Raw genomic sequence first — 55055 nt, 5'->3', positions numbered from 1 at the left:
GGGGTGTGCCGCGGCGAGCGCGACCAGCACCTGCACCGTGCGCGGGTGGCCGACCGCACGGACCTCGTCCAGCAGCCGGGGGACGGTGGTCCGGACGGCGGAGTCGAGGTGGCGGGCCAGCAGCTCGGCCTCGCCGTGGTCGGCGATGGCGGCCGCGGTGTCCACCCAGAGCCAGGTCGACTCCTCGGCGGTGAGGACGTCCTGCGCCTCGTCGGGGTCGATCCCGTCGTGCTCGGCGAGCCAGAGCAGGGCGTAGGGGCGCAGGGCGGGCTCGCGCACGGTGGCGCGCACCTCCGGCTCGGCGGGGGCGCCGACCACGCGCAGCGCCTCGAAGGCGAGGCCGCGCAGCAGGGCGTCCTCGCCCCGGGCGGCCTGCAGCAGCTCGGCCACCGCGTGGCCGACGGGCCGGGCGGCGAGCCAGGCCTGGTACTCGGCGCGGGCCGGGCCGGGGGTGAGCCGCGCGCAGCCGTGCAGCATGGCGGCGGCGGACTGTTCGATGTTCCCGGCGGGGCTCTGCGCCGCGACGCAGATCTGCTCAAGCTTGACCCAGACGGCCCAGCTGCCGAGCGGGGTGAGCGTGGCCCGGGCGGGGCCGAGGGTGACGGCGTCCACGGCGGCGAGTCCGCCGAGCGCCCAGCGCAGCAGCCGGGCGAGCGGGACGGGGCGGGCCTCCGCGGGGCCGGCGGCGGCGGACGTCAGCGCCGTCGCGGGCTCGGCCTCGTAGGGGATCTCGCACCGCTCGTCGCGCAGTTCGGTGACGCGCTGCCCGAGCAGGTCGAGCAGGTCCGGGACGGTCACCGGGCCGGCGGACAGCTGGAGCAGGGAGAGGAGTTGGGGCATGGCCTCGACGACCTCGGCGACGGCCGAGGGGGCGATGTCGGCGGGCGCCGGATGGACCAGCGACCAGGCGTCGAAGAGGGCGACCCAGCCGCGCAGTACGGCGGTGTCGTCGCGGTCCCAGGCGCGCAGCCGCCAGCCGGGCCGGGCATGGCCGCCGTGCACCTCGACCAGTCCGGCGAGCCGGGCGCGGTCCCAGCCGACCTGGATCTGGCCGTGCGTCAGTCCCAGTTCCGCGGCGGCGCGTTCGACGTCGGCCGCGGGCAGCGCGCCCGTGGGGGCGGGCCGGCCGCCGTCTCCGGCACCGAGGTTGCGCTCGGCCCAGCGGGTCAGCCGTACGGCGTCGGCGAGCGAGGCACGGGCCCGGTTCGCGAGGTCGGCCGTGGCGGGCGTACCCGCCGGGGGCCTGGGCGCGGGCCGGGTGCGCCGGTCGGTCACCGCCTTGCGGGCCGCGGCGACGGAGCGCGGCGAGACGAGTCGGAGTCTGGAGTCGCGAGCCAACTGCTCATCAGGCTTTCGGGACGTCACGGAAGCAGTCTCGCCCGTCACTGGCCGAAAGCCCAAACGGAATCGGCCGTTGCCGTCGTTCACCGCAGCGCAGACCGGGACAAGCCGCCCGTGGGGCCCTGTCCGTCACAGGGCCTTCACATGACGGGCCTCGGCACGTGGCCTTTCACCGCCGTTCACCCGGCCGTTCACCCGCGCCGCTCACCGAGCCCTTCGGCCGGCCCTTCGCCCGGCCCTTCGCCCGGTCTTCACATAAGAGGGGTGAGGAAGCGGCGCAGAACCTCCTCGTAACCGGCCGGGTCGGCGTTCCACATCGCGCCGTGCCCGGCCCCGCCCACCGTGTGCAGCGCGACGAGGTCGGGGCGGGCGGCGGCGAGTCTGCGCGAGGGCCCCCAGGGGGCGAGCGCGTCGTCCGGGCCGTGGAAGATCAGTACGGGGACGCGCAGCGCGCCGGGGTCGGAGCCCGCAGGCCGGCGGTCGGCGCGCAGGCCCGTGAGGCCCTCGGCGGCCCGGACGGCCAGCGGCAGCACCACGCCGGGGACGCCGCGCGCCGCGGCGAGCCCGCGCAGGGTGGTGTGCCAGTCGAGCACCGGGGAGTCCAGGACCAGCCCGGAGATCCGGTGGGCGAGCGGCGAGCGCTCGAAGGCGTGCAGGGCCATGGTGGCGCCGGTGGACCAGCCGTACAGGACCACGCGGCGGGCTCCGTAGCGCAGGGCGTAGCGGATGGCGGCGTCCAGGTCACGCCATTCCGATTCGCCGAGGTGGCCGAGGCCGTCCGGGGAGGCGGGGGCACCGAGGTCGCCCCGGTAGCCGAGGTCCAGGACGGGCAGATGGTGGCGGTGCAGGAAGGGCATGACCACCATCGGGTGTTCCCGGCTGCTGCCGAGCCCGTGCACGGTGATCACCCAGGTGTCCCGGGCGGCGGGCACGAACCAGGCGGGCAGGGCGCCGAGCTCCCCGGGGACGTCCACGTCGGCGTGGTCGAGCCCGAGGGCGGTGCGCGGGTTGCCGACGTACACCTGGGGGGTGAGGGAGACCCGGGTGCCGGGGTCGAGGGTGCCGTGGGTGACGGAGAGGAGCTGCCGTACGACGGCGTCCGGGCCGGGGTCGGCGTCCGGGAGCACGGGTCCGACGACGGCGTGCACACCGGGTGCGACCAGGCCGTACGTGCCGGGGCGCAGGGAGGCGAGCGAACGGGTCAGTGTGATCCGGCCGTCGGCGGCGGAGTGGACGCTGAGCTTCGGTCCGCCGGGGAGCGGGCGGCCCGGTTCGGACCGCAGGGCCGCGTCGGCGGCGTGCCGGGCGACGGCGACGGCGGCCGCGCCGGCACCGAGGAGGGTCGTCGTGACGGCCGCAGCCGCCGCTGTCGCGGTACGCACTGCTCCAGTGTCGGGTCGGGGCTTCGGGCGGGCCACCGGAGGAGATCCCTCCACCGCGAGCACAGAGGGGGTGATCTAGGTCTCATCCGAGGCCCGGGAGGCGGGATCGTATGCACGGCGAACCCCCTGCGGAGGGGTTCATTCACCCGGCTTTGACGTGCATTAATAGCGTTATCTACGCCAGAATCAGGACGAATGGCCCGATCACACCCCGCGCCAGTACACCGCTCCGCCCGAGTCAGTTCACCTTCCGTTCATCCAGGTTGCCTACGGTCGCCGAGCCACTGACGTCAAACAGAAGCCTGGGTAAATGGAGCACATAACGCTTCTCCTCGGGATCGTGATCATCACCGCTCTCGTGTTCGACTTCACGAACGGTTTCCACGACACAGCCAACGCGATGGCTACCACCATCTCGACCGGCGCCCTCAAGCCCAAGACGGCGGTGGCCATGTCCGCCGTGCTCAACCTCGTCGGCGCGTTCATGTCCGTGGAGGTCGCCAAGACGATCTCCAAGGGACTGGTCAACGAGGAGGGCATCCAGCCAGAGGTGATCTTCGCCGCCCTGGTCGGAGCGATCCTCTGGAACCTCGTCACCTGGCTGGTCGGTCTCCCCTCCAGCTCCTCGCACGCCCTGATGGGCGGCCTGATCGGTGCCGCGGTCGCTTCCGCCGGCATCGGCGCGGTCAACGGCAGCGTCGTCGTCACCAAGGTCCTCATCCCCGCGATCGCCGCCCCGCTGGTGGCCGGCATCGCCGCGTACCTGGCCGCCAAGCTCACCTACAAGCTGGGCGACAAGGTCGGCGAGAAGACCTCTGCCAAGGGCTACCGCGCCGGTCAGATCGCCTCGGCCGGTCTCGTCTCCCTCGCGCACGGCACCAACGACGCGCAGAAGACGATGGGCATCATCACCCTGGCCCTCATCGCCGGCGGCGCGATCGCGCCCGACGCGAACCCGCCGGTCTGGGTCATCGTCTCCGCCGGCATGGCCATCGCGATGGGCACCTACCTGGGCGGCTGGCGCATCATCCGCACCATGGGCAGCGGCCTGACCGACCTGCACCCGCAGCAGGGCTTCGCCGCCCAGACCTCGGCCGCGTCCGTCATCCTCGCCTCCTCGAACCTGGGCTTCTCGCTCTCCACCACCCACTCGTGCTCCGGTGCGGTCATGGGTGCGGGCCTGGGCCGCAAGGGCGGTGTGGTCCGCTGGTCCACCGCGACCCGCATGTTCATCGCCTGGGGCCTGACCCTGCCGGCCGCCGCGCTGGTCTCGGCCGGTGCCGAGCTGGTCATGCGCATCGGTGACGTCGGCATCGCCGCGGTCACGCTCTTCCTGATCGGCTCCTGCCTGGCCATCTGGTTCATCTCGCGCCGCCAGGTCGTCGACCACAACAACGTCAACGAGGTGGAGCCGGCCCGCGCCGAGGAGCCGGGTGTCGTCACCACGGCGATCGCCGCGGTCACGGTCCCGCCGACCGTCGCCGCCGCCGGCACCACCGCAGCGGCGACGACCGCCGAGGTTACGGACGAAGCCCTCAAGGCCACCATCCCGGCCGCGACGCAGACCCCGGCGGCTCCGGCCGCCGCGGTCTGACCGAGACAGAGACACAGAGACCCGGACATTCAGAAAGCGGCAGTATGAAGATCGACTGGGAAGCGCTCGGCTCCGTCTTCGGGGTCAGCCTCTTCGCCACCGTCGCCCTCGTGGCCCTCTTCACCCTGGGCCTGGTGGGCCTGTCCAAGCACGAGACCGCCACCGAGCAGGGCGGCACCGCCACCCTCGCCCGCAGCGGCGCGTACGCCTGCTTCGCCGTCATCACGGCGGCCGTGGGCTACGGGATCTACCTGATCGTCGCCTGATCCGCCGCCCCGCGGCCGACCAGGCGTGAAGGCTCCCTCCGGGTTTGTCCCGGGGGGAGCTTTTCGCATCCCGCGCCCCCTGCCGCGCTCCTGCCGCGTCCCGGCCGCGCCGCAGGTCAACGGCGAGTTGACGGGCCTTCGGCGTGCGTGGTGGACTGCCGGAGCCAATACGGCGGCATGGAGAGGAAGTCCGGTGCGAATCCGGCGCGGTCCCGCCACTGTCACCGGAACCGCACGCCGCGCGTGCGTGCCGGGAGCCAGGAACTCTCGCCGCCGGACACGTCGAACCAGGGCGCGGACCCTGAGTGAGGACATACCTGTCACCATGCGTGCCGATCGCGTCTTCGCGTACGGCGCCACGGCGGGCCTGATCGGCGACCGGATCCTCGGGGATCCGCGCCGAGGGCACCCCGTGGCCGCCTTCGGACGGGCCGCCGCCGCCGTCGAACGCTCCCTGTGGCGCGACGACCGCGCCCGGGGCCTCCTGCACACCCTGGTGTGCGCCGGGGGCGCGGCCGCCGTCGGGGCGCTGGGCGCCCGAGCCGTGCGCTCCCGGCCCGCAGCCGCCCGTATCGCCCTGACGGCCGCCGCCACCTGGGCCGTCGTGGGCGGCACCTCCCTGGGCCGTGAGGCCCGCGCCATCGGCGGCGCGCTCGCCGCCGGGGACATCGAGGTGGCCCGGGAGCGGCTGCCCCACCTGTGCGGACGCGACCCGCAGGCCCTGGACGGGCAGCAGATGGCCCGCGCCGTCGTGGAGTCCGTCGCCGAGAACACCTCCGACGCGGTGGTCGGGGCCCTCGTGTGGGGCGCCGTCGCCGGAGTCCCCGGGCTGCTGGCCTTCCGCGCCGTGAACACCCTGGACGCGATGGTCGGCCACAAGTCCCCTCGCTACCTGCGCTACGGCTGGGCCTCCGCCCGGCTCGACGACCTGGCCGGCTGGCCGGGGGCCCGGCTGACGGCGGCCGCCGCCGTGCTGGCCGGACCCGACCGGCGGGGCGCCGTACGGGCCTGGCGTGCGGACGCCGCCGCGCACCCGAGCCCGAACGCCGGACCCGTCGAGGCCTCCTTCGCGGGGGCGCTGGGCGTCAGACTGGGCGGGACCCTCGCGTACGGCGGCCGGGTCGAGCACCGGGCCGTACTGAACGGCGGGGCGGGGCGGCCGGTGGAGGTCGCGGACATCGAGCGGGCGGTACGGCTGTCTCGGCAGGTGACCTGGCTGGCCCTGGGTGCCTGCGTGGCCGCCCGGCTGCTGGTCTCCCGTACGGCACGGAGAGGACGGCGCGGATGAGCGGCGCGAAGCGCGGCGGCGGTCTGCTGATCGCGGGCACCACGTCGGACGCGGGCAAGAGCGTGGTCACGGCGGGCATCTGCCGCTGGCTGGCTCGCCAGGGGGTGAAGGTCGCGCCGTTCAAGGCGCAGAACATGTCGCTGAACTCCTTCGTGACGCTGGAGGGCGCCGAGATCGGGCGCGCCCAGGCGATGCAGGCCCAGGCGGCCCGCGTGGAGCCGACCGCGCTGATGAACCCGGTGCTGCTCAAGCCGGGAAGTGACCACAGCAGCCAGGTGGTGCTGCTGGGCAAGCCGGTGGGCGAGATGAGCGCCCGCGGGTTCTTCGGGGAGGCTGGGGGGTCGTCGTCCCCCGGAAAGGCGCTGCACGGCGGGCGCCGGGAGCAGCTGCTCGGCATCGTCACGGACTGCCTGGAGCAGCTGCGGGGCACGTATGACGCCGTGATCTGCGAGGGGGCGGGGAGTCCGGCCGAGATCAACCTGCGCCGGACCGACATCGTGAACATGGGGATCGCGCGGGCCGCGCGGTTCCCGGTGGTGGTGGTCGGGGACATCGACCGCGGCGGGGTCTTCGCGTCCTTCTTCGGTACGACGGCGCTGCTCTCCCCCGAGGACCAGTCCCTGATCGCGGGCTACATGGTCAACAAGTTCCGCGGCGACGTGTCGCTGCTGGAGCCGGGCATGGAGATGCTCCGCGGCCTGACGGGCCGTGCCACGTACGGGGTGCTGCCGTTCCGGCACGGCCTGGGCATCGACGAGGAGGACGGCCTGCGGGTCTCGCTGCGCGGGGCGGTACGCGAGTCCGTGGTCGCTCCGCCGGTGGGCGAGGACGTGCTGCGGGTCGCCGTGTGCGCGGTGCCGCTGATGTCGAACTTCACGGACGTCGACGCGCTCGCGGCGGAGCCTGGGGTCGTGGTGCGGTTCGTGGACCGGGCCGAGGAACTGGCCGACGCGGACCTGGTCGTCGTACCCGGCACCCGGGGCACGGTGAAGGCCCTTCAGTGGCTGCGGGAACGCGGGCTCGCGGACGCGCTGTTGCGGCGGGCCGCCGAGGGGCGGCCGGTCCTGGGCATCTGCGGCGGGTTCCAGGTGCTGGGCGAGCGGATCTCCGACGAGGTCGAATCGAAGGCGGGCGAGGTCGACGGCCTCGGCCTGCTCCCCGTGCGTATCCGCTTCGAGCGCGAGAAGACCCTGGCCCGACCGGTGGGCTCGGCGCTGGGCGAGGACGTCGCGGGCTACGAGATCCACCACGGGGTCGCCGAGGTGCTGGGCGGTGAGGCCTTCCTGGACGGCTGCCGGGTCGGGTCGGTGTGGGGCACCCACTGGCACGGATCGCTGGAGTCGGACGGCTTCCGCCGGGCGTTCCTGCGGGAGGTGGCCACGGCGGCCGGCCGCCGCTTCGTCCCGGCGCCGGACACCTCGTTCGCCACGCTGCGGGAGGAGCAGCTGGACCTGCTCGGCGACCTGATCGAGGAACACGCCGATACGCGTGCCCTGCTGCGGCTGATCGAGGGCGGCGCCCCGTCGGGCCTGCCCTTCATCCCCCCGGGCGCCCCGTGACGGGCGGCCGGGCCCTGCGGGGCTGTCCCCCACCCCGCCCCTTCCCGAAACCGGGCTCCGCCCAGACCCCCGCCCCAAACTCCCCCAGCCAGATCAAGCCCCGCCGGCGATCGAGGCGCGGGGTCTGGGGCGGAGCCCCAGCAGCAGCGCCGCACACGGCAACGGTCCGCGCCTTCCAAGGAGTGAGCAACGCATGAGCACGCCCTACCCGTTCACCGCAGTGGTCGGCCAGTCCGACCTGCGGCTGGCGCTCCTGCTCAACGCCGTGAGCCCGGCGGTCGGCGGGGTGCTCGTGCGCGGTGAGAAGGGGACGGCCAAGTCCACCGCCGTCCGCGCACTGTCCGCACTGCTGCCGCAGGTCGACGTCGTGTCGGGCTGCCGGTTCAGCTGCGCGCCCGCCGCGCCGGACCCGGCCTGCCCGGACGGTCCGCACGAGGCCGGCCCCGGCGGCGTCCGGCCCGCCCGCATGGTGGAGCTGCCCGTCGGCGCCTCCGAGGACCGCCTCGTCGGCGCCCTCGACATCGAGCGGGCCCTCGCCGAGGGCGTGAAGGCCTTCGAGCCCGGGCTGCTCGCCGACGCCCACCGCGGAATCCTCTACGTCGACGAGGTCAACCTCCTCCACGACCACCTGATCGACCTGCTGCTGGACGCCGCCGCGATGGGCGCCTCGTACGTGGAGCGCGAGGGCGTCTCCGTCCGGCACGCCGCCCGCTTCCTGCTCGTCGGCACGATGAACCCCGAGGAGGGCGAGCTGCGGCCGCAGCTCCTGGACCGGTTCGGGCTCACCGTCGAGGTGGCCGCCTCCCGCGAGCCCGCCCAGCGCGTCGAGGTGGTCCGCCGCCGGCTCTCCTACGAGGACGACCCCGCGGGCTTCGCGACCCGCTGGGCCGGAGACGAGCACGAGGTCCGCGCCCGGGTGGTGGCCGCGCGGGCGCTGCTCCCGAAGGTCTCGCTCGGCGACACCGCGCTCCTGCAGATCGCGGCGACCTGCGCCGGGTTCGAGGTCGACGGGATGCGTGCCGACATCGTGATGGCCCGGACCGCGACCGCGCTGGCCGCCTGGGCCGGGCGGACCGACGTACGCAAGGAGGACGTCCGGCAGGCCGCCCTGCTGGCGCTTCCGCACCGGCGGCGCCGCAACCCGTTCGACGCGCCGGGGCTGGACGAGGACATGCTCGACCGGATCCTGGACGAGTTCCCCGACGAGGAGCCCGAGCCGGAGCCGGACCCCGAGGGGCCCGACGACGGCGGACCCGGGGACGGCGGTCCCGACGGCGGCCCGGGTGGCACGCCCCCGCAGGGCGGCGGACCGCAGGACCCGGGGGCCTCGGCCGAGACCCCCGAGGCCCCCGAGAGCGGCGAGGCCCCGGCGGAAGCCCCCGAGGCCCCGCAGCCCTCCGCCCAGGAGGCCGCCGGGCCGGAGCAGGCGGCGGTCCGTGCCGCCGAGCCGTTCCGGACCAAGATGCTCAGCGTGCCCGGTCTCGGCGAGGGCGCGTCCGGCCGCCGGTCCCGCGCCCGCACCGCCCACGGCCGCACCACCGGCGCCCAGCGCCCGCGCGGGCACCTGACGAAACTGCACCTGACCGCCACCATCCAGGCCGCCGCCCCGCACCAGAAGGCGCGCGGCCGCGACGGGCGCGGCCTCGTGATCCGCAAGGACGATCTGCGCCAGGCCACGCGGGAGGGGCGCGAGGGCAACCTCGTCCTCTTCGTCGTCGACGCCTCCGGCTCGATGGCCGCCCGGCAGCGCATGAGCGCGGTCAAGGGCGCGGTGCTGTCCCTGCTCCTGGACGCCTACCAGCGCCGGGACAAGGTCGGTCTGATCACCTTCCGGGGTGCCACGGCCGAGCTGGCCCTGCCGCCGACCTCCTCGGTGGACGCGGCGGCGGCCCGGCTGGAGCAGCTGCCGACGGGCGGCCGCACCCCGCTGGCCGCCGGGCTGCTGAAGGCCCACGAGGTGCTGCGGATCGAGCGGCTGCGGGATCCCTCGCGCCGGCCGCTGCTCGTGGTCGTCACCGATGGGCGGGCCACCTCGGCCGGGAACGCCGGGGGCCGTACGGACAGCAGCCCGCGGGAGCTCGCCGGGCACAGCGCGCGGCTGCTGCAGGCCGGGGGCGTCGCCTCGGTGGTCGTGGACTGCGAGTCCGGGCCGGTCCGGCTGGGGCTGGCCGGCGTACTGGCCCGGGACCTCGGCGGTCCGGCCGTCACGCTGGACGGGCTGCGGGCCGACTCGCTGGCCGGGCTCGTGAAGAACGTACGTACCGCGGTGACATCCGCCGCTTCACCCCACAGCAGCAGCAACAGCAACAGGAGGGCCGCGTAATGCCTCAGGGACAGCCGTCCGTCGTTCCGGACGACGGGCTCACCACGCGCCAGCGCCGCAACCGTCCGCTGGTCTTCGTCCACACCGGCCCCGGCAAGGGCAAGTCCACGGCGGCCTTCGGGCTGGCGCTGCGCGCCTGGAACCAGGGCTGGCCGATCGGGGTGTTCCAGTTCGTCAAGTCGGCGAAGTGGAAGGTCGGCGAGGAGAACGCGCTCAAGGTGCTCGGCGCCTCCGGCGAGGGCGGCTCCGTCGTCTGGCACAAGATGGGCGAGGGCTGGTCCTGGGTGCAGCGGGACGCGCAGCTCGACAACGAGCAGGCGGCCAAGGAGGGCTGGGAGCAGGTCAAGCGCGATCTGGCCGCCGAGACGCACAAGCTGTACGTGCTCGACGAGTTCGCCTACCCGATGCACTGGGGCTGGATCGACGTCGACGAGGTCATCGAGGTGCTGCGCAACCGTCCCGGGACGCAGCACGTGGTGATCACGGGCCGCAACGCGCCGGAGAAGCTGGTGGAGTTCGCGGACCTCGTCACCGAGATGACCAAGGTCAAGCACCCGATGGACACGGGACAGAAGGGCCAGAAGGGCATCGAGTGGTGACTTCGTACCGCTTCAACGTGCCTCGGCTGGTCATCGCCGCTCCGTCGTCCGGCAGCGGCAAGACCACCGTGGCCACGGGCCTGATGGCGGCCTTCTCGGAGCGCGGCCTCGCCGTGTCCCCGCACAAGGCCGGGCCCGACTACATCGACCCCGGCTACCACGCGCTGGCCACCGGCCGGCCGGGACGCAACCTCGACGCCTTCATGTGCGGGCCGGAGCTGGTCGCTCCGCTGTTCGCGCACGGGGCGGCCGGGTGCGATCTGGCCGTGGTCGAGGGCGTCATGGGGCTCTACGACGGCGCCGCGGGCCGGGGTGAGCTGGCGTCGACGGCACAGGTCGCGAAGTTGCTGCGGGCGCCGGTGGTGCTTGTGGTCGACGCCTCCTCGCAGTCGCGGTCGGTCGCGGCGCTGGTGCACGGCTTCGCCTCCTTCGACCCGCAGGTGCGGCTGGGGGGCGTGATCCTGAACAAGGTCGGCTCCGACCGGCACGAGGTGATGCTGCGGGAGGCCCTGGAGGAGGCGGGGATGCCGGTCCTCGGTGTCCTGCGGCGGGCTCCGCAGGTGGCCACGCCCTCGCGCCACCTGGGGCTGGTCCCGGTGGCCGAGCGGCGCACCGACGCGCTCGCCTCGGTGTCGGCGCTGGCCGCGCAGGTCCGGGCGGGCTGCGACCTGGACGCCCTGATGGCCTTGGCCCGCACGGCCCCGCCCCTGGACTGCGAGGCGTGGTCGCCGGCTGCTGCGCTGACGCGCAGCTGGGGCGGTACTTCAGCCTCGCCGGCGTTCGAGGCGCGGGGGTCCGGTGGCAGCGCCCCCGGCAACGGCGCCGCACCGGCAGACCTCGGCGGAGCCCCCGGCAGGCGGCCGGTGGTCGCCGTCGCGGGCGGACCGGCGTTCACGTTCTCCTACGCCGAGCACACGGAGCTGCTCACCGCCGCCGGAGCGGAGGTCGTCACCTTCGACCCGCTCCGGGACGAGGCGCTCCCGCCCGGTACCTCCGGCCTGGTGATCGGTGGCGGCTTCCCGGAGATGTACGCGCCCGAACTGTCCGCCAACGAACCGCTGCGGGCGGCCGTCGCCGCCTTCGCCGCGGCCGGCGGCCCGGTCGCCGCCGAGTGCGCCGGGCTGCTGTACCTCGGCCGGTCGCTGGATGGGAAGCCCATGTGCGGGGTGCTCGACGCCGACGCGCGGATGTCGGAGCGCCTCACCCTCGGCTACCGCGAGGCGGTGGCGGTGTCCGACAGCGCGCTCGCGCAGGCCGGGACCCGGCTGCGCGGGCACGAGTTCCACCGGACGGTGATCGAGCCGGGCGCCGGGGCGGCCCCGGCGTGGGGGTTCACGCACCCGGAGCGCCGGGTCGAGGGCTTCGTGCAGCAGGGTGTGCACGCGAGCTACCTGCACACGCACTGGGCGGCCGAGCCGTCCGTCGCGCGCCGTTTCACGGAAGCCGCGGCAGCACGGCGGTGACCGCCGTCGCCTCCGTCCCCGGCCGGCGCTCAGTCCGCGATGCCCACCACCAGCCAGATCCCGGCCACCCCGCCCACCGTGCACATCAGCGTGGACAGGGCGGGGTGCTTGTGGTGTGCCTCGGGAAGGATCTCGGCGGACGCGAGGTACAGCAGGACGCCTCCGAAGAAGCCGAGGTATGCGCCGAGGGGTTCCTCCGGAAGGGTGAACAGCAGAGTGGACGCCGCACCCACGACGGGGGCGACGGCGTCCGCGAAGAGCATCATCAGGGCCTTGCGGCGGTCGTTCCCGTAGAGGCTGGTGAGCGTGTACGTGTTGAACCCGTCGGCGAAGTCGTGGGTGATGACGGCCAGCGCCACGGCCACGCCCATCCCCCCGCCGACCTGGAAGGCCGCGCCCAGGGCCACCCCGTCGGCGAGGCTGTGGCCGACCATGGCCGCGGCCGCGGTCAGCCCGACCTGGGGGGTGCGGCCGCCGTCCTCGGCGCCGTGCGCGGCCTGGCGGACCGCCAGCAGCCGCTCCACTACGTGCGCGACGAGGAAGCCGCCGACGAAGAGCAGCAGGGCGAGCGGTACGCCGAACACCTCGCCGCCCGCCGCGTGAAGGGCCTCCGGGAGCAGGTCGAGGCCCACGACGCCGAGCATCAGCCCGCCGGCCAGGCCCAGCACGAGGTGGCGGCGGTCGGTGACGCGCTGCGCCGCCCATCCGCCCGCCAGGGTCATCAGGAACGCGCCCAACGCCACGATCACGGCCATGCGCCCCTGAATACAGACTCCTTGCCCCGCGCGCACGTCCGCGCGCGGATGGCGGGTGGCGGAGGGTTGACGGCCGACCGGCCGGTGGTGTTCCAGTGGCGGTGACGGCGACGGTGACTACGGAAGGAGGGCCCCGGTGGGCGAGTACGCGACGCAGGTGGTGGTCGGGGTCGGCGGACGTGCGGGGGTTTCCGTCGCGGAGGTCTGCGCCCTGGTCGAGGAGACGCTGCGGGGGGCCGGGCTGGCCGTGGGGGCGGTGACGGCGCTGGCCACGGTGGAGTCGAAGGCGGGCGAGGCCGGGATCACGGGTGCGGCGGAACGTTTCGGCGTGCCCCTGGTGAGCTATCCCGCCGCCCGGCTGGCCGCCATCGCCGTGCCGCACCCCTCGGAGGCGGCGCGCGCCGCCACCGGGACTCCCTCGGTGGCGGAGGCCGCGGCCCTCGCGGGCGGCGGGGAACTCCTCGTGCCCAAGCGGCGGTCGGTGGCGGCGACCTGTGCCGTGGCCACGGCGCACGCGCACGACCTGCGCCACCACGGGGACGCCGAGGTGATCGACGCGGGTTCCGCGCTGGTGGACCTGGCGGTCAACGTACGGGCGGACACTCCCCCGGACTGGCTCAAGCAGCGGATCGCCGCCTCCCTCGGGGATCTCGCCGCATATCCCGACGGGCGGCGCGCCCGCGCGGCGGTGGCGGCCCGGCACGGGCTGCCGGTCGAGCGGGTGCTGTTGACGGCCGGGGCCGCGGAGGCCTTCGTACTGATCGCCCGGGCCCTCGGAACCGTACGGCCGGTCGTGGTGCATCCGCAGTTCACCGAGCCGGAAGCGGCCCTGCGGGACGCGGGGCACCAGGTCGAGCGCGTGGTGCTGCGGGCGGCGGACGGCTTCCGGCTGGACCCGGCGGAGGTGCCCGAGGACGCGGACCTGGTGGTGATCGGCAATCCGACCAACCCGACGTCCGTGCTGCACCCGGCGGGAACCCTCGCCGCGCTGGCCCGGCCCGGCCGGATCCTGGTCGTGGACGAGGCCTTCATGGACGCCGTGCCGGGCGAGCGGGAGGCCCTGGCCGGACGGATGGACCTGCCGGGGCTGGTGGTGCTGCGGAGCCTGACCAAGACGTGGGGGCTGGCGGGCCTGCGGATCGGCTACGTACTGGCCGAGCCCGAAGTGATCGCGAAACTGGCGGCCGCGCAGCCGTTGTGGCCGGTGTCGACCCCGGCGCTGGTGGCGGCCGAGGCCTGTGTGGCTCCGGCGGCGCTGGCCGAGGCGGAGGAGGCGGCCCGGCGGATCGCGGTGGACCGGGCGCATCTGCTGGCCGGGCTCGCGGAGTTCGACGAGGTGACGGTCGTCGGGGTGGCGGAGGGACCGTTCGTCCTGATCCGGGTGGCGGGCGGGGCGGAGGTCCGCACCCGGCTGCGCGCCCTCGGCTTCGCCGTCCGCCGCGGGGACACCTTCCCGGGGCTGGACCACTCCTGGCTCCGGCTGGCGGTGCGCGACCGGGCGACGACGGGCCGGCTGCTCCAGGCCCTGGACCACGCCCTCGCACTGGCCGCGCGCTGACCGTGAGCCGGCCGTGAGCTGCGCGAGCCGGCCGTGAGCTGCGCGGGCCGGCCGTGAGCTGCGCGAGCCGGCCGTGAGCTGCGCGAGCCGGCCGTGAGCTGCGCGAGCCGGCCGTGAGCTGCGCGGGCGGCCTCCAGGGCACCCGTCTGACCTGTGCTCCTTACCGAGCGCTGATGATGCCGTCACCCGTTCGGCCCCCTACGATGGCCGCGGGGGCGGGGCCGGGTGAGGATCCCCGCATCGGTCATCAGTGCATGACATCGGGGGTCGGGCATGAAGGCATACGTCAGGACAGGCACGGCGCTGGCCGCGCTCGCGGTCGTGGGCGGCGGGATCTACGCCGTGCCACGGCTGCTCGACAGCGGCGCGGCGCCCGCCGCGGAGCAGCGGCTCCAGGGCGATCCCGGGCAGGGCGAGCCGGCTCGGGGGAAGCCGGACGCTCCGCGGCCCGCCGCCCCGGGGAAGCCGTTCACCCTGGTGGCGACCGGCGACATCATCCCGTACCCGTCGATCGTCCAGCGGTCGGCTGACGACGCGGGCAAGGCCGGGGAGTACGACTTCCGGAAGATACTCGCCGGGGTCAAACCCCTGGTCTCCGCCGCCGACCTGGCGATATGCCACCACGAGATACCGTACGGGCGCCCCGGCGGCCCCTACACCGGCTACCCCACTTTCAAGGCCCCGCACCAGTTGGCGGACGCCCTCAAGGACGCCGGGTACGACAGCTGTTCCACCGCCTCGAACCACACCCTGGACGACGGCTACGAGGGCCTCGCCCGCACCCTGGAGCACCTCGACCGGGTCGGCATCCCGCACGTCGGCTCGGCCCGCAGCGCGGAGGAGGCCAAGGCCCCGGCGCTGCTCGCCGCGGGCGGCGCGAAGGTCGCCCAGCTCTCCTACACGTACGGCACGAACGGCATCCCGCTTCCCCAGGGCAAGCCGTGGTCCGTCAATCTGATCGACAAGGACCGGATCATCGCCGACGCCCGGGCCGCGCGGGCGGGGGGCGCGAACGTGGTGGTGCTCAGCGTCCACTGGGGCACCGAGTGGCAGACCGCGCCGGACGAACAGCAGAAGGCGCTGGCGCAGGAGCTGACCGCCTCCCGCTCGGCCGACGGGCTCCCCGACATCGATCTGATCATCGGCACGCACAACCACGTGCCGCAGCCCTACGAGAAGATCAACGGCACCTGGGTGGTCTTCGGGATGGGCGACCAGGTCGCCAGCTTCGTACCGGCCGACAAGCTGCGGGGCAACCAGTCCTCGGTCCCCCGCTTCACCTTCTCCCCGGCGGCGGGCCGACCGGGCCGCTGGGAGGTGGTGAAGGCCGAATACCTCACGCAGTACTCGGACATGGGGCCGCCGTTCCGCGTCGTCTGCGCCTCCTGCGCGGCCTCGGACACCTCGCTCCCGGCCGCGAAGCGGAGCGAGTACGCGCGGATCGACCAGCAGGTCACCGAGGCCGTGATGTCCCGTGGCGCGGGCGGCCAGGGACTGGAACACGCCACCCGCTGAGCCCGTCACCCTCCGGGTACGTCACGCTCTGGTACGTCACCCTCTGGTACGTCACAGCGCCGAGCATGTCCCCCGCCGGGGCCCGCCGGCCCATGAGTCACCGGACACGCCGCCCGTCCTCGCCCGTCACCCGTTGAGCACTCCCCTCCGTGCGCTCCTCGGGGCGGGCGCGCCGGGCGGCGGCCCGGGGCTCCCGACGCCCTACGAGGCCCTGCCCCGCCGGGTGATCAGGAGCGCGCCCCCGCCGATGGCGAGCAGGGTCAGGGCCCCGCCTGCGACGTAGGGAGTCAGTGAACCGCCGCCGGTCTCGGCGAGGTTGGCGCCGGTGGTGCCGCCGGACGTGGCGGAACCGGAGCCGGTCCCCGTCGCCGTCTGGGGCTTGATGTCCGGGTCCGCGGGCGGGTTCGCCGCCGGCGCCGCGCCCGTCGGGGACTCGCAGTGCGCCTCGGCGAGCACGATCTCGCCGTCGACCTTCGCCACGTTCAGGTTCAGCGGGTTCACCGCCACCTTCAGGCGGAGCGCGGCCGCGGCCGCCGTGGTGTCGGTGGTCTCCGTGGCGGACAGCTCCAGGTCGATCCGGCCCACTCCGGGGACCTCGACCTTGGTGGGGCCGCCCGCCGACAGGGTGACCTTCTTGCCGAGCGCCGTCACCTTCCCGAGGGCGTTCGCGCTCGCCACCGGCTTCTTGCCCGCCTCGCAGACGGCCTTGGAGGTGACCTTCTCCACCTCGATGAGGGAGAGCAGCGGCAGTCCGGGCACGTGGACGGAGGCATTGGCGAGGTTCGCCTCCGCCTCGGCCCGGGACTTGTCGGCGGTCGCCTTGGAGGTGGCCACTTCGGCGCGCAGCACGCTGATCGGATCGTTCCCCTCGACCCCGTCCAGGGTGACGGTCAGCGCGGTCTTCTCGGCCGTCGCCGGGGCACTGACCTCGTTGAGGGTCGTCTTCAGCGGGACGTTCACGGTCTTGTTGAGCAGGCCCACGTCCAGTCCGGCACGCAGGACGACGGCGCCGGCCTTGCCCTCACCCCCGGCCGCGCCTCCTCCCGTGGCGAAGGCGGGCGGAGCGGTGAGCAGGGCCACCGCTCCCGTGGCGAGGAGGACGGCCGCGGGCATGCGGAAGGTATGGCTGTTCACGGTGGTGGAACCCCCGGGGAGTTGGGTGCCGTCGGGCCGCCGATGGGGGACATCGCGGGCGCCGACGGACTCGACCCCGGAATCTTTACGCACTGTGGGTGAACGGGGGTCAACCTGACCTGAGTTCATCCCAAAGGGTGGTTTCCGGGCGCATATTCGAATCATTACGCCTCATGGAGAACGCAAGTTGTCCCCTTTCACGGACACCCGGTCCGCGCGGTCGTCTTCAACGACCGACGGGCCGCGGATGTCACGCGATGTCAACCGGGCGCCGCCCGCACGCCCGCACGCCCGCACGGCTCAGGCCCGGACGCCCGCACGGCCGCACGGCTCAGGCCCGGACCCTGCCGTTCACGACGACCCGCAGCGGCCGCGCCAGCACGCCTACGTCGGCACGTGGGTCGGCGGCGTACACCACGAGGTCCGCGGGCGCCCCCTCGGTCAGCCCCGGCCTGCCGAGCCACTCGCGGGCCGCCCAGGCCGTCGCGGAGAGGGCCTCGATCGGCGGGATACCGGCCTTGACCAGCTCCGCGACCTCCGCCGCGACCAGGCCGTGCGGCAGGGAGCCGCCCGCGTCGGTGCCGACGAAGACCTCGATGCCCGCGTCGTAGGCGGCGCGGACGGTGTCGTAGCGCCGTTCGTGGAGCCGTCGCATGTGCGCCGACCAGTACGGGAACTTCGCCTCGCCGCCCGCCGCCATCTTCGGGAAGTTGGCGATGTTCACGAGCGTCGGGACGATCGCGACCCCGCGCTCCGCGAACAGCGGGATGGTGTCCTCGGTGAGGCCGGTGGCGTGTTCGATGCAGTCGATGCCCGCCTCGACCAGGTCGCGCAGCGAGTCCTCGGCGAAGCAGTGCGCCGTGACGCGGGCGCCCAGCCGGTGCGCCTCGGCGATGGCCGCCTCGACCTCGGCGCGCGGCCAGCAGGCCGCGAGGTCCCCGGCCTCGCGGTCGATCCAGTCGCCGACGAGTTTGACCCAGCCGTCCCCGCGCAGCGCCTCGCGGCCGACGTACTCGACGAGGTCGGCGGGTTCGATCTCGTGGGCGTAGTTGCGGATGTAGCGGCGGGTGCGCGCGATGTGCCGCCCGGCCCGGATGATCTTCGGCAGGTCCTCGCGGTCGTCGATCCAGCGGGTGTCGGAGGGCGAACCGGCGTCCCGGATGAGGAGGGTGCCGGCGTCGCGGTCGGTGAGGGCCTGGCGCTCGGCGGTCTCGGCGTCGACCGGGCCGTGGGCGTCCAGGCCCACGTGGCAGTGCGCGTCGACCAGTCCGGGCAGGGTCCAGCCGGTCACCGTGGTGACCTCGCGGGTGCCGCGCGGGCGCTCGTAGGAGATCCGGCCGCCGACCACCCACAGCTCGTCGCGTACCTCGTCGGGCCCGACCAGCACCCGGCCTTTGACGTGCAGCACATCATGGCCGTCGCGCACGTCCCCGACATCGCCTGCATGGCTCACACCGCTCACATCGCTCATGGCGGCACTGTACGCACGGGCCCTGCCGCTTCAGGAGGCGGAGAGGGCGTCCAGGAGCCGGTCCACGTCCGCCTCCGTGTTGTAGAGGTGGAACGAGGCCCGCAGGAGGCCCGCGCGAGCCGATGTGACGATGCCGGCGGCCTCCAGGGCGGGCTGCCGGTCGGCGAGGCCCGGCACGGAGACGATGGCGGAGTCGCCGGCGACGGGCTCGTGACCCAGGCGCGCGATCCCGGCCCGGTAGCGGGCGGCCAGCGCGGTGTCGTGGGCGTGGACGGCCTCGATGCCGATCCGCTCCAGCAGGGCCAGCGCGGGCGCGGACGCGTGGTAGGCGAGGAAGGCCGGGGACTCGTCGAACCGCCTCGCCCCGTGGGCGAGTTCCGCCATCGGTCCGTAGGTGGCGTCCCCCTCGGCCACCGCCGGAACCCATCCGGCGTGCAGCGGGGTCAGTGTGTCCTGGGCCTCCGCCGACACCGTCAGGTACGAGGCTCCGCGCACGCCGAGCAGCCATTTGAACCCGGCGGCGACCGTGTACTCGTACGGCGAGGCGTCGAACGGGAGCCAGCCGACCGCCTGGGTCGCGTCCACGAGCATCCGGGCCCCGTGCGCGGTCGCCGCGGCGCGCACCGCCGCCAGGTCGGCCTTGCGGCCGTCCGCGGACTGCACGACGCTCAGCGAGACCAGGGCGGTGCCGGGGCCCACGGCCTCGGCGACGGACTCGAGCGGGGCGAAGCGCACCTTGAGGTCGCCGCGCGCCACGAAGGGGTTGATCACGGAGGAGAACTCACCCTCGGGGCACAGTACTTCGGCGCCGGGCGGGAGCGAGGCGGCGACGAGGCCGACGTGGGTGGAGACGGCCGAGCCGATGGACACGCGGTCGGTGTCCACCCCGACCAGGCGGGCGAAGGCCGCCCGGGCCCCGTTCACGCGGTCGAAGTCACCGAAGCCGGTGGGGAGCCCGGCCCCCGCCGCCTCGGCCAGCTCCCGTACGGCCGCGACGGCGGAACGCGGGACGACCCCGCACTTGGCGGTGTTGAGGTAGGTGGTGGAGTGGGCGAACTCGGCACGGGTCGCTTCGGCGAGCGGAAGATCCATGCCGTCAACTCTGCGCCAGGAACGGCCCGTAGTCCATCGCCCCGCCGCCTGAGTCGCCCGAGTCCGCCCGAGTCGCCCGAGTCCTCCGGTCTCGGCGAGTGCTCCTTACGCCTGGGGGACCGCGCACGCGCCGTCGGGCTCGCAGGCCTCGGCGGCCGCGGCCGGTTCCTCGACCTCGCGCCCGGCCCACGCCTGCTCCAGGGCCCGGGTGAACACCTCGGCCGGCTGTCCGCCGGAGATCCCGTAGCGGCGGTCGAGGACGAAGAACGGCACGGCGTTCGCGCCCAGCTCGGCGGCCTCGCGCTCGTCGGCCCGGACCTCGTCGGCGTAGGCGGAGCCGTCGGCGAGGACGGTGCGGGCCTCGGCCTCGTCCAGTCCGGCCTCGACGGCGAGCGCGATCAGCACCTCGGGGTCGAAGACGGAGCGCTCCTCGGCGAAATTGGCCCGGTAGGCGAGGTCGAGGAGTTCTTCCTGGCGGCCTCGGGCGGCGGCCAGGTGCAGCAGCCGGTGGATGTCGAAGGTGTTGCCGTGGTCGCGGCCCTCGGTGCGGTACGTGAGCCCCTCGGCGCGGGCGCTGGCGGCGACGTGCTCCTCCATGCCGCGCGCCTCGTCGAGGGTGCGGCCGTACTTCTTGGCGAGCATCTCCACGACGGGGGCGGTGACGCCCTTCGCCCCGCCCGGGTCGAGCTCGAAGGACCGGAAGACGACCTCCACCTCGTCGCGGTGCGCGAACTCGGCCAGCCCCTTGGTGAAACGGGCCTTTCCGATGTAGCACCAGGGACAGGCGATATCGCTCCAGATTTCGACGCGCATGATCCTTTTTCTCTCCGGGTTCGGGGGGTGAAACGGTTTGTGGTTCAACCATTCACCGCACCGTCTCATTCCCCGGACGGGGCCTGCACCTGGCCCACCTGCAGCCAGAGGGTGCGGTGGGTGCCCGAGCGGGGGGCCGACGGGTCCGCGCGCCAGCCCTGGGTGGCGTAGAAGGCCTGGGCGCGGAGGTTGTGCTCGTAGACCTCCAGGCGGACCCGGCGGATTCCGGCCCGCCGCCAGGCGTCCAGGCAGGCGGCGTGCAGGGCGGCCCCGGTGCCGCGGCGCCAGTGGATGGGGTCGACGTGGAGCTGGGTGAGGGTGGTCTCGCCGTCCCGCGTGCGGAACGCGGCGACCCCGGTGAGCTCGCCGTCCTGCTCGGCGCAGAGCACCTCGCCCTCGGCCGCGTCCCGGGCGAGGGCATGCGACCAGCCCTCGCGGGTCCGCTGGAGCTCGGCGTCGCCCGGGTAGGCCTGCTCGGGGATGTGGCCCTGGTAGTAGGTGGCGCGGGCCCGGGTGTGCAGGGCGGCGATCGCGGGGAGGTCGGCGGGGTGCGCGGCTCTGATCATGGGAGTGGGAACGCGCCGGGAGCCTCGACGGTTCCCGGCGCGTCGGCCGTCCGGACTTCGTGGCTACTTCTTCAGCCACGCCTCCATCATCTTCTGGGCGATGGGGGCGGCCAGCTTCCCGCCGCCGATCTCGGAGCGGTCGGTGTCGGAGTTCTCGATCACCACGGCCACCGCGATCTGCTTGCCGTTCGACTTGCCGTACGAGGTGAACCAGGCCAGCGGTGCGAGGCTGTTGTTGACACCGCGCTGGGCGGTACCGGTCTTGCCGCCCACCTCGGCGCCGGACACCTGGGCCGGCTTGCCGCCGCCCTCGGTGGCGACCGTGCGCATGGCGTCGCGGATCATCGAAGCGGTCTTCTCTCCCATGACCTGCTGGGACTTCGGGTCCTTGAAGCTCTCCAGCACGTCGCCGCCCGCGTCGGTGACCTCGGAGACCAGGTGCGGGGCGACGAGCTTGCCGCCGTTCTCGATCGCGGCCGTCACCATCGCCATCTGGAGCGGGGTGGCCTGCACGTCGAACTGGCCGATACCGGTCTGCGCGACCTGGTCGATCGACATCTTCTTCGACGGGTACTTGCTGGGCGGGTTGGTGCGGACCGGGGTGTCGATCTGCACGTTGAAGCCGAGCTTCTCGGCCGTCGCCCGCATCTTGTCCTGGCCCAGCTTGGAGGCGAGCTCGGCGAAGACGTTGTTGCAGGACAGCTTCAGGGCGGTGCGCACCGAGACGTTGTTGCAGGCCGCGGAGCCCGCCTCGCTGGGCAGCGGGGTGCGGGTGCCGGGGATCGTGTACGGGTCGGCGATCCCGGTCTGCCGGTCGAGGTCGGTGACGAGGCCGTTCTCGATCGCCGCGGCGAGGGTGACCAGCTTGAAGGTGGATCCGGGCGCCTGGGGCTTGCGCAGCGCCACGTTCTCCATGGCCTTGCCCTTGTCGGCGGAGAGCTCCGCCCAGGCCTCCTTGTCGTTGGCGCCGGCGATGCTGCCCGGGTCGAAGGAGGGGTTGTTCACCACGGCGAGGATCTCGCCGGTCTTCGGGTCCATGGCCACGGCCGCGCCCTGCTTGCCCTGGAGCGCGTCGTAGGCGGCCTTCTGGACGTCCTTGTCGATGGTGGTCAGGACGTTGCCGGGGGCGGCCCGCTTGTTGGTGAGCATGTCCATCACCGTCTTCAGCCGGCTGTCGGAGCCGTTGAGGACGTTCTTGTAGATGCCCTCCAGCAGGGTGGTGCCGTAGGCCTGGGAGCTGTAGCCCGTGACGGGTGCGTAGAGGGGGCCGTCGACATACGTCCGCTTGTAGCCGAAGTCCTTGCCGCCCGTCTTCTCCGAGCCGGTGATCGCCTCCCCGCCCACGATGATGTTGCCCAGCGGGTTCTCGTACTGCCCGATGAGATTCCGGCGGTTGTGCTTGTCGTCTGCGAGGGCCTGGCCTTGGTATGCCTGCACCCAGGTGACGCGGACCAGCAGGGCCAGCACCAGAAGCAGACAGAAGACCGACGCACGCCTGATCGTCTTGTTCATCCCCCAGAAGGACGTCTCTGCGGTCCCAGCCGTTCCGCTCTGCCCCGGTTGTGGCGGGGTTCTCAGCTTTTCTTCATGATGAAGCCTCCCTCGTAGGCCGCGATGACCGCCTGGGTGCGGTCGCGGGAGCCGGTCTTGGTGAGGACCGCCGCGACGTGCGTCTTGACGGTCTGCGGCCCGACGCCGAGGCGCTCGCTCATCTCGTGGTTGGACAGCCCGGTGGCCATCAGACGCAGGACGTCGGCCTCGCGCTCGGTGAGCCGGGCCACCCAGGGCGCGTCGGCGGGCGGGGCGCCGGCCGTGTGGGCGGCGGCGAGGGAGCGGACGGCGGCCGGGAAGAGCAGCGAGTCGCCGCGGGCGACGAGCCGGACCGCGCCGATCAGCTCGTCGGGGTCGGCCCGCTTGAGGAGGAAGCCGGCGGCTCCCGCGCGCAGCGCGTCGTAGACGTAGGCGTCGTTCTCGAAGGTGGTGACGACCACGATCCGGGGCGGCTCGGCCATGGTGGCGAGGATCTGCTGGGTGGCCCGGATGCCGTCGATCTCGGGCATCCGGACGTCCATGAGCACCACGTCGGGGGCCAGTGAGCGGACCAGTGGAACCGCCTCGGCCCCGGTGGCCGCCTCACCGACGACCTCCAGGTCGGCTTCGGCCTCCAGGATGACCCGCAGCGCGGTGCGAACCATCCGCTCGTCGTCGCAGAGCACGATGCGCAGCGGCGGCCGCGGCGCGGGAGGGGGCGCGGGCGCGGGCGCGGCGGTCATCGGGCTTCCTCGGCGAGCGGGAGGACGGCCCGCAGCCGCCACCGGTCCCCGTGCGGGCCGGCCTCGACGCTGCCGCCGAGCAGTGCGGCGCGCTCCGCGGCGCCGCGCAGTCCGCGGCCCCCGGTGGTACGGATCTCCCGGTCCTCGGCGGGGGCCGCGGGCGGATTGGTCATGGTGATCTCCAGTTCACGGTGTGCGGTGTCGGGGCCGGCCTGTACGCGGATCCGCAGATCCACCGGGCCCGCGCCGTGCCGCAGGGCGTTGGTGAGGCCCTCCTGGACGATCCGGTACGCCTCGCGGGAGGCGATCGCCGGGAGGGCGGCCCAGTCCCCGGCGGGTCCGGGGTCCTGGTGCGCGGTGACGCTGGTGCCGGCGGCCCGGGTGCGGGCCAGCAGTCCGTCGAGGTCGGCGGCGAGGGTGGGCGCGGGTGCGGCGTCCGGCCGGGCCGGGTCCCCGTCCCGCAGCAGGCCCAGGACGGCGTCGAGCTCGCCCACCGTCCGCCGCGTGGTGTCCTCGATCGCGGCCAGTGCCTCCTGTACGAAGTCGGGGTCGCGCTCCAGCATCCGCCGGGCGGCGGCGGCCTGGAGGGTGACGGCGCTCAGGGCGTGTCCGACCGCGTCGTGCAGCTCCCGGGCCAGCCGGTTGCGCACGGCCAGGTCGGCGGCCCGCTCCTCGGCCGCGGCCAGCCGGTCCGCCGCCGTGGGCCCGAGCAGGACGGGCGCCATCCTCGCCAGCAGCTTCCCGGCCCCGACCGCGCACAGGGTGAGCCCGGCCAGCAGCCCGATCCCGGCCAGGGGCGCGATGTACGGGCCGGCGTCCGTGGCGAACCAGCCGTACGTCAAGGAGACGTCCCGCAGCCGCCCCACGACCGGTACCGCGATCAGCATGACCGCCATGGGCGGCACCGCGAGGGTCATTCCGCTGATCAGCGCGCCGGTCCCCAGGTGCAGGGTCCACCAGGCCGAGGCCCGCCCCCGGGCGGCCCAGGACGTGGCCGGACCGTCGGCCAGCCGCTCCCCCGGCACCTCGCACATGGCCCGGACGGCGGCCACCGACATCGGCCGGACCGGCCCGACCAGCGCCGTGACGGCGACGAGGGGCAGGGAGGCGGCGTACGCGAGGAAGGTGAGCGGGGCGGAGTCGAGCGCGTTGACCCCGCCCGCGACGACACCGACCACCACCTGCGTGAGCAGGAAGTACGGCATGAGCAGGGCGCCGCCGAGGATCAGGTGCACCCAGCGCCACCGGGCCCGCGCCACCGGCAGCCGGCTCACCCCGGGCGGCGGGTGGCGAGGAACCGTATGAGGACGGTGCCGGTGAGCAATCCGGTGATCATCTGACCAGCGTAGATCAACAGCGTTGTGGCGGGCGGCCCTTCGCCGCCGTCCAGCTGCGGTCCCATCGCGGCGACCGTCATCCATGCTCCCCAGTTCAGCGCCGCCGCCCCGCCGATCCAGGCGAGGCCCAGCGGCCACCGTGCCCGCAGCGTCCCGCCTCGGGCCAGCAGCAGGGCTCCCGCTCCGGCGGCGAGCGCGCATATCGCGTGGGCCGCGGACACCACGGCCGTGTCCGCCGAGTACGCGGCCGCCCGCTCGGCGCCCAGACCGGCGGGACCTCCGAAGGCCCAGTACACCAGCTCCCCCGCGACCGCCAGGCCGACGGCCGCCGCGGCTGCCGCCACCACCCCCGTGGACGACGGCAGCCGCTCCCCCGTCACGCCCCGCCAGGCCCGCCCCCAGCGCTCCCGCGCATAGGGCACGAACAGAGCGGCCAGGGCGAGTCCTTGGACCGTGAATCCGCCGTAGACGACGTGGAACACCCACGGGTCCAGGAAGGGCTTCCGCGCCGCCTCCACCGCCGGGTCCGTGCCGAAGCCGACGGCCCGTACGAGCAGTTGGCCCGGGAAGCCGAGGAGGATCGGGGTCAGCAACCCGGTGGCCACGAACACCGGGACGGTCAGCAGCGGGCCCGGCACCCGTATGCCCCAGGGCCTGGTGAGCACCAGCACGAGCAGGATCACGCAGGCGTCCATGGCCAGCGTGACGGCATTGGCCACGTTGAAGAACGGGCCCGGCTCCCGCAGCACGCTGCCCTCGGGTATCCCGAGGTGACTCCCGCACAGCCAGAGCGTCTTGAGCCCCAGATACGGCACGGTGGCGGTCAGGGCCACTGCCCGCAGGATCCGCCGCCCGCTCCCCAGGCGGGAGGGCGACGGCCGCTTCACTTCCGTCAGGTCACTCGGGTGCGTCTCTCGCGTGTTCATGACTCAACGGTCGCGTCCGCGCGGCCCCGCCACCTCCCCCTTGAAGGGGAACCGCCTCCCCCACGCGGGGGAGGAACAACGCCCGCCCCGCCCGCGGCGCGTGTCACATGCGGCGCGTCACGACCGACAGCCGGTCCCGCGCCTCGAACAGCGCCGCCTTGATGACCTGCTCGTGCTCTCCCGTCAGCCGGGCCACCGGCACCGAGCAGCTCACCGCGTCCCGCGCCGGCGTCCGGTACGGCACGGCCACCCCGAAGCAGCGCAGCCCGAGCGTGTTCTCCTCCCGGTCCACCGCGTACCCCTGCTCCCGCACCAGCGCCAGCTCCTCGATCAGCTGCTCCCGGTCGGTGACCGTGTGCTCGGTGACCGCCTCCAGCCGCCGCGGCAGCAGCCCCCGTACCTCCTGGTCCGTGTGCGTGGCCAGCAGGGCCTTGCCCAGCGCGGTCGAGTGCACCGGCAGCCGCCGCCCGACCCGGGTGAAGGGGCGCAGGTAGTGCTGGGACTGCCGGGTGGCGAGGTAGACCACGCTCGTCCCGTCCAGCCGGGCCAGGTGGATGGTCTCCGTCGTGTCGTCGGAGAGCCGGTCCAGGGTGGGCCGGGCCGCGGCGACCACCTCGTCGCCGTCGATGTAGGAACTGCCGACCAGCAGGGCCCGTACGCCGATGCCGTACCGGGTACCCGTCGCGTCCGTCTCCACCCACCCCAGATTCACCAGCGTCCGCAGCAGCATGTAGAGGCTGGACTTCGGCAGGGAGAGGTCGTTCTGGATGTCGGCCAGGCTGTGCAGCCCCGGCCGCGCCGCGAAGTGCTCCAGCAGCAGGACGGTCCGCACCGCCGATTTGACCGGCGCCGCCTGGGCGGGGATCCCCGACTCGGTCGTCGTCATACGCCTGCTTCCCCTCTGGTCGCCTCTTGTCACGCCGAGGACGCGGAAATAGAGTCCACAGCAGATGTGATCATTCATCCACCGGAACTGCGTTCAGAATACTGAACGATCCAGGAGGCAGTGGGCCATGACAACGACACCAGTCTGGAGTGTGGACCCCCGCACCGGGAAGCAGCGCGAACAGGTTGCGGTGGAGGCCACACCCGGCGAGGTGGACGAAGCCGTACGGGCCGCCCACGCCGCCCGTGGCTCGCTCGCCGACGCCACCGTGCGCGCCGCGTTCCTGCGCGCCGCCGCCGCGCTGCTGGACGAGGCCGCCGCCCACGTGATCGAGGCCGCCGACGCCGAGACCGCGCTCGGCCCGGGCCGGCTCACCGGCGAACTGGCCCGCACCACCGGCCAGCTGCGCGCCTTCGCCGACGCCGTGGACGCCGGGGCCTACCTCGACATCCGGATCGACCGCGCCGACCCCTCCCTCAGCCCGCCGCGCCCCGAACTGCGCCGCTACAAGGTCCCGCTGGGCGTGGTCGCGGTCTACGCCGCCTCCAACTTCCCGCTCGCCTTCTCCGTCCCCGGCGGGGACACCGCGAGCGCGCTCGCCGCCGGCTGCCCGGTGGTCGTCAAGGCGCACCCCGACCACCCCGCCACCTCCGAGCTGTGCGCCTCGCTGCTGCGCCGGGCCGCGGCGCTGACCGGGCTCCCGGCCGAAGTGGTGAGCGTGGTCCACGGGTTCGACGCCGGCCTGGAGCTGATCCGTCACCCGTTGGTGGCGGCCGCCGGATTCACCGGTTCCATCCGGGGCGGGCGGGCCCTGTTCGACGCGGCCGCCGCCCGGCCCGTACCCATCCCCTTCCACGGTGAACTGGGCTCCCTCAACCCCGTCGTGGTCACCCCGGCCGCCGCCGCCGAGCGCGCCGAGGAGATCGGCTCCGGGCTCGCGGGCTCGGTCACCCTGGGCGTCGGCCAGTTCTGCGTGAAGCCCGGCCTGGTGCTGGTCCCCGAGGGCGCGGACGGCGACCGGGTCACCGGCGAGCTCACCAAGGCGCTCGGGGAGACCGAGCCGGGGGTGCTGCTCGACCACCGGATGCGGGAGAACTTCGTCTCCGGGGTACGCGAGCGGGCCGCGCTGCCCGGTGTCGACGCGCCCGTGACCCCGGGCTCCGGCGGCGAGCACACCGTCGGCGCGGGCTATCTGACCGTGCGCGCCGGGAGCCTCCTGGAGGGCGGCGCCTACGACGTCCTCCTGGAGGAGTGCTTCGGTCCGGTCACCGTCGTCGTGCGGTACGCCGACCAGGGCGAGGCGAGCGCGGTCCTCGGGCGCCTCGGCGGGAACCTGAGCGCCACCCTCCAGCTGTCGGCCGCCGAGACCGAGGGCGCGCCCGGCCCGGCCGCCGAGCTGATCGGGCAGGTCACCGGGCTGGCGGGGCGGATCGTGGTCAACGGCTGGCCGACCGGGGTCGCGGTGGCCCCGGCCCAGCACCACGGCGGCCCGTACCCGGCCGCGACCTCGCACTCCACCTCGGTGGGCGGCACGGCGATCGAGCGCTGGCTGCGTCCGGTGGCCTACCAGTCCGTACCGGACGCACTCCTTCCGGCGGAGCTGCGCGAAGCCAACCCGCTGGGGCTGCCGCGTCAGGTCACCGGGGGCTGAGCGTCCCGGTGTCCCGGCAGGCTCCGCCGCCCGCCGGGACACCGGAGATCCCGTTGCCCGCGCCCGGCCCGTCGCGGCAGGCTGCGCCGCATGCCGAGGCCGCACGGGTTCACCTGCGAACGCCACCGGGACGACTCCGTCGTCATCACCCACCGGGGCCGCACCGCGGCCACCCTGCGCGGGAGCCGCGCCGAGAATCTCCTGGCCGAGGTGGGGTCCGGCGACGCACAGCTCGTGAGGGCCCGCTGGACCGGCTCGCACAAGTCCGGCAACGAGCGCGTCACGCGCGGTCACCCCCGCAATCAGCGCTGACATCCCGAACGTCGCGAAACATCCCGCGAGGGTAAGGGAACGGCAAAGCACCTCCGGTCGTTCTCCGGGCATGACCGCTATGACCCCTGGATCCAACCTGCCGCTCAATGCCGTCCGCGTGACGGTCGACGTGGCTGCGCCGGTACGGCTCGACGTATCGGCCCTGCTCCTGACGGCGGACGGCAAGGTGCGCTCCGACGCCGACTTCATCTTCTTCAACCAGCCCTCCGGGCCCGGTGTCAGCTACCGGTCCGGCGGGGGTACGGCACCGGACTCGATCACCGTGGACACGGCCGCCCTGCCTCCGGGCATCGAGCGGATCGTGGTCACCGCCAGCCCCGACGCCGCCGGGCAGTCCTTCCAGGGCATCGAGCCCACCGGCACCGTGCGCAACGCCGACGGCGGCGCGGTGATCGCCTCCTTCACCCCGCCGCAGCTGGGCACCGAGACCGCGCTCGTCGTCGTCGAGGTCTACCAGCGCGGCGGCGTGTGGAAGGTGCGCGCGGTCGGCCAGGGGTACGCCAACGGTCTCGCGGGCATCGCCACCGACTTCGGGGTCTCCGTGGACGAGGAGCCCGCGGCGCCCCAGGCCGTGACCCCGCCCGCGCCCCCGGCACCCCCCGCGCCGCCGGCCCCGCCGGTCTCCTACCCGGCCTCCCCCTGGCTCGGCGGCGCCACCACGCCCGCGGCTCCCGCCCCGGCCGCCCCCGTGGCACCTCCCGCACCCGCGGCCCCCGCGCCCGGCACCGGCAAGATCAACCTCGACAAGGGCCGGGTCAGCCTCCAGAAGAACCAGACCGTCTCCCTCGTCAAGGGCGGCCGCCCGCTGCTCTCCCAGGTCAAGATGGGTCTGGGCTGGGAGCCGGCCTTCCGCGGCAAGGACATCGACCTCGACGCCTCCGTCATCGCGTACGGCCCCCAGCGCAACCACATCGACAGCTGCTACTTCGGCAAGCTGTCCATCCTCGGCGGTGCCATCAAGCACTCGGGTGACAATCTCACCGGTGAAGGCGCGGGTGACGACGAGGTGATCGTCGTGGACCTCGGCCGGATCCCCGCCGACGCCACCGGCCTGGTGTTCACGGTGAACTCCTTCTCCGGCCAGAAGTTCACCGAGGTGGCCAAGGCCTACTGCCGTCTCATCGACGCGGCGAGCGGCGAGGAGCTGGTGCGCTTCGACCTCACGGGCGCCGAGCCCCAGACCGGCGTCATGATGGCCAAGCTGATCAAGCAGTTCTCCGGCGAGTGGGAGATGACCGCCATGGGCGACTTTGTGAAGTCGCGCACAGTGCGCGGCATGGTCAAGCCCGCCGCGCAGGCACTCTGAGCAGGTGGGCGGGCACATGCGGCCACCGGTACGCGTCCCGGGTGATGGATGCCACGCGTAATCCGTAGGTGGCTGTCAGTGCCCGCCCGTAGCCTTGAAACCATGCACGAGACACTCACCCCCGCGGGGCCCGCCCGCCCGTCCGCCGCCGAGGCGAACGAGGCGATACGGCACCTTGTCGAGACCCGGGTGGACGGCGAGTGGCCCTCGGAGGCGTATGAGTTCCTGCTCGCCGAGTGGGCCGAGGCCTCGCGCGCGGAGGTTTCCCCGGCCCTGTAGGCGGCACGTGGGGTGTGGCGCCGCCGACGGTCAGTGCGCGCGCCGCCACGGCCCGGTGATGGCCAGCATGATGCCCGGGTCCTGGATGTTGGCGTACAGCGTGCGCCCGTCCGGGGAGAAGCAGACACCGGTGAATTCGGAGTACTCCGGCGCCTCGGGCGACCCGTTGTTCAGCTCGTTGCGCGCCAGCGGGTAGGTGCGTCCCGAGGAGGTCGCGCCGAACAGGTGCTGCAGCCCCGAGCCGTCCTCCGCGATGATCAGGCCGCCGTACGGAGAGACGGTGATGTTGTCGGGGCCGTCGTAGCCGCCGTCGACCGACGGGTCCGCGTTGATCCCGATGAGGACGGTGAGGCGGACCGTGCGCCGCTTGGGGTCGTAGAACCAGACCTGGCCGTCGTGGGCCGCGCCCGGGCTCTCCTCACGGGCGTAGGACGAGACGAAGTACGTGCCTCCGTCCGCCCACCACATGCCCTCCAGCTTGCGTCCGCGCGTCACCACACCGTCCGTGAACTGCTTGCGCACCGGTACGGTCCGGGCATCGCGGTCGGGCACGTCCACCCAGTCGACCCCGTACACGGTGCCGATCTTCGTGGCGCGCGAGAAGTCGTCGACGAACCGGCCGGAGCTGTCGATGCACTTGGCGGCCTGGAGCACGCCGGCGTCGGCCGCGAGCGTACGGAGTTTGCCGCGCCCGTGGTGGAAGCCGCGGGGCGGGGTCCAGCGGTAGAGCAGCCCGTTGGGGCCGGAGGCGTCCTCGGTCAGGTAGGCGTGGCCCTGGCGCGGGTCGATGACCACGGCCTCGTGGTCGTAGCGGCCGAAGGCCTTGACCGGCCGCGGGTCACGGTTGGCGCGCCGGTCGTGCGGGTCGACCTCGAAGACGTAGCCGTGGTCCTTCGTCATGCCGTTCTTGCCGGCCAGGTCCGAGTTCTCCTCGCAGGTCAGCCAGGTGCCCCAAGGGGTGGCGCCGCCAGCGCAGTTGGTCGACGTACCGGCGATGCCCACCCATTCGGCGACCTCGCCGCCGCGCCGGACCTCGACGACCGTGCATCCGCCGGCCGCGGCCGGGTCGTAGACGAGGCCCTCGGTGAGCGGGACGGGGTGGGCCCAGTTCTCCCGCTTGCCCTTGAGCTCGTGGTTGTTGACGAGGAGGGTGACCCCGCGGTGGCCCTCGAAGGCGGCGGTCCCGTCGTGGTTGGACGGGGTGATCTCGCCGGAGTCCAGCTTGGTGACCCCGCTGTGCGTGATGACCCGGTACGTGAACCCGGCGGGCAGGGCCAGCAGTCCGGCCGGGTCGGGGACGAGCGGGCCGTAGCCGGGCTCGCAGGGCCGCCCGTGCTCGTCGCGATCGGTGCTGTCCTCGGCGGCGAGCGCCCCGGGGGCGGTGGCGAGGGCGCCGACCGTCCCGGTGAGCGCGACTCCCGCTCCGGCGATGACGGTACGAGCGGTGAAGTCTCTACGGCTGAGCGGCATCGGATCTCCAGGGGTGGGGAGGTGGTGCGCCTGTCGTGCGGTCGTCGGCGCACACGCTCTCGCCCGCACGTGAACGGCGGCTGAACTACCCACCAAGAGGAACCGACCCCTTGCCCTGCCCCGGAATGGCCAACTCCGACCCCAGGAACGGCGCATTGTCGCCACCCTTCCCGGGCACCCGCTCCGGGCACCCCGATCGGGGGGCCCGGTTCAGCCGGTCCCGCCGATGGCGCTGCGGGCCGCGAGGCGGAAGTCCTGGACCGACCGGTAGAGGATCCGCTGCCGTTCGGCGGCGAGGGCTGTGTCCTCGGCCTTGCGGGTGGCGTCCCCGGCACGGGCGTTCGCGGCCATCCGCCGCATGACGTGTGCGAGATCGCCGGAGGCGTGGGTGACGCGTTCGGCGACCTCCGCGAGGGGGGCCGGCCCTTCGAGGATGACGATTTCGGCAGCGCGGTGGACCTCGCGGGCCAGCGTGACGAAGCGGCCCGTCTTCTCGTCGAGGTCGGACAGGTCCGGCGCGTCCGCACGCAGCGCGTCGAGTACGGCGTCCATGGCGATGTCGCGGTCGTGGAGCGCGCCGAGGTAGCCGGCGTAGGCATCGCGGCGGTGCTGACGGCTCCACTGGGCGTGCTGGGACCGTGCCTGCGCACGGCCGTTGACGATCGCGGCCCCGAGGGTGGTCACGGAGCCGACGGCGGCGCCCAGCAGTGCGGCAAGTCCTGAGTCCATGGCGCCCATTGTGTCCACCGGGGATCGTGGGACAGGAACAGCCCTCGGAAATCCCGTCCCCGACCGTGGACCGGCTCAGGCCGGGCGGCGGGAGCGGGCCTTGAACGCGGCCTTGCGGGCCTCCTTGGCCGCCTTCTTGTCCGGGTGCAGCCGGCCCATCGCCTCCAGGACGTACGCCGTCGCCGGGTGCTCCACCCGCCACACCTGCTCGAAGAATCCCCCGTGATGAGCGGTCAGGGTCTCCATCAGGAGCGGGAGCTCCTCCGTCTCCCCGTCGGCGGCGAGCTGCGCCGCGATCGTGTCCACCGTCAGCCAGAACACCATCTCCGGGTCCGGCGCCGGTACGTCGCTCACCCCGCGCTCCGCCAGCCAGACCCGGGCGAGCCCGCCGAGCTCCGGGTCGTCCAGCACCGAGCGGACCGCGGGCTCGGCCTCCGGTCCGGCGGGTGCCAGGGCCTGCTGGCACCGGAGCCGGCGCAGCGGGCCGCCTTCGTCGTCCCCGCGGGCGGCGGCCAGCAGCTCGGCGGCCGCGGCGGGCAGTTCCCGGCCGGCCAGCCACTGCTCGATCTCGGCCTGGGCAGCGCTCTCGGAGTAGAAGGAGACCGCGTCGAGGAGGGCGTCGGCGCCCTTCTCGGCCAGTTCACCGACGGCGGGGGCATCGACCCCGGCCTCCAGCATCCGGGCCCGGATCCCGTACAGGCCGAGGGGGGTCAGGCGGACCATCCCGTAGCGGGAGACGTCCTCGTCGTCCGCAGTGCTCCCGGTGCTCCCGGTGCTCGCGGTCTCCGATTCCAGGGGTCCGTCGGCCTCCGCCATCAGCTCCTCGTCGACGGGCCGGAACTCCACCAGCCCGATCGGCTCCAGCTGCCGAAACTGGTCGTCGAGGCGCATCATCGCGTCCGAGACCTGCTCCAGCACGGCGTCGGTCGGCTCGCCCATGTCGTCGGGCACGACCATCGACGCGGCGAGTACCGGCAGCGGAACCGGTTCGTCCGCGGCCCCGCCCTCGGTGACGGTGAGCAGGTAGAGGTTGGCGAGGACCCCGTCGAGGAAGTCCGCCTCGCGCCCCGGGTTCCAGTCCAGCCGGTCGAAGTCGATCTCGCCGCCCGCGTCCAGCGCGTCCACGAGGTCGTCCAGGTCGGGCACCGCCGCGTCGGCGAGCACCGTGTCCAGCGCCGCCAGCCAGAGGTCGAGGACGTCGCCGGGCGCACCGCTCGTCACCAGCGCGAGGTCCTCACCGGGCGCGGCCGTGCCGAAGCGCTCCTCGTCGCCCTCCCCGCCGTCGTCCTCCGGCTCGGTCACGTCGACCAGGCCGGTGTCCACGGCCACGCGCCAGGCCTGGCTCGCGTACCCGGCGGAGTCCGCGCCGGCGGCGTCGAGGCCGAGCGCCGCGGCGGCCTCGGGCAACTGGTCGGTGGCGAGCTCGCCACCGACGCCGACGCGGGTGTCGGGTCCGGCCCAGCGGGCGAGCCGTACGGCGCGCGCGAACAGCGGGGCGCCGAGGGCGTCGCGGGCCAGCTCCGCGTCGGAGTGCAGCCGTACGGGCGGCAGCGTGGGGTGCGAGTCTGCGGACATGGGGGCGGTTCTCCTCGCGGACGCGGTGGGACGGGGTAGGGCGGGGTGGAACGGGGTGTGGCGTTGGTGACACGGGCCGTGCTGTCGGCCGGACCGTCAGATGCGCCCGGATTTCGATGACATGGCCGACATGACGGGCAGTGCGGGCATGCGGATGTGGCGCAGATGACAGGCGTGGCCTTCGTACGGCGCTCCAGCGTAGACGCATTTCGGGCGTGTCCGGCGGGCCATCGCCTTTGGTTCATCCCACAGTCAGCTGCCGTATTCCCTGGAGGGCTTGACAACTTTGCTGGCCACACAGGAAATTGACGCGCGTAGATGTATAGGGAGCGGCACGCCTCCCGCAGATCTCACTGCCGCACCCCCCACCTTTTCCCTCTCCCACACCGGAGTTCCTGCCCATGCGCTCCTCGCATCCCCGTTCCGCCGCCGTCGCGGCCCTCGTCGCCACCGCACTGGCCACCGGCCTGCTCGCGGGCTCCGCCGACGCGGCCGAAGGCGCCGTGTCCGCCGATCCGATACGCATCCACGACATTCAGGGCACCACCCGGATATCCCCGCTCAACGGCAAGCAGGTCACCGACGTCGAGGGCATCGTGACGGGCGTACGCACGTACGGCTCGCGCGGCTTCTGGATCCAGGACCCGGACGCCGACGACAACGACGCCACCAGCGAGGGCGTCTTCGTCTTCACCAACTCGGTCCCGACCGTCACCGCGGGCGACGCGGTCAAGGTCTCCGGCACGGTGGGCGAGTACATCCCCGGCGGCGTGAGCTCCGGCAACCAGTCGGTCACCCAGATCTCGAAGCCGACGGTGACCGTGGTCTCCTCCGGCAACGCGCTGCCCGAGGCCACCGCGATCAACGAGTACTCGGTGCCCGCCGAGTACGCCCCGGCCGGTGACGCGGCCGCCGGCGGCAGCATCAACGGTCTGACCCTGGAGCCCTCGCGCTACGCCCTGGACCACTTCGAGTCGCTGGAGGGCATGAACGTCAAGATCGGCACCTCCCGCGTGGTCGGCGCCACCGACCCGTACTCGGAGCTGTGGGTCACGGTGAAGGGCTGGGAGAACACCGCCAAGCGCGGCGGCACCGTCTACGGCTCCTACGAGTCCCAGAACACGGGCCGCCTGCAGATCCAGCAGCTCGCGCCCATCGCGCAGCAGCCCTTCCCGGTGGCCAACGTCGGCGACCGGCTGACCGGCACCACGGAAGGCCCGCTGGACTTCAACCAGTTCGGCGGCTACACGCTGGTGGCCCGCACCCTCGGCACCGTCAAGGCGGGCACCCTCGCCCCCGAGACGACCAAGCCGCAGGCCGAGCAGGAGCTCGCGGTGGCCACGTACAACGTCGAGAACCTCGACCCGTCCGACCCGCAGGAGAAGTTCGACGCGCTGGCGAAGGCGGTCGTCGAGAACCTGGCCTCCCCCGACGTCCTCGCCCTGGAGGAGATCCAGGACGACAACGGCGCCAAGAACGACGGCACCGTCTCGGCCGAGCAGACCCTCGCCAAGTTCACCGCGGCGATCTCGGCCGCCGGCGGCCCGGCCTACCAGTGGCGGACCGTCAACCCGGAGGACAAGAAGGACGGCGGCGAGCCCGGCGGAAACATCCGCCAGGTGTTCCTCTACAACCCGGCGCGGGTCTCCTTCACCGAGCGCGCCCCGGGTGACGCGGTGACCGCGACCGGCGTGACCAAGGTCAACGGCAAGGCCGCCCTGACCCACTCCCCCGGCCGCGTCGACCCCGCCAACCCGGCGTGGGCGGACAGCCGCAAGCCGCTGGCGGGCGAGTTCGTCTTCCGTGGCAAGACGGTCTTCGTGATCGCCAACCACTTCGGCTCCAAGGGTGGCGACGAGGGCCTGGCCTCGCACCACCAGCCGCCGGTCCGCTCCTCGGAGGCCAAGCGACTGCTCCAGGCGCAGGCCGTGAACGGCTTCGTGAAGCAGATCCTGGCGGAGGACAAGAACGCCAACGTCCTGGTCCTCGGCGACATCAACGACTTCGAGTTCTCGGCGACGACGGACGCGCTGGCGGACGGCGGGGCGCTGTACCCGGCGATCAAGTCGCTGCCGAAGGCGGAGCGTTACTCCTACGTCTACCAGGGCAACGCGCAGGTGCTGGACCAGATCCTGACCAGCCCGGCGATCAAGAAGTTCACGTACGACAGCGTGCACATCAACGCGGAGTTCTCGGCGCAGAACAGCGACCACGACCCGCAGGTGCTGCGCTTCCGCCCGTAACCCTTCGGGTCCCGCAGCTGCAGGGGGTCCGGCCGCCGTCCCGGCCGGGCCCCCTGCCACAATCCCGCCATGATCTTCCGTGAGGCCACCCGCCAGGACCTGCCCGCCGTACTCGCCCTGCTCGCCGACGAGGACTCGGTCGTCGACCCGGCCCGGGTCGTGACCGGCCAGGCGCACGAGCGGGCCTTCGCCGCGATCGAGGCGGACCCGCGCAACGAGATCCTGGTCCTCACCGACGGGGCGGACGGGGCGGACGGGGCCGGCGAGGTCGTCCTCGGCTGCCTGCAGCTCACGTACATCCCGGGCCTGGGCCAGAACGGGCAGGAACGGGCGCTGGTGGAGGCGGTACGGATCCGCGCGGACCGGCGGGGCGGGGGGCTCGGCGCCGAACTGATGCGGCTCGCCGCCGAGCGGGCCCGCGAGCGCGGCTGCGGCCTTGTCCAGCTGACCAGCAGCAAGCGGCGGACGGCCGCGCACCGGTTCTACGAGCGGCTGGGTTTCGCTCGCAGCCACGAGGGCTTCAAGCTGCACCTGGAGCCGTAGCGGGGCCTTCTCGGACAAGCTAGGGACTTTCGGCCCTGGCGTGACGCTCGACACATCCCTGCCGAATCGACCGGTTGTGGTGGTTGAGTATTTCCACGCTCGATCTTGTACCGGCTCGTACCGACCGCACTCCCGGAGGATCCTCGTGTTCCCCTCCATCTCCCTCGCTCAGGAAATCGGCCTCGCCGTCCTGCTCGTGGCCGCGATCGTCTGGTTCACCGGCCTCCGCCACACGCGGGAGGACAGCCGCTTCGCCCACGCGGATCCCGCCGCCGCCCAGGGCCTGCCGATGATCCCGGCCCAGCGCGGCTCCGCCGCGCACCCGATGGAGTCGGTGGAGCTGACCGAGGCGGAGAAGCAGGCCTTCGCGGGCCTGGTCCGCACGATCCCCCTGAGCTGACGCTCGGCCCGCGGCCTACCCGTGGCGGCGGCCCGTCGGCTCCTTCGGCCTCACGGCGCCGATCAGTGCGCAGACGCCCGCGGTCACGGCCAGACTCCCCACCATGACCATGGCGACGCCGACCGCGAAGAGCCCACTGGCGTCGTCCGACCAGTCATAGGCGGCGGCAGCGGTCAGACCGACCGTGACGCCCGCGACGGCGCCCGTCGCGAAGCCCCGGTACGCCGCCCAGCACAAGGGCGCCAGCAACGTCAGCGCGAGCCCGAGCACCTGCCAGGCCTCGTACGGCCCGGTCTCCGATCCGTCGGGCTGCACGTCGCGGTGCTGGTCCCAGCCGAGCCACGCGGCCCACGCCGCCATCGCCAGCAGGGCGAGCGCCAGGGCGACCGGAAGCCGGGACTCGGGGCCGGAGCGTATGCGTCGTCTCATGCCCCCAGCCTTCCCGCCACACGCGCCCGCTACCAGGGCGCACGTACTCAGTCCCGGCCGAGTACGTACGCACATCCCCTTCGCAGAGGTGCGCGCCGTACGTCGCGGACGGCGGGTCGGGGCGCACTGGTGGCCTGCTGCCGCCGTCAGTGGCGCGGGAACCAGGGGCAGACCGCGTCCGGCGCCGGCCGCGACCATCTCGCGACCGACGGTGGAGGGGCCGCCGCGCTCGGCCTCTTGCCTGGCGCGCCGGTCCTTGATGTTCTGCGCACAAGCCTTGACCAGGAAGGCGTCCCGTTCGAGGTGTCCCGCCACGTGCACCGGGGAGACCCGACCGGATCGCTGTACGAACTGCCCGTCGAATAACCAGGGAGCCCCCGTGGGAAGCGCAGTCGTTCGCCCGTACCAGGACACCGACCTGGAAGGCGCGGCCGCAGCACTCGTCGCCGTCCATGCGACGGACGGATACCCGGTCGAGGGGGTGGCCGACCCGCAGGCGTGGATCCGTTCGGCGAACGTGCGGGCCGCTTGGGTGGGCGCGGTGGACGGGAAGATCGTCGGTCATGTCTCGGTGATGAGGCCGCAGGGCGAGGATGCGGTGTCCCTGTGGACCGGGCAGAGCGGGGACGACGAGCAGCACGTCGCGGTGCTGGCTCGCCTCTTCGTTCTCCAGGAGGCACGACGGCGTGCCCTGGGTGCGCAGCTCATGCAGGCGGCTACGTCATGGGCCCAGGATCAGGGGATCCGGCTGGTGCTCGACGTGATGGCCAAGGACACCGCCGCAATCCGCCTGTACCAGCGGCTCGGCTGGACCAGGATCGGTGAAGCCACCCATCCGTACGGCGAAGGCCGGCTGATGGACGCCATCTGCTTTGCCGCCCCGGACGCGTAACCCAGCGGGGGGCTGTGACAGGTTCTCTGAGCAAAAGGCCGGGCCGCCAAGGCGCTCGGCCCCCGCCCGGAGGGTCAACGCAGAGCGCCCTCCCGGGCCGTCTCGGGGCCGTGGGAGGGCGCTCGTTGGTGACCGACGTTGACAACCTGGTGGCGGCTCAGCCGCTGGTCAGGGCTGCGGGCCGTCAGTTGTGGCTGTGCAGGACCTCGTTCAGGCCGCCCCAGGCCGCCTTGTACGGGCGGGCCTCGACGGCGCCGGTCACCGAGTTGCGGCGGAAGAGGATGTTGTTGGCGCCGGAGAGCTCCAGGGCCTTGACGATCTGGCCGTCCGGCAGGGTCACGCGGGTGCCCGCGGTGACGTAGAGGCCGGCCTCGACCACGCACTCGTCGCCCAGCGCGATGCCCACGCCCGCCTCGGCGCCGATCAGGGTGCGCTCGCCGATCGAGATGATCTGCTTGCCGCCGCCCGAGAGGGTGCCCATGGTGGAGGCGCCGCCGCCGATGTCGGAGCCGTCGCCGACCACGACGCCCGCGGAGATGCGGCCCTCGACCATGGAGGTGCCGAGGGTGCCGGCGTTGAAGTTGACGAAGCCCTCGTGCATGACGGTGGTGCCCTCGGCGAGGTGCGCGCCGAGGCGGACGCGGTCCGCGTCGGCGATGCGCACGCCCTTGGGCGCGACGTAGTCCGTCATCCGCGGGAACTTGTCGATCGAGGTGACCTGGAGGTGCAGGCCCTCGGCGCGCGCGTTGAGGCGGACGGTCTCGACCTGGTCGACGGCGACCGGGCCCAGCGAGGTCCAGGCGACGTTGGTCAGCAGGCCGAAGACGCCGTCGAGGTTCTGGCCGTGCGGCTTGACCAGGCGGTGGCTGAGCAGGTGCAGGCGCAGGTACGCGTCGTGCGCGTCCAGCGGCTTGTCCTCCAGGGAGGAGATGACCGTGCGGACGGCTACGACCTCGACGCCGCGGACCGCGTCCGTGCGGATCGCCTTGGCCGCGGCGGCGCCCAGCAGCTCCACGGCCTGGTCGGCGGTGAGGCGCTCGGTGCCGGCCGGGCCGGGCTCGGCGACCAGCCCGGGGGCGGGGAACCAGGTGTCGAGGACGGTGCCGTCGGCGGTGATGGTGGCAAGTCCGGCGGCGACGGCGCCGGTGGTACGCGTAGCAGTCATATCCGAAACCTAACCGGCGACGGCCTTCGGTTGCGAACCGGTCTCATGTGACGGTCGCACGGGTCGCGCCGCGTGCCTGGCCTGGCGTGCGTGCGCCCCCAGCAGCGCCGCGCCCGCCCCCGCCGCCAGCACCGCGCAGAGCGGCCACAGCAGCCCGGGCACAACGGAGTACACGGCTCCGCCGAGCGGCGGACCGAGGACGACCCCGCTGACCGAGACGCCCGCGTACAGGCTCTGGAACCGCCCGATGGCGTGCTCGGGTGCCTGGTCGGCCATGTGGGCGGTGGCGGTGGTCTTGTAGAGGATCTCCCCGAGGCTCAGCAGGACCATCATCGCCACGGCGCTCGCGATCCCGGCCCCGAGCAGCAGCGCCGCGTACCCGGCCCCGACGAGCACCATCCCGGCGCCGATGACCGGCAGGGCCGGCCGCTTGCGCAGGGCGACGGCGGCGGGCAGTTCCAGGATCAGGATCACCCCTCCGTTCAGGGCGATGACGAGCCCGAAGGCGCGCGCGTCCAGGCCGTGGTCGGCGAGGAAGACGGGGAAGGTGAAGTACTGCTGGCGGTAGACGATGTCGGTCACCAGGATCGCGCCGAGCAGCACCAGCACGGTGGGGCGGGCGCGCAGTTCGCGCCACAGGCCCCGTTCGCCGCGGCCCGGACCCCCGTCCCGGGCCGCGGCTGGTGTGCGGGGAGCGCCGCGGGCCGGGACGACCCGTGCGGTCCAGAGGGCGAAGGCGAGCGTGCCGGCGCCGTCGCCGACGAAGAGCCAGTCGTAGGAGAAGCCGGTGGCGATCAGGGCGCCCAGCGGCGGCCCGAGGGTGAATCCGCCGTTGGAGGCGCAGCGTACGAGGGCGAAGGCCTGGCGGCGGGCTCCCTCCGGGACCGTGACCGCGATGAGCGCGGAGTTGGCGGCCCGGATCACGCCGGAGGCGTACTGGGCCACGGGCAGGGTCAGGCAGAGGAGCGGCAGGGGGAGCAGCGGGAGGGCCGCGAGGGTCAGGCCCCCGAGGGTGGATGCGGCGAGCAGGACCCGGCGGTGGCCGAAGCGGTCTCCGTACCAGCCGCCGGTGAAGTTGCCGGCGACCAGGCCGATGCCGCCGATTCCGGTGACGAGGCCCGCCTGGGAGGCGCCGAGGCCGCGCGGGCCTGTCAGGTAGAGGAAGACGAAAACGAAGGTGAAGCTGACGACGGCGTTGACGAAGACCCCCGCAGCCAGCAGCCACACAACCCTCGGTATGTCCTTGAACCCCTGCAGCACACCCGTGCCCCCCTGCCCGACGAATAAGTTCCTTTTGGGAACGGACTATGTCAGCATGACAGCCTTGGGTCAACGGACGAAGGAGTTCCCATGGCCCAGCGCACACACCTCGGCGACGCGGACTGCGCGATCGCCCAGGCCCTCGACGTGGTGGGCGACTGGTGGACGCTGCTGATCGTGCGCGACGCCGCGCGCGGTCTGCACCGCTTCGACGAGCTCCAGCGCGAGTTGGGGATGTCCCGCAAGGTGCTGGCGGAGCGGCTGAAGCTGCTCGTCGAGGCCGGGGTGCTGTCGCGCGAGCCGTACCAGGAGCGCCCGGTGCGGCACGAGTACCGGCTGACCCCGCGCGGGCGGGGGCTGCTGCCCGTCCTGGTGGCCCTCCAGGACTGGGGAGACACCTGGGTCCTGGGAGAGGGAGAGATGACGGCGACGACCGACGAGGCCTCGCGCGAGGCGGAACGGGTGCACGCGCTGCGCGGCACACGGGTGCCGCCGCTGCTGCTGCCGGACCGTTTCGGCGAGCTCAGCGACCCCGTGGCGGACACCCCGTTCACGGTCCTGTACTGCTTCCCGGGCGCGTACGCGCGCGCCGAGTCCTACCCGCCCGGCTGGGCTGGGATCCCGGGCGCCAAGGGCTGCACCTTCGAGTCGTGCACCTACCGCGACCAGCTCGCCGAGTTCACCGCGGCCGGCGCCACCGTGCACGGGGTGTCGACCCAGCGTCCGGACGAGCAACGGGAGTTCGCGGAGCAGGAGCGGCTGCGGTTCCCGCTCCTGTCGGACGCGGATCTGGCACTGACGGCCGCGCTGCGCCTGCCGACGTTCCGCGCGGCGGGCACGAGCCGGATCAAGCGGCTGACGCTCGTCATCGACCGCGACCGCACGGTCCGCGAGGTGATCTACCCGATCCAGGACATCGAGGCGAGCGTGCGGACGGCCCTCGCGACCGTGCGCTCCGCGGGCTGAGCGGCCGCCGGATCACCGGATCACCGGGCCACCGGACCGCCGGGCCGCCGGACCGCCGGGCCGCCGGATCACCAGGCCGCCGCCTGCGGAGCCGCGCCCCCGCACCTTCCGGAGCCGGGCCCCGCCCGGACCCGGTCGTGCAGGCCCGCCGGCGTCCGAGGACCGGCGCGCGGGGCGGAGTCCTAGGGGGCGTCTTGCCGGTCAGGCCGGATCAGGGAGCGTCGGCCGGTGCCATGGGGTCTCCCCAGGCCCACCAGGGCCGACGGGAAGCATCGCACGGCGGACGAGGGAGGCGACGCGGAGCGTCGCCGACCGAGGACAACGCGGCGAGGCGCGGCACCGGACGCCGCGAGCCCGGCCTGATCGGCAAGACACCCCCTAGCGGCAGCGGCGCGCCTACGCCGGCCGCAGGATCCGCCGCAGGACCTCGCGGGCGTACTCCTCGTCGTACGCGGCGTCCGTCAGCAGGACCTGCAGGCCGATCCCGTCCATGGCCGCCACCAGCGCCCGCGCGGTCACCGGGTCGGTCCGCGGGGTCAGCGCCGCCGACATCGCCTCGCACCACTGCGCCGCCACCGGCCGCAGCGCCGGGCGGCGCAGGGCCGCGAGGTAGAGCTCGTACTCCAGCTCGACCCGGCCCCGGTCCGCCGCCAGGAACTCCCCGAGCAGGCGGGCCAGGGCCCCGGCGAGGTCCGCGTCCGGGTCGGTCAGTGCGGCCGAGTCCGCCACCGCCCGCGCGAAGCCCTCGTTGGCCTGGCGCAGCGCGGCGACCAACAGGTCGTCCAGCGTCTTGAAGTGGTACGTCGTCGACCCGAGCGGTACGTCTGCTTCCGCTGCGGCGCTGCGGTGGGTCAGCCCGGCGATGCCCCGCTCGCCCACCACCCGGAGCGCCGCGTCGATGATCCGCTGCCGCCGGTCCGGGTCGTAGCGCCGGACACCGGGGGTCATCAGTGGGCCCCGCCGAGATTCAGCAGGACCACCCCGCCGATCACCAGGGCGATCCCGGCGATCTTGGCGGCGGTGGCCGCCTCGCCCAGGAACACCATGCCTATGGCGGCGATCGCGGCGGTGCCGACACCCGCCCAGATCGCGTAGGCCGTGCCGACCGACATCGACTTCAGCGTCTGCGCGAGCAGGGTGAAGGCGATGACGTAGCCCAGCAGGGTGCCCAGCGACGGCCACAGCTTCGTGAAGCCGTCGCTGTACTTCATGGCGGTGGTTCCGGCGACCTCGGCGGCGATGGCCGCGGCAAGCATGACGTAGGGCATGCGTACAACTGTACACATCGATGCGTACGCGCGTACACAAGCGGCCGGGAAAGTCGCCGCCATGTCCCTGACATGCTGGTATACCGTGTGCGTTCGATGGGGGAACGAACAGACGGAGCAGACGCATGACGCAGAACGCAGGGTGGGGATCCACGGGCGCACCGGGGCCGGGCGGCCCGGGCGGCACGCCGCACTGGGGAGGATGGGCTCCGCCGCCACCGCCGAAGCCCGGGGTGGTACCCCTGAAGCCACTGGGTCTCGGGGACATCGTGAGCGCCTCGTTCGCCACGCTAGGCCGCCACTGGAAGCAGCTGGTCGGCGTGATGCTGGCCGTACAGGGCATCTGCCTGCTGGTCATGGCCCTGCTGGCGGGCATCGCCGTCGCCGCGGTGTACGACCACATCGAGCCGGTCTTCGACCGGCCCTACGGAGAGGAACCGTCGGCCGAGGACCTCACGCCGCTGCTCGTCGCGGGCATCACGCTGTTCGTGTTCCTGTGTGCCGTGGGGCTGCTGGGCATGGCGGTGCTCACCGCCCTGTGCCCGGCGGTCCTCCGCGAGGCAGTCATGGGCCGGCCCACCACCTTCCGCGCGATGTGGCGCACGGCCCTGCGGCGGACGCCCGCCGTCCTGGGCGCGCTGGCGCTCACGGGGCTGATCGCGGGCGCCCCCGTGTTCGCCGCCCTCGTGGTGTGGATTCCGCTGATGATCGCCTCCGCCGCCGGTGGCGACCCGTCGCCCGGGATCGTGCTGCTCCTGCCCGCGCTCATGCTGCTCGCCGCCCCGGTGAGCATCTGGCTCGCCACCCGGCTCGGCCTGGCCCCCGCCGTGGTGGTCATGGAGGAGGCCGGTCCCGTCACCGCGCTGCGCCGCTCGGCCGCACTGGTCAAGGGCGAGTGGTGGCGGATCTTCGGCATCACCCTGGTCGGCAGCATGATCGGGATGAGCATCGCCTACATGATCCAGATGCCCTTCCAGCTCATCGGCATGTTCGGGATGATCCCGCTCATGGCCGAGGGGGGCGAGGGAACCGGCCCGTCGGCAGGCATGATCGTCGCCCTCGTGCTCGGCTTCCTGTTCGTGCTGATCGGCAGCGGCGTGAGCCAGATGTTCCAGATCGCGTACACACAGCTGTTCAGCAATCTGCTGTACGTGGACCAGCGGATCCGGCGCGAGGACCTGGCCTCCGCCATCCTCGCCGAACTCGCCGCGGAGACCCCCGGCACCGGCCCCACGGCCACACCCACCGCACCCGCCGCACCCACGGACGGACAGGCTGACGGACAGGGCTGACGGACGAACGGACGGCTGAGCGGCCGGACGAACCGCCGCCCGTCCGTCCGACCGACCGGCCGGCCGACCGTCCGACACGCGAAGGGCCCCCGGCACGATGCCGGGGGCCCTTCCTCGTTCACAACGGCTCAGACGTTGAAGCCGAGCGCGCGGAGCTGCTCGCGGCCGTCGTCCGTGATCTTGTCCGGGCCCCACGGCGGCATCCAGACCCAGTTGATGCGAAGTTCGCTGACGATGCCGTCCGTCGCCGACTTCGCCTGGTCCTCGATGACGTCCGTCAGCGGGCAGGCCGCCGAGGTCAGCGTCATGTCGAGGGTGGCGATGTTCGCGTCGTCGATGTGGATGCCGTAGATCAGGCCCAGGTTGACGACGTCGATGCCCAGCTCGGGGTCGACCACGTCGTAGAGGGCCTCGCGGACCTCCTCCTCGGTGGCCGGCTTGATCGACGCCTCGGGCGTCGCGTTCTCGGTCATGCCGTCTCCCTCTCCGCGCCGCCCAGAGCCTGGGCCGTCGCGTCCTTCCACGCCATCCAGCTCAGCAGAGCACACTTCACACGAGCCGGGTACTTGGAGACGCCGACGAACGCGACCGCGTCCTCCAGCACCTCCTCCATGGCCTCGTCGGGCTCGATCTTGCCCTTGGACTGCATCATCTCCAGGAAGACTGCCTGGATCTTCTGCGCCTCGGCCAGTTCCTTGCCCACGAGCAGCTCGTTCAGTACGGACGCGCTGGCCTGGCTGATGGAGCAGCCCTGGCCCTCGTAGGAGACGTCGGTCAGCGTCTCGCCGTCGTACTTCACGCGCAGCGTGATCTCGTCACCGCACGTCGGATTGACGTGGTGCACCTCGGCGTCGCCGTCGCGCAGGCCACGCCCGTGCGGGTGCTTGTAGTGGTCCAGGATGAGTTCCTGGTACATCGAATCCAGCTTCACTGCGTCCTCGTCGCCTCGTCCGTCAGCCGAAGAAGTTCCGTACGTGCTCCAGCCCGTCGATCAGCGCGTCGACCTCGGCCGGAGAGGAGTACAGGTAGAAAGACGCTCGCGTCGTCGCAGGAATTCCGTAGCGCAGGCAGACGGGGCGCGCGCAGTGGTGTCCCACGCGGACCGCGATGCCCTGCTCGTCCAGCACCTGGCCGACGTCGTGCGGGTGGATGTCGCCCAGGACGAAGGAGATCGCGGCGCCGCGGTCCTCGGCCGTGGTGGGGCCGATGATCCGCAGGTCGGGCACCTCCGCGAGGCGCTTGATCGCGTACTCGGTGATCGCGTGCTCGTGCGCGGCGATCTTGTCCATGCCGATCGCGGTCAGGTAGTCCACGGCCGCGCCGAGGCCGACGGCCTGGGCGATCGGGGGCGTACCCGCCTCGAACTTGTGGGGCGCCGGGGCGTAGGTCGAGGCGTGCATCGACACGGTCTCGATCATCTCGCCGCCGCCGAGGAACGGAGGCAGGTCCTCCAGGAGCTCCTGCCGGCCCCAGAGGACGCCGATGCCGGTCGGGCCGCACATCTTGTGGCCGGTGAAGGCCACGAAGTCGGCGCCGAGCGCCTGCACGTCCAGCGGCATGTGCGGGGCGGCCTGGGAGGCGTCGATCAGCACGAGGGCGCCGACGTCCTGGGCGCGCCGCACGATCGCCTCGACCGGGTTGACCGTGCCCATGATGTTGGAGACCAGCGTGAAGGAGACGATCTTCGTCTTCTCCGTGATGACCTCTTCGATGTTGGACAGGTCGAGCCGGCCGTCGTCGGTGAGGCCGAACCACTTCAGCTTCGCGCCGGTGCGCTGCGAGAGCAGCTGCCACGGCACGATGTTGGAGTGGTGCTCCATCTCCGTGATGGCGATCTCGGTCTCGCGGTCGACCCGGTAGGGCTCGTCCGCCCAGCCGAGCATGTTCGCGACCAGGTTGAGCGACTCCGAGGCGTTCTTGGTGAAGATCACCTCGTCGCGGCTCGGCGCGTTGATGAAGGCGGCGACCTTGTCGCGAGCGCCCTCGTACAGCGCCGTGGCCTCCTCGGCGAGCACGTGCACGCCACGGTGGACGTTGGCGTTGTGCTGCTCGTAGTACTCGTTCAGCGCGTCGAGCACCTGGCGCGGCTTCTGCGAGGTCGCCGCGTTGTCCAGGTAAACGATCTTCTTCCCGTCGTGGACCACACGATCCAGAAGGGGGAAGTCCTTTCGGATCGCCTCGATGTCGAGGAGGCCAGGCAACTGTGTCACGCGGTCGCGCCACCCTTCGTGCTGTACGACTCGTAGCCTTCGGCCTCCAGCTTGTCGGCGAGCTCGGCGCCACCGGACTCGGCGATGCGGCCCTCGGAGAAGACGTGGACGAAGTCGGGCTTGATGTAGCGGAGGATCCGCGTGTAGTGCGTGATCAGCAGCGTGCCGACCTCACCGGTCGCGCGGACGCGGTTGACGCCCTCGGAGACCTGGCGCAGGGCGTCGACGTCGAGACCGGAGTCGGTCTCGTCGAGGATCGCGATCTTCGGCTTCAGGAGCTCCAGCTGCAGGATCTCGTGGCGCTTCTTCTCACCGCCGGAGAAGCCCTCGTTGACGTTGCGCTCGGCGAAGGCCGGGTCCATCTGGAGCTGCTCCATCGCGGACTTGACCTCCTTCACCCAGGTACGCAGCTTCGGCGCCTCGCCGCGGATCGCGGTGGCCGAGGTGCGCAGGAAGTTGGAGACCGAGACACCGGGGACCTCGACCGGGTACTGCATCGCGAGGAAGACGCCGGCGCGGGCGCGCTCGTCGACGGACATCTCCAGGACGTTCTCGCCGTCGAGGGTCACGGTGCCACCGGTGATGGTGTACTTCGGGTGACCGGCGAGCGAGTACGCCAGGGTGGACTTGCCGGAGCCGTTCGGACCCATGATGGCGTGCGTCTCACCCTGCTTGACGGTGAGGTCGACGCCCTTGAGGATCTCGCGGGCGCCGTTCTCGGCCTCGACGGAGACGTGCAGGTCGTGGATTTCAAGCGTTGCCATGGATACCTCAGGACTCCTGGGTGAGGGAGACGAGCACGTCGTCCCCTTCGATCTTTACGGGGTATACGGGTACGGGGCGCGTCGCGGGCAGACCCGAGGGCTTGCCGGTGCGCAGGTCGAAGGCCGACCCGTGCAGCCAGCACTCGATCATGCAGTCTTCGACCTCGCCCTCCGAGAGCGAGACGTTCGCGTGCGAGCAGATGTCGTTGATCGCGAACACCTCCCCCTCGGTGGAGACGATGGAGACCGGCGTGCCGTCGAGTTCCACCCGCTTCGGGGTGTTCTCCTCCAGCTCGCTGAGCGCGCAGGCCTTGACGTAATTCATCAGACGGAACCCTGGAGCTCGGTCTCGATCTTGTTGAGCAGGCGCTCCTCGATGTCGTCGACACCGATCTGCTGGACGAGCTCCGCGAAGAAGCCGCGGACGACCAGGCGGCGGGCCTCGTCGGCCGGGATGCCACGGGCCTGCAGGTAGAAGAGCTGCTCGTCGTCGAAGCGGCCGGTCGCGGAGGCGTGGCCGGCGCCGACGATCTCGCCGGTCTCGATCTCCAGGTTCGGCACCGAGTCGACCCGCGCGCCGTCCGTGAGGACGAGGTTGCGGTTCATCTCGTAGGTGTCGGTGCCCTCGGCGCTCTTCTGGATGAGCACGTCGCCGATCCAGACGGCGTGGGCGTCCTGACCCTGGAGCGCGCCCTTGTAGACCACGTTCGACTTGCAGTGCGGGGCGTCGTGCGTGACCAGGAGGCGGTGCTCCTGGTGCTGGCCGGCGTCCGTGAAGTACAGGCCGAAGAGCTCGGCCTCGCCGCCGGGGCCGGCGTAGCTGATGCGCGGGTGGATGCGCACGAGGTCGCCGCCGAAGGTGACCACGACCGACTTGAAGGTCGCGTCGCGGCCGACCAGCGTGTTGTGCTGGGAGCAGTGGACGGCGGTGTCGTCCCAGTCCTGCACGGACACGACGGTGAGCTTGGCGCCGTCGCCGACCAGGAAGTCGACGTTGGCGGCGCGCACGCCGTCACCGGTGTGGTCGATGACGATGACGGCCTCGGCGAAGGCCTGCACGTCGAAGACGGTGTGGCCGAAGGTGGTGCCGCCCTCGCCGTGCAGCGTCACGCGCACCGGCTCGGTCAGGACCGTCTCCTTGGGCACGGTGACGACCGTGGCCTTGGCGAAGGACGAGAACGCCTGGGCGGCGATCCGGTCCACCGGGGTGCCGGCCTTGCCGATGCGCGCGTCGCCGCGCTCCACCGACTCGACCGTGACGCCCTCGGGCGCGTCGATCTGGGCCTTCATGGTGCCGTTGGCGACCGCGGTGCCGTCGTGCAGGCCCTTGAGGCGGGCGAGCGGCGTGAAGCGCCACTCCTCCTCGCGGCCGTTCGGAACCGGGAAGTCCGCCACGTCGAAGGACGGGGGCGCACTCATCCGGGTGGCAACGGTGGACTCGGCGGCCACCGCGATCGCGCCGGCGGTGGTCGAACCCGCCGGAATGTTCTGAGCCTCAGCCATGGCTGTCGTCTTGCTCACTCTCTTTAAAGAACACTGCCTACGTCAAAGGATGTGCGGCGGGGGATGCCGCGCGGCCGGCGGTCAGCCGACCGATCCCTCCATCTGCAGCTCGATCAGCCGGTTGAGCTCCAGGGCGTACTCCATGGGCAGCTCACGCGCGATGGGCTCGACGAAGCCGCGCACGATCATGGCCATCGCCTCGAACTCCGTCATACCGCGGCTCATCAGGTAGAAGAGCTGGTCGTCGGAGACCTTGGAGACCGTGGCCTCGTGGCCCATGGAGACGTCGTCCTCACGGACGTCCACGTAGGGGTACGTGTCCGAGCGGGAGATGGTGTCGACCAGGAGCGCGTCGCACAGCACGTTGGACTTCGAGCCGTGGGCGCCCTCGCCGATCTCGACCAGGCCTCGGTAGGAGGTGCGGCCGCCGCCTCGGGCCACCGACTTGGAGACGATGTTCGAGGAGGTGTTCGGCGCCATGTGGACCATCTTGGAGCCGGCGTCCTGGTGCTGGCCCTCGCCCGCGAAGGCGATGGACAGGGTCTCGCCCTTGGCGTGCTCGCCCATCAGGTAGACGGCCGGGTACTTCATGGTGACCTTGGAACCGATGTTGCCGTCGACCCACTCCATGGTCGCGCCCTCGTACGCCACGGCGCGCTTGGTGACCAGGTTGTAGACGTTGTTCGACCAGTTCTGGATCGTCGTGTAGCGGCAGCGGCCGCCCTTCTTGACGATGATCTCGACCACGGCGCTGTGCAGCGAGTCCGAGGAGTAGATCGGGGCGGTGCAGCCCTCGACGTAGTGGACGTAGGCGTCCTCGTCGACGATGATCAGCGTCCGCTCGAACTGGCCCATGTTCTCCGTGTTGATGCGGAAGTAGGCCTGGAGCGGGATGTCGACCTTCACGCCCTTGGGGACGTAGATGAAGGAGCCGCCGGACCACACCGCGGTGTTCAGCGACGCGAACTTGTTGTCGCCGACCGGGATGACCGTACCGAAGTACTCCTGGAAGAGCTCCGGGTGCTCCTTGAGCGCGGTGTCCGTGTCGAGGAAGATGACGCCCTGCTCCTCCAGGTCCTCACGGATCTGGTGGTAGACGACCTCGGACTCGTACTGGGCCGCGACACCGGCGACGAGGCGCTGCTTCTCCGCCTCCGGGATGCCGAGCTTGTCGTACGTGTTCTTGATGTCCTCGGGCAGGTCCTCCCACGAAGCGGCCTGCTTCTCGGTGGAACGCACGAAGTACTTGATGTTGTCGAAGTCGATGCCCGAGAGGTCGGAACCCCAGTTCGGCATGGGCTTCTTGTCGAACAGCTTCAGGCCCTTGAGGCGGAGCTTGAGCATCCACTCCGGCTCGGACTTCTTCGCCGAGATGTCGCGGACGACCTCTTCGGACAGACCCCGCTTGGCAGCGGCACCGGCCGCGTCGGAGTCGGCCCAGCCGTATTCGTAAGTGCCCAGGCCATCGAGCTCAGGGTGAGCGATCTCCGTGGTCATGCGGGGTTCCTCCCGGCCGTACTTGCAGATACTGATGTGTCGGTCTGTGTAGTGCTCGCGCCACGCGGAATGAACGTCGTGCACACCCCGTCGCCATGGGCGATCGTGGCGAGGCGCTGCACATGGGTCCCCAGCAGGCGGGAGAAGACCTCGGTCTCCGCCTCGCAGAGCTGCGGGAACTGCTCGGCGACGTGTGCGACCGGGCAGTGGTGCTGGCAGAGCTGTTCACCGCTGTGCGGACCGGGAGCGCTCTTCGCCGTAGCAGCGTACCCGTCCGTGGTCAACGCCCTGGCAAGGGCCTCCGTGCGCTCCTGCGGGGCGGCGGCCTCGACGGCCTCCTTGTAGGCCTGCGCCTGCGTTTCCATCCGCGACCTGGCGAAGGCGGCGACGGCCACCTCGCCCTGCTCGCCGCCGCCGGCCGACTCCGCGATCCAGCGCAGGGCGTCCGCGGCGAGCGTGTCGTAGGACTGGTCGAAGGCGTCGCGGCCGCAGTCGGTGAGCGCGAAGACCTTGGCGGGCCGACCCCGGGTGCGCGCACCGTACACACGCTGCTCACGGGGTTCGACCACGTCGTCGGTGACGAGCGTGTCGAGGTGGCGGCGGACGGCGGCCTGGGTGAGGCCGAGACGCTGGGCGAGGTCGGCGACGGTGGACGGACCGTGGTCCAGGATCGAGCGCGCCACGCGGTTGCGGGTTGACCGCTCCCCGGTGCCGAGCTCCCCCTGGAGGGTGTCGATCTGCCGTTCGCCGTATTTCACAACGCCATTGTTGCGTAATTAACCGAGCGGCGACAAGCCGTGATGGACGCCACCCCTGGTGGCCTCCATCACTAAGGGTTACCTTATTTATCGACGGAGAGTTATTCGGAGGGCATCATTCCGCTACTTTTCGGGATGCCCCCGACGAGCCCGAAAACCGCCCCCACCAGCACACCTGCGCCCGCGGCGGTTCCCCGGCGCCGAGAAAAGCGGCTTCCGGAAAAGATCACGGAAACATGCCGACGTCTCCAGGACCGTCCGACTGAAAAAGAACAGTATTCGCGACGCGGCGTTCGAATCCCCGGCTCCGAACCGACGACGAACCGGAGACGAAGAGGCCCCGACCCCGGGACCCCCGGCCCCTCCCCCGGCTCCGTAGACTCACCCCTCATGAGCAACGACCCCGCCGTGGAGATCCGCGGACTGGTGAAGCGGTACGGCACCAAGACCGCGGTGGACGGCCTGGACCTCACCGTCCGGAGCGGCTCCGTCACCGCGGTCCTCGGTCCCAACGGCGCGGGCAAGACGACCACGGTGGAGGCCTGCGAGGGCTACCGCCGCCCGGACGCCGGCACCGTCCGCGTCCTCGGCCTCGACCCGGTCGCCCAGGCCGGGGCCCTGCGCCCGCGGATCGGCGTGATGCTGCAGTCCGGCGGCGTCTACTCCGGAGCCCGCGCCGTCGAGATGCTCCGCCACATGGCCAAGCTCTACGCCGCCCCGCTCGACGTCGGCACCCTGGTGGAACGCCTCGGACTCGGCGGCTGCGGCCGCACCCCCTACCGCCGGCTCTCCGGCGGCCAGCAGCAGCGCCTGGCCCTGGCCATGGCCGTCGTGGGCCGCCCCGAGCTGGTCTTCCTCGACGAGCCCACCGCCGGCCTGGACCCGCAGGCCCGCCGCGCGACCTGGGACCTCGTACGGGAGCTGCGCACCGACGGGGTCACCGTCGCCCTCACCACCCACCACATGGACGAGGCCGAGCAGCTCGCCGACGAGGTCGCCATCGTGGACGCGGGCAAGGTCATCGTCCACGGCAGCCCCGAGCAGCTGTGCCGCGGCGGCGCCGAGAACACCCTGCGCTTCACCGGCCGCCCCTCCCTCGACCTCGCCTCGCTCCTGAAGGCGCTGCCCGACGGCACCCAGGCCGCCGAGCTCACCCCGGGCGTCTACCGGGTCACCGGCGACGTCCACCCGCAGCTGCTGGCCACCGTCGCCTCCTGGTGCGCGCAGCACGGCGTGATGCCGAGCAGCCTCACGGTGGAGCGGCACACGCTTGAGGACGTCTTCCTCGAACTGACAGGCAAGGAGCTGCGCGCATGAGCGCCGGTACGTTCACCCCCAGCCCGGGGGCCGCGCCCGTGTCCCGCATGATCCTCGCGCAGACGGCGCTGGAGACCCGGATGCTGCTGCGCAACGGGGAACAGCTGCTGCTGACCGTGATCATCCCGGCGCTGCTGCTGACCCTGTTCTCCGCCGTGGACATCGTCAGTGTGCCCGTTCAGGAAGGGGGCAGCGGGAAGTCCGTGGACTTCCTCGCGCCCGGGATCCTGGCGCTCGCCGTGATGTCCACCGCCTTCACCGGCCAGGCCATCGCCACCGGCTTCGACCGCCGCTACGGGGTCCTCAAGCGGCTCGGGGCCTCCCCGCTGCCGCGCTGGGCCCTGATGGCCGCCAAGACCCTCTCGGTACTGGTCACCGAGGTACTGCAGATCGCCCTGCTGACGGTGATCGCCCTCGCGCTGGGCTGGTCCCCGCAGGGCGACCCGCTGTCGGTGGCCGCGCTGATCCTGCTGGGCACCGCCGCCTTCTCCGGCCTCGGGCTGCTGATGGCGGGCACCCTCAAGGCCGAGATGACCCTGGCCGCCGCCAACCTGGTCTTCCTGCTGCTGCTGGTCGGCGGCGGGGTGATCGTGCCGCTGGAGAAGTTCCCGGAGGCCGCGCAGTCCGTCCTGGGGCTGCTGCCCATCGCGGCCCTGTCCGACGGGCTGCGCGAGGTGCTCCAGCACGGTGCTTCGCTCCCCTGGAGCGACGCGGCCGTACTGGCGGGCTGGGCCGTACTCGGTCTGGGCGCCGCCGCGCGGCTCTTCCGCTGGGAATGAAATCCCTCCCCTCGCGGCGGCGATGCCGCGAGGATGGGCCCCTCACACATGAAGCCGGGGGGCGGACATGGTGCAGCGGGACGCCGTTCTACGGCTGGACGATCAATGGGCACGGGTGCGGTCGGGGGCGGAGCAGACGGAGCCCGGGGAGCGCGAGCGGCTCCTCGACGAGCTGATCGGCGCCCTGCGCCCGTTCACGGACGACCCTCGGTGCACCGCGCTGCTCGGGCTGCGCCTCGCCGACCGGGCCGCCGCGCGGTTCGCCGCGGGGGACCGCGCGGGCGCCCTCGCCACGATCGAGGAGGGGCTGCGCAGCTCCGAGCGCGCGGCCGGGCAGTCCCCCGAGTTCGCCCGCTGGTACGCCCGCGGGCTGATCAACCAGGGGGTCTGGCTCTCCTGGCCGCTCAGCGACGGGGCCCGGCTGCCCAAGCACCCGCTGGGCCCGGCCGCCGGCGAGGGGCCGAGCGCCATGGAGCGGGCGGCCGGTGAGCGCGCCCGCGATCTGACCCGGACCGCGGTGGAGGTGTGGGCGGGACTGGACCAGCGGGATCCGGTCAACCGACGGGGGCTGGCCCAGGCCAAGGTGTTCCTCGGGGACCGCCTCGCCGAGCTGGGGTTCGCCGAGGAGGCCGTGGCCTGGGCCGTGGCAGCCGAGTCCGACTTCCGCCGGCTGCTGCTCGCGGACCCGGCCGCGGAGGAGTCCGGGGAGGCCGAGGAGGCCCTCGACCACATCGGCCGCCAGCTGGAACTGCGGCTGCGCTTCCTGACCTTCGGCTCGCTGGTCAGCCTGCGTACGCAGGGACTGCTGCCCGAACGGCTGCTGCCCCGGGCCGTGGTGGCCGCCCGTATCCAGGGGGTGGCGGAGCCGCGGATCGCGGCCGGGCTGGGGCTCGACGCCGAGCAGGTGCGCACGATGCTGGAGGTCACCCCCTGGCTCGCCGTGTGGCGCTTCGAGGTGCGCGGACCCGACGGCCTGTGGAGCGTGCTCGAACATCCCTGGCACAGCACCACAGAAGTAAGGAATCGGACGGCCGAGGACGTAGCGGGTGATTTAGTACGCGGGTTCGCCGGCTCGGCGGACTACCCGGGCGACGGCGCCCATTGGCGCATCCTCCTGTGGTGGCAGGAGGAGGGCGACCCCGCGGGGGCGAGGTACCGGCTGGTCTTCGGCCCGGACACGCCCCTGGCCACCCCCTCGTGAAACTTTGCACAAGGGGTCGCCTACGATATGGGGCGTGTTGAACCCCCTCGCCCACATCGCCAGCCGCTGGACCCCGTCACCCCGGACCGTCCAGCGGGCCGCACTCGCCGCGCTCGTCATGAGCGTGGTCATCGTCGTCACCGGCGGCGCGGTACGGCTGACCGGATCCGGCCTCGGCTGCGACACCTGGCCCAAGTGCACCGACGACAGCCTGATCGTGACGCAGGAGCAGGGCTTCCACGGCGCCATCGAATTCGGCAACCGCATGCTGACCTACGTGCTCAGCGCGGCCGTCGGCTGGGCGATCATCGCCGCCCGCTCGGCCAAGCCCTGGCGGCACTCCCTGACGAAGCTCGGCTGGGTGCAGTTCTTCACCGTGATGGCCAACGCCGTACTGGGCGGCATCACCGTCCTGACCGGGCTCAACCCGTACAGCGTGGCCGGGCACTTCCTCCTCGCCACCGCGCTGATCACCGTGACGACGGTCACCTGGCAGCGCACCCGCGAAGGTGACGGCGCCCCCCGGCCGCGCGTGCCCGGCCCGGTGCGCAAGCTGTCGTGGGCGCTGCTCGCGACCACCCTCGTCCTGATCGCGGCGGGCACCGTCGTGACCGGCTCCGGTCCGCACGCCGGCGACAGCAGCGAGATCAAGCGGATGCCCTTCGACTGGGACACCACCGCCCATGTGCACGCCGTCTCCGCCTGGCTGGTGTGCGCGCTCGCCATCGCGATGTGGCTGGTCCTGCGCGTCGTGGACGCTCCCGCCGACACCCGGGCCCGCGCCCGCGACCTGCTGGTCGTGCTGCTCGCCCAGGGCGCGATCGGCTACGTGCAGTACGCCACCCAGGTCCCCGAGGCCCTGGTCGCCGCCCACATGCTCGGCTCCTGCCTGGTGTGGATCGCCGTGCTCCGGATCGCCCTGAGCCTGCGCGAGCGGCCGGCCGAGCAGGCGGAGATCCCCGCCCAGGCCGACCCGCAGCTCTCCGCCGCCTAGGTGTATTGACCTGCAGCGTTGTTTACCCGGCTGATGGGCGGGTGTCCGTCCAGTGCGGTGTGGCAGCGGTGGTGGTTGTAGGTGTGGAGG

The 55055-nt window shown here is 72.7% G+C and carries 53 protein-coding genes and 1 riboswitch (1 of these 54 running past the window's edge); of the genes, 24 read left to right on the top strand and 29 right to left on the bottom strand.

Annotated elements, in window-relative coordinates; translation table 11 throughout:
- Together ACFY0D_RS33630 and ACFY0D_RS33625 are read right to left on the bottom strand one after the other, a co-directional pair.
- On the bottom strand, positions 1-1365 hold the 5' portion of the coding sequence (locus tag ACFY0D_RS33630) for a hypothetical protein (protein ID WP_390801718.1). The gene continues 63 nt to the left of window position 1, outside the view; the window shows 1365 of its 1428 coding nt (coding positions 1-1365); it begins with the start codon at positions 1363-1365; the stop codon falls past the left edge of the window.
- Between the two features lie 227 nt (positions 1366-1592).
- Positions 1593-2723: an alpha/beta hydrolase family protein gene (locus ACFY0D_RS33625; protein ID WP_390801717.1), complete on the bottom strand. Its 1131-nt coding sequence runs from the start codon at positions 2721-2723 to the stop codon at positions 1593-1595.
- A gap of 310 nt (positions 2724-3033) precedes the next feature.
- Here ACFY0D_RS33625 and ACFY0D_RS33620 point away from each other — a divergent pair, with 310 nt between their 5' ends.
- From ACFY0D_RS33620 to ACFY0D_RS33590, 7 genes are all read left to right on the top strand, one after another.
- The gene (locus ACFY0D_RS33620) at positions 3034-4317 is read left to right on the top strand and encodes an inorganic phosphate transporter (protein ID WP_351154242.1); all 1284 of its coding nucleotides are present in this window, start codon (positions 3034-3036) and stop codon (positions 4315-4317) included.
- 44 nt (positions 4318-4361) lie between these two features.
- On the top strand, positions 4362-4583 hold the full coding sequence (locus tag ACFY0D_RS33615; RefSeq protein ID WP_266598020.1) for a hypothetical protein: 222 nt from the start codon (positions 4362-4364) through the stop codon (positions 4581-4583).
- A gap of 181 nt (positions 4584-4764) precedes the next feature.
- Positions 4765-4850, top strand: a riboswitch (cobalamin riboswitch).
- Between the two features lie 58 nt (positions 4851-4908).
- Positions 4909-5871: a cobalamin biosynthesis protein gene (locus ACFY0D_RS33610; protein WP_390801716.1), complete on the top strand. Its 963-nt coding sequence runs from the start codon at positions 4909-4911 to the stop codon at positions 5869-5871.
- Positions 5868-7430 carry a cobyric acid synthase gene (locus tag ACFY0D_RS33605; RefSeq protein ID WP_390801715.1) on the top strand — a complete coding sequence of 521 codons (1563 nt, stop codon included), beginning with the start codon at positions 5868-5870 and terminating at the stop codon, positions 7428-7430. Before ACFY0D_RS33610 ends, ACFY0D_RS33605 begins: the two co-directional genes overlap by 4 nt.
- A gap of 193 nt (positions 7431-7623) precedes the next feature.
- Positions 7624-9753 (top strand): putative cobaltochelatase, encoded by a 2130-nt coding sequence (locus ACFY0D_RS33600; protein ID WP_390801714.1) that lies wholly within the window; start codon positions 7624-7626, stop codon positions 9751-9753.
- A complete protein-coding gene (cobO, locus tag ACFY0D_RS33595; protein ID WP_030013115.1) occupies positions 9753-10352 on the top strand; it encodes a cob(I)yrinic acid a,c-diamide adenosyltransferase in 600 nt (199 codons plus the stop codon). The genes ACFY0D_RS33600 and cobO overlap by 1 nt, the downstream gene beginning before the upstream one ends.
- Complete coding sequence (locus ACFY0D_RS33590) at positions 10346-11815, top strand: cobyrinate a,c-diamide synthase (protein WP_390801713.1); 1470 nt, start codon at positions 10346-10348, stop codon at positions 11813-11815. Before cobO ends, ACFY0D_RS33590 begins: the two co-directional genes overlap by 7 nt.
- A gap of 29 nt (positions 11816-11844) precedes the next feature.
- Here ACFY0D_RS33590 and ACFY0D_RS33585 read toward each other — a convergent pair whose 3' ends face one another.
- On the bottom strand, positions 11845-12570 hold the full coding sequence (locus ACFY0D_RS33585; RefSeq protein WP_390801712.1) for a ZIP family metal transporter: 726 nt from the start codon (positions 12568-12570) through the stop codon (positions 11845-11847).
- Between the two features lie 136 nt (positions 12571-12706).
- Here ACFY0D_RS33585 and cobC point away from each other — a divergent pair, with 136 nt between their 5' ends.
- Together cobC and ACFY0D_RS33575 are read left to right on the top strand one after the other, a co-directional pair.
- The gene (gene cobC / locus ACFY0D_RS33580; protein ID WP_390801711.1) at positions 12707-14128 is read left to right on the top strand and encodes an Rv2231c family pyridoxal phosphate-dependent protein CobC; all 1422 of its coding nucleotides are present in this window, start codon (positions 12707-12709) and stop codon (positions 14126-14128) included.
- A 273-nt stretch (positions 14129-14401) separates the two neighbouring features.
- Positions 14402-15643, top strand: a complete 1242-nt coding sequence (locus ACFY0D_RS33575) for a CapA family protein (protein WP_390801710.1) — start codon at positions 14402-14404, stop codon at positions 15641-15643.
- A gap of 201 nt (positions 15644-15844) precedes the next feature.
- On the opposite strand, the gene ACFY0D_RS33570 is transcribed toward ACFY0D_RS33575, so the two are convergent.
- The 10 genes from ACFY0D_RS33570 to ACFY0D_RS33525 form a co-directional block, all read right to left on the bottom strand.
- Complete coding sequence (locus tag ACFY0D_RS33570) at positions 15845-16777, bottom strand: SCO1860 family LAETG-anchored protein (RefSeq protein ID WP_390801709.1); 933 nt, start codon at positions 16775-16777, stop codon at positions 15845-15847.
- Positions 16778-17108: 331 nt separating this feature from the next.
- Positions 17109-18248 carry an amidohydrolase family protein gene (locus ACFY0D_RS33565; protein ID WP_390801708.1) on the bottom strand — a complete coding sequence of 380 codons (1140 nt, stop codon included), beginning with the start codon at positions 18246-18248 and terminating at the stop codon, positions 17109-17111.
- 30 nt (positions 18249-18278) lie between these two features.
- A complete protein-coding gene (locus tag ACFY0D_RS33560) occupies positions 18279-19340 on the bottom strand; it encodes an aminotransferase class V-fold PLP-dependent enzyme (RefSeq protein ID WP_390801707.1) in 1062 nt (353 codons plus the stop codon).
- Positions 19341-19445: 105 nt separating this feature from the next.
- Positions 19446-20153, bottom strand: coding sequence for a DsbA family oxidoreductase (locus ACFY0D_RS33555; RefSeq protein ID WP_301371937.1), 708 nt, complete (start codon positions 20151-20153; stop codon positions 19446-19448).
- 65 nt (positions 20154-20218) lie between these two features.
- Positions 20219-20719, bottom strand: a complete 501-nt coding sequence (locus ACFY0D_RS33550) for a GNAT family N-acetyltransferase (RefSeq protein WP_390801706.1) — start codon at positions 20717-20719, stop codon at positions 20219-20221.
- 63 nt (positions 20720-20782) lie between these two features.
- Positions 20783-22231, bottom strand: a complete 1449-nt coding sequence (locus tag ACFY0D_RS33545; protein WP_390801705.1) for a peptidoglycan D,D-transpeptidase FtsI family protein — start codon at positions 22229-22231, stop codon at positions 20783-20785.
- 62 nt (positions 22232-22293) lie between these two features.
- Complete coding sequence (locus ACFY0D_RS33540) at positions 22294-22992, bottom strand: response regulator (RefSeq protein ID WP_390801704.1); 699 nt, start codon at positions 22990-22992, stop codon at positions 22294-22296.
- Positions 22989-24257 carry a sensor histidine kinase gene (locus ACFY0D_RS33535; RefSeq protein WP_390801758.1) on the bottom strand — a complete coding sequence of 423 codons (1269 nt, stop codon included), beginning with the start codon at positions 24255-24257 and terminating at the stop codon, positions 22989-22991. Before ACFY0D_RS33535 ends, ACFY0D_RS33540 begins: the two co-directional genes overlap by 4 nt.
- A 5-nt stretch (positions 24258-24262) precedes the next feature.
- On the bottom strand, positions 24263-25255 hold the full coding sequence (locus ACFY0D_RS33530) for a hypothetical protein (RefSeq protein ID WP_390801703.1): 993 nt from the start codon (positions 25253-25255) through the stop codon (positions 24263-24265).
- Between the two features lie 103 nt (positions 25256-25358).
- Positions 25359-26141 (bottom strand): IclR family transcriptional regulator, encoded by a 783-nt coding sequence (locus tag ACFY0D_RS33525; RefSeq protein WP_202202105.1) that lies wholly within the window; start codon positions 26139-26141, stop codon positions 25359-25361.
- 127 nt (positions 26142-26268) lie between these two features.
- On the opposite strand from ACFY0D_RS33525, the gene ACFY0D_RS33520 reads away from it, so the two are divergent.
- From ACFY0D_RS33520 to ACFY0D_RS33505, 4 genes are all read left to right on the top strand, one after another.
- Positions 26269-27792, top strand: coding sequence for an aldehyde dehydrogenase (NADP(+)) (locus tag ACFY0D_RS33520; protein WP_390801702.1), 1524 nt, complete (start codon positions 26269-26271; stop codon positions 27790-27792).
- Positions 27793-27882: 90 nt separating this feature from the next.
- Positions 27883-28104: a hypothetical protein gene (locus ACFY0D_RS33515; RefSeq protein ID WP_390801701.1), complete on the top strand. Its 222-nt coding sequence runs from the start codon at positions 27883-27885 to the stop codon at positions 28102-28104.
- A 79-nt stretch (positions 28105-28183) separates the two neighbouring features.
- Complete coding sequence (locus ACFY0D_RS33510; protein ID WP_390801700.1) at positions 28184-29431, top strand: TerD family protein; 1248 nt, start codon at positions 28184-28186, stop codon at positions 29429-29431.
- 102 nt (positions 29432-29533) lie between these two features.
- Positions 29534-29710, top strand: a complete 177-nt coding sequence (locus ACFY0D_RS33505; protein ID WP_189735878.1) for a hypothetical protein — start codon at positions 29534-29536, stop codon at positions 29708-29710.
- A 30-nt stretch (positions 29711-29740) separates the two neighbouring features.
- On the opposite strand, the gene ACFY0D_RS33500 is transcribed toward ACFY0D_RS33505, so the two are convergent.
- From ACFY0D_RS33500 to ACFY0D_RS33490, 3 genes are all read right to left on the bottom strand, one after another.
- On the bottom strand, positions 29741-31180 hold the full coding sequence (locus ACFY0D_RS33500) for an alkaline phosphatase PhoX (RefSeq protein WP_390801699.1): 1440 nt from the start codon (positions 31178-31180) through the stop codon (positions 29741-29743).
- A gap of 210 nt (positions 31181-31390) precedes the next feature.
- Positions 31391-31909, bottom strand: a complete 519-nt coding sequence (locus ACFY0D_RS33495; RefSeq protein ID WP_390801698.1) for a proline dehydrogenase — start codon at positions 31907-31909, stop codon at positions 31391-31393.
- A 75-nt stretch (positions 31910-31984) separates the two neighbouring features.
- Positions 31985-33484 (bottom strand): hypothetical protein, encoded by a 1500-nt coding sequence (locus ACFY0D_RS33490; RefSeq protein WP_390801697.1) that lies wholly within the window; start codon positions 33482-33484, stop codon positions 31985-31987.
- Positions 33485-33885: 401 nt separating this feature from the next.
- Here ACFY0D_RS33490 and ACFY0D_RS33485 point away from each other — a divergent pair, with 401 nt between their 5' ends.
- The 3 genes from ACFY0D_RS33485 to ACFY0D_RS33475 all read left to right on the top strand — a co-directional run bounded on the left by ACFY0D_RS33485 (position 33886) and on the right by ACFY0D_RS33475 (position 36670).
- Positions 33886-35727: an endonuclease/exonuclease/phosphatase family protein gene (locus ACFY0D_RS33485; RefSeq protein WP_390801696.1), complete on the top strand. Its 1842-nt coding sequence runs from the start codon at positions 33886-33888 to the stop codon at positions 35725-35727.
- 69 nt (positions 35728-35796) lie between these two features.
- Positions 35797-36270: a GNAT family N-acetyltransferase gene (locus tag ACFY0D_RS33480; protein WP_390801695.1), complete on the top strand. Its 474-nt coding sequence runs from the start codon at positions 35797-35799 to the stop codon at positions 36268-36270.
- Between the two features lie 145 nt (positions 36271-36415).
- Positions 36416-36670 (top strand): hypothetical protein, encoded by a 255-nt coding sequence (locus ACFY0D_RS33475; protein WP_390801694.1) that lies wholly within the window; start codon positions 36416-36418, stop codon positions 36668-36670.
- 15 nt (positions 36671-36685) lie between these two features.
- Here the strand turns inward: ACFY0D_RS33475 and ACFY0D_RS33470 are convergent, their stop codons facing one another.
- Positions 36686-37099 carry a hypothetical protein gene (locus tag ACFY0D_RS33470; protein ID WP_390801693.1) on the bottom strand — a complete coding sequence of 138 codons (414 nt, stop codon included), beginning with the start codon at positions 37097-37099 and terminating at the stop codon, positions 36686-36688.
- Between ACFY0D_RS33470 and ACFY0D_RS33465 the strand changes: the two genes are divergently transcribed.
- Together ACFY0D_RS33465 and ACFY0D_RS33460 are read left to right on the top strand one after the other, a co-directional pair.
- Positions 36992-37465 (top strand): UTRA domain-containing protein, encoded by a 474-nt coding sequence (locus tag ACFY0D_RS33465; RefSeq protein WP_390801692.1) that lies wholly within the window; start codon positions 36992-36994, stop codon positions 37463-37465. The two genes, ACFY0D_RS33470 and ACFY0D_RS33465, sit on opposite strands and share 108 nt — an antisense overlap.
- Before the next feature lie 13 nt (positions 37466-37478).
- Positions 37479-37991: a GNAT family N-acetyltransferase gene (locus ACFY0D_RS33460; RefSeq protein ID WP_390801691.1), complete on the top strand. Its 513-nt coding sequence runs from the start codon at positions 37479-37481 to the stop codon at positions 37989-37991.
- Between the two features lie 184 nt (positions 37992-38175).
- On the opposite strand, the gene dapD is transcribed toward ACFY0D_RS33460, so the two are convergent.
- On the bottom strand, positions 38176-39156 hold the full coding sequence (dapD, locus tag ACFY0D_RS33455) for a 2,3,4,5-tetrahydropyridine-2,6-dicarboxylate N-succinyltransferase (protein ID WP_390801690.1): 981 nt from the start codon (positions 39154-39156) through the stop codon (positions 38176-38178).
- Positions 39157-39165: 9 nt separating this feature from the next.
- The gene (locus ACFY0D_RS33450; protein ID WP_390801689.1) at positions 39166-40383 is read right to left on the bottom strand and encodes an MFS transporter; all 1218 of its coding nucleotides are present in this window, start codon (positions 40381-40383) and stop codon (positions 39166-39168) included.
- Between the two features lie 123 nt (positions 40384-40506).
- Between ACFY0D_RS33450 and ACFY0D_RS33445 the strand changes: the two genes are divergently transcribed.
- Entirely contained in the window at positions 40507-41382 is an 876-nt protein-coding gene (locus ACFY0D_RS33445; RefSeq protein ID WP_390801688.1) for a winged helix-turn-helix transcriptional regulator, read from the top strand.
- 396 nt (positions 41383-41778) lie between these two features.
- Here the strand turns inward: ACFY0D_RS33445 and ACFY0D_RS33440 are convergent, their stop codons facing one another.
- Positions 41779-42330 (bottom strand): TetR/AcrR family transcriptional regulator, encoded by a 552-nt coding sequence (locus ACFY0D_RS33440; protein ID WP_390801687.1) that lies wholly within the window; start codon positions 42328-42330, stop codon positions 41779-41781.
- On the bottom strand, positions 42330-42650 hold the full coding sequence (locus ACFY0D_RS33435) for a multidrug efflux SMR transporter (protein WP_189735897.1): 321 nt from the start codon (positions 42648-42650) through the stop codon (positions 42330-42332). The genes ACFY0D_RS33440 and ACFY0D_RS33435 overlap by 1 nt, the downstream gene beginning before the upstream one ends.
- 269 nt (positions 42651-42919) lie before the next feature.
- Here ACFY0D_RS33435 and ACFY0D_RS33430 point away from each other — a divergent pair, with 269 nt between their 5' ends.
- Entirely contained in the window at positions 42920-43942 is a 1023-nt protein-coding gene (locus ACFY0D_RS33430; protein WP_390801686.1) for a hypothetical protein, read from the top strand.
- A 128-nt stretch (positions 43943-44070) separates the two neighbouring features.
- Here the strand turns inward: ACFY0D_RS33430 and ACFY0D_RS33425 are convergent, their stop codons facing one another.
- The 8 genes from ACFY0D_RS33425 to ACFY0D_RS33390 all read right to left on the bottom strand — a co-directional run bounded on the left by ACFY0D_RS33425 (position 44071) and on the right by ACFY0D_RS33390 (position 50674).
- The gene (locus ACFY0D_RS33425) at positions 44071-44415 is read right to left on the bottom strand and encodes a metal-sulfur cluster assembly factor (protein WP_030009139.1); all 345 of its coding nucleotides are present in this window, start codon (positions 44413-44415) and stop codon (positions 44071-44073) included.
- Positions 44412-44873 carry a Fe-S cluster assembly sulfur transfer protein SufU gene (sufU, locus tag ACFY0D_RS33420; RefSeq protein ID WP_150256905.1) on the bottom strand — a complete coding sequence of 154 codons (462 nt, stop codon included), beginning with the start codon at positions 44871-44873 and terminating at the stop codon, positions 44412-44414. Before sufU ends, ACFY0D_RS33425 begins: the two co-directional genes overlap by 4 nt.
- Before the next feature lie 22 nt (positions 44874-44895).
- Positions 44896-46152, bottom strand: a complete 1257-nt coding sequence (locus tag ACFY0D_RS33415) for a cysteine desulfurase (protein ID WP_030009137.1) — start codon at positions 46150-46152, stop codon at positions 44896-44898.
- Positions 46149-46916 carry a Fe-S cluster assembly ATPase SufC gene (gene sufC / locus ACFY0D_RS33410; RefSeq protein WP_390801685.1) on the bottom strand — a complete coding sequence of 256 codons (768 nt, stop codon included), beginning with the start codon at positions 46914-46916 and terminating at the stop codon, positions 46149-46151. The genes ACFY0D_RS33415 and sufC overlap by 4 nt, the downstream gene beginning before the upstream one ends.
- A gap of 7 nt (positions 46917-46923) precedes the next feature.
- Complete coding sequence (locus tag ACFY0D_RS33405) at positions 46924-47241, bottom strand: bifunctional 3-phenylpropionate/cinnamic acid dioxygenase ferredoxin subunit (RefSeq protein ID WP_030009135.1); 318 nt, start codon at positions 47239-47241, stop codon at positions 46924-46926.
- Complete coding sequence (gene sufD, locus ACFY0D_RS33400; RefSeq protein WP_390801684.1) at positions 47241-48419, bottom strand: Fe-S cluster assembly protein SufD; 1179 nt, start codon at positions 48417-48419, stop codon at positions 47241-47243. Before sufD ends, ACFY0D_RS33405 begins: the two co-directional genes overlap by 1 nt.
- An 81-nt stretch (positions 48420-48500) precedes the next feature.
- The gene (gene sufB / locus ACFY0D_RS33395) at positions 48501-49916 is read right to left on the bottom strand and encodes a Fe-S cluster assembly protein SufB (RefSeq protein WP_390801683.1); all 1416 of its coding nucleotides are present in this window, start codon (positions 49914-49916) and stop codon (positions 48501-48503) included.
- A complete protein-coding gene (locus tag ACFY0D_RS33390; RefSeq protein ID WP_390801682.1) occupies positions 49913-50674 on the bottom strand; it encodes a helix-turn-helix transcriptional regulator in 762 nt (253 codons plus the stop codon). Before ACFY0D_RS33390 ends, sufB begins: the two co-directional genes overlap by 4 nt.
- 390 nt (positions 50675-51064) lie before the next feature.
- On the opposite strand from ACFY0D_RS33390, the gene ACFY0D_RS33385 reads away from it, so the two are divergent.
- The 4 genes from ACFY0D_RS33385 to ACFY0D_RS33370 all read left to right on the top strand — a co-directional run bounded on the left by ACFY0D_RS33385 (position 51065) and on the right by ACFY0D_RS33370 (position 54965).
- On the top strand, positions 51065-51991 hold the full coding sequence (locus ACFY0D_RS33385) for an ABC transporter ATP-binding protein (protein ID WP_390801681.1): 927 nt from the start codon (positions 51065-51067) through the stop codon (positions 51989-51991).
- Complete coding sequence (locus ACFY0D_RS33380) at positions 51988-52770, top strand: ABC transporter permease (protein ID WP_390801680.1); 783 nt, start codon at positions 51988-51990, stop codon at positions 52768-52770. Before ACFY0D_RS33385 ends, ACFY0D_RS33380 begins: the two co-directional genes overlap by 4 nt.
- A gap of 67 nt (positions 52771-52837) precedes the next feature.
- Positions 52838-53971 (top strand): hypothetical protein, encoded by a 1134-nt coding sequence (locus ACFY0D_RS33375; protein WP_390801679.1) that lies wholly within the window; start codon positions 52838-52840, stop codon positions 53969-53971.
- 4 nt (positions 53972-53975) lie between these two features.
- Positions 53976-54965 (top strand): heme A synthase, encoded by a 990-nt coding sequence (locus ACFY0D_RS33370; RefSeq protein WP_390801678.1) that lies wholly within the window; start codon positions 53976-53978, stop codon positions 54963-54965.
- The last annotated feature ends 90 nt before the right edge of the window (positions 54966-55055 follow it).

The sequence above is a fragment of the Streptomyces sp. NPDC001502 genome (assembly GCF_042894785.1).
Lineage (GTDB): Bacteria > Actinomycetota > Actinomycetes > Streptomycetales > Streptomycetaceae > Streptomyces > Streptomyces kutzneri.
The sequence above is the reverse complement of the archived record's forward strand: the minus strand, read 5'-3'. Positions and strand labels throughout refer to the sequence as shown.

What these genes read in the sequence shown, in the direction of transcription:
- ACFY0D_RS33620 (WP_351154242.1), top strand. Translation starts at nt 3,034, where the DNA reads ATGGAGCACATAACGCTTCTCCTCGGGATCGTGATCATCACCGCTCTC.
- ACFY0D_RS33615 (WP_266598020.1), top strand. Translation starts at nt 4,362, where the DNA reads ATGAAGATCGACTGGGAAGCGCTCGGCTCCGTCTTCGGGGTCAGCCTC.
- ACFY0D_RS33610 (WP_390801716.1), top strand. Translation starts at nt 4,909, where the DNA reads ATGCGTGCCGATCGCGTCTTCGCGTACGGCGCCACGGCGGGCCTGATC.
- ACFY0D_RS33605 (WP_390801715.1), top strand. Translation starts at nt 5,868, where the DNA reads ATGAGCGGCGCGAAGCGCGGCGGCGGTCTGCTGATCGCGGGCACCACG.
- ACFY0D_RS33600 (WP_390801714.1), top strand. Translation starts at nt 7,624, where the DNA reads ATGAGCACGCCCTACCCGTTCACCGCAGTGGTCGGCCAGTCCGACCTG.
- cobO (WP_030013115.1), top strand. Translation starts at nt 9,753, where the DNA reads ATGCCTCAGGGACAGCCGTCCGTCGTTCCGGACGACGGGCTCACCACG.
- ACFY0D_RS33585 (WP_390801712.1), bottom strand. Translation starts at nt 12,570, where the DNA reads ATGGCCGTGATCGTGGCGTTGGGCGCGTTCCTGATGACCCTGGCGGGC.
- ACFY0D_RS33575 (WP_390801710.1), top strand. Translation starts at nt 14,402, where the DNA reads ATGAAGGCATACGTCAGGACAGGCACGGCGCTGGCCGCGCTCGCGGTC.
- ACFY0D_RS33565 (WP_390801708.1), bottom strand. Translation starts at nt 18,248, where the DNA reads ATGAGCGATGTGAGCGGTGTGAGCCATGCAGGCGATGTCGGGGACGTG.
- ACFY0D_RS33560 (WP_390801707.1), bottom strand. Translation starts at nt 19,340, where the DNA reads ATGGATCTTCCGCTCGCCGAAGCGACCCGTGCCGAGTTCGCCCACTCC.
- ACFY0D_RS33555 (WP_301371937.1), bottom strand. Translation starts at nt 20,153, where the DNA reads ATGCGCGTCGAAATCTGGAGCGATATCGCCTGTCCCTGGTGCTACATC.
- ACFY0D_RS33550 (WP_390801706.1), bottom strand. Translation starts at nt 20,719, where the DNA reads ATGATCAGAGCCGCGCACCCCGCCGACCTCCCCGCGATCGCCGCCCTG.
- ACFY0D_RS33545 (WP_390801705.1), bottom strand. Translation starts at nt 22,231, where the DNA reads ATGAACAAGACGATCAGGCGTGCGTCGGTCTTCTGTCTGCTTCTGGTG.
- ACFY0D_RS33540 (WP_390801704.1), bottom strand. Translation starts at nt 22,992, where the DNA reads ATGACCGCCGCGCCCGCGCCCGCGCCCCCTCCCGCGCCGCGGCCGCCG.
- ACFY0D_RS33530 (WP_390801703.1), bottom strand. Translation starts at nt 25,255, where the DNA reads ATGAACACGCGAGAGACGCACCCGAGTGACCTGACGGAAGTGAAGCGG.
- ACFY0D_RS33525 (WP_202202105.1), bottom strand. Translation starts at nt 26,141, where the DNA reads ATGACGACGACCGAGTCGGGGATCCCCGCCCAGGCGGCGCCGGTCAAA.
- ACFY0D_RS33520 (WP_390801702.1), top strand. Translation starts at nt 26,269, where the DNA reads ATGACAACGACACCAGTCTGGAGTGTGGACCCCCGCACCGGGAAGCAG.
- ACFY0D_RS33515 (WP_390801701.1), top strand. Translation starts at nt 27,883, where the DNA reads ATGCCGAGGCCGCACGGGTTCACCTGCGAACGCCACCGGGACGACTCC.
- ACFY0D_RS33510 (WP_390801700.1), top strand. Translation starts at nt 28,184, where the DNA reads ATGACCCCTGGATCCAACCTGCCGCTCAATGCCGTCCGCGTGACGGTC.
- ACFY0D_RS33505 (WP_189735878.1), top strand. Translation starts at nt 29,534, where the DNA reads ATGCACGAGACACTCACCCCCGCGGGGCCCGCCCGCCCGTCCGCCGCC.
- ACFY0D_RS33500 (WP_390801699.1), bottom strand. Translation starts at nt 31,180, where the DNA reads ATGCCGCTCAGCCGTAGAGACTTCACCGCTCGTACCGTCATCGCCGGA.
- ACFY0D_RS33495 (WP_390801698.1), bottom strand. Translation starts at nt 31,909, where the DNA reads ATGGACTCAGGACTTGCCGCACTGCTGGGCGCCGCCGTCGGCTCCGTG.
- ACFY0D_RS33490 (WP_390801697.1), bottom strand. Translation starts at nt 33,484, where the DNA reads ATGTCCGCAGACTCGCACCCCACGCTGCCGCCCGTACGGCTGCACTCC.
- ACFY0D_RS33485 (WP_390801696.1), top strand. Translation starts at nt 33,886, where the DNA reads ATGCGCTCCTCGCATCCCCGTTCCGCCGCCGTCGCGGCCCTCGTCGCC.
- ACFY0D_RS33480 (WP_390801695.1), top strand. Translation starts at nt 35,797, where the DNA reads ATGATCTTCCGTGAGGCCACCCGCCAGGACCTGCCCGCCGTACTCGCC.
- ACFY0D_RS33470 (WP_390801693.1), bottom strand. Translation starts at nt 37,099, where the DNA reads ATGAGACGACGCATACGCTCCGGCCCCGAGTCCCGGCTTCCGGTCGCC.
- dapD (WP_390801690.1), bottom strand. Translation starts at nt 39,156, where the DNA reads ATGACTGCTACGCGTACCACCGGCGCCGTCGCCGCCGGACTTGCCACC.
- ACFY0D_RS33445 (WP_390801688.1), top strand. Translation starts at nt 40,507, where the DNA reads ATGGCCCAGCGCACACACCTCGGCGACGCGGACTGCGCGATCGCCCAG.
- ACFY0D_RS33440 (WP_390801687.1), bottom strand. Translation starts at nt 42,330, where the DNA reads ATGACCCCCGGTGTCCGGCGCTACGACCCGGACCGGCGGCAGCGGATC.
- ACFY0D_RS33435 (WP_189735897.1), bottom strand. Translation starts at nt 42,650, where the DNA reads ATGCCCTACGTCATGCTTGCCGCGGCCATCGCCGCCGAGGTCGCCGGA.
- ACFY0D_RS33425 (WP_030009139.1), bottom strand. Translation starts at nt 44,415, where the DNA reads ATGACCGAGAACGCGACGCCCGAGGCGTCGATCAAGCCGGCCACCGAG.
- sufC (WP_390801685.1), bottom strand. Translation starts at nt 46,916, where the DNA reads ATGGCAACGCTTGAAATCCACGACCTGCACGTCTCCGTCGAGGCCGAG.
- ACFY0D_RS33405 (WP_030009135.1), bottom strand. Translation starts at nt 47,241, where the DNA reads ATGAATTACGTCAAGGCCTGCGCGCTCAGCGAGCTGGAGGAGAACACC.
- sufD (WP_390801684.1), bottom strand. Translation starts at nt 48,419, where the DNA reads ATGGCTGAGGCTCAGAACATTCCGGCGGGTTCGACCACCGCCGGCGCG.
- sufB (WP_390801683.1), bottom strand. Translation starts at nt 49,916, where the DNA reads ATGACCACGGAGATCGCTCACCCTGAGCTCGATGGCCTGGGCACTTAC.
- ACFY0D_RS33385 (WP_390801681.1), top strand. Translation starts at nt 51,065, where the DNA reads ATGAGCAACGACCCCGCCGTGGAGATCCGCGGACTGGTGAAGCGGTAC.
- ACFY0D_RS33380 (WP_390801680.1), top strand. Translation starts at nt 51,988, where the DNA reads ATGAGCGCCGGTACGTTCACCCCCAGCCCGGGGGCCGCGCCCGTGTCC.
- ACFY0D_RS33375 (WP_390801679.1), top strand. Translation starts at nt 52,838, where the DNA reads ATGGTGCAGCGGGACGCCGTTCTACGGCTGGACGATCAATGGGCACGG.